The 41,394-nt window shown below is 42.9% G+C and carries 35 protein-coding genes; 24 read left to right on the top strand and 11 right to left on the bottom strand.

Annotated elements, in window-relative coordinates; all coding sequences use genetic code 11:
- Nucleotides 1-68 precede the first annotated feature (68 nt).
- The 4 genes from ACO1R6_RS10510 to ACO1R6_RS10495 all read left to right on the top strand — a co-directional run bounded on the left by ACO1R6_RS10510 (nt 69) and on the right by ACO1R6_RS10495 (nt 9,206).
- On the top strand, nt 69-1,328 hold the full coding sequence (locus ACO1R6_RS10510) for a glycan-binding surface protein (RefSeq protein ID WP_486264546.1): 1,260 nt from the start codon (nt 69-71) through the stop codon (nt 1,326-1,328).
- Between the two features lie 296 nt (nt 1,329-1,624).
- Nucleotides 1,625-3,358 carry a glycoside hydrolase family 9 protein gene (locus ACO1R6_RS10505; protein ID WP_486264544.1) on the top strand — a complete coding sequence of 578 codons (1,734 nt, stop codon included), beginning with the start codon at nt 1,625-1,627 and terminating at the stop codon, nt 3,356-3,358.
- A 150-nt stretch (nt 3,359-3,508) separates the two neighbouring features.
- Nucleotides 3,509-4,444 (top strand): glycoside hydrolase family 43 protein, encoded by a 936-nt coding sequence (locus ACO1R6_RS10500; RefSeq protein WP_486264542.1) that lies wholly within the window; start codon nt 3,509-3,511, stop codon nt 4,442-4,444.
- A gap of 586 nt (nt 4,445-5,030) precedes the next feature.
- Nucleotides 5,031-9,206, top strand: coding sequence for a hybrid sensor histidine kinase/response regulator transcription factor (locus ACO1R6_RS10495; RefSeq protein WP_486264540.1), 4,176 nt, complete (start codon nt 5,031-5,033; stop codon nt 9,204-9,206).
- A gap of 30 nt (nt 9,207-9,236) precedes the next feature.
- Here the strand turns inward: ACO1R6_RS10495 and ACO1R6_RS10490 are convergent, their stop codons facing one another.
- Nucleotides 9,237-10,001 (bottom strand): DUF5995 family protein, encoded by a 765-nt coding sequence (locus ACO1R6_RS10490; RefSeq protein WP_486264538.1) that lies wholly within the window; start codon nt 9,999-10,001, stop codon nt 9,237-9,239.
- Between the two features lie 216 nt (nt 10,002-10,217).
- The gene (locus ACO1R6_RS10485) at nt 10,218-10,811 is read right to left on the bottom strand and encodes a hypothetical protein (protein ID WP_486264536.1); all 594 of its coding nucleotides are present in this window, start codon (nt 10,809-10,811) and stop codon (nt 10,218-10,220) included.
- A 147-nt stretch (nt 10,812-10,958) separates the two neighbouring features.
- Between ACO1R6_RS10485 and ACO1R6_RS10480 the strand changes: the two genes are divergently transcribed.
- Both ACO1R6_RS10480 and ACO1R6_RS10475 read left to right on the top strand, forming a co-directional pair.
- Nucleotides 10,959-11,594 (top strand): YdcF family protein, encoded by a 636-nt coding sequence (locus ACO1R6_RS10480; RefSeq protein ID WP_486264535.1) that lies wholly within the window; start codon nt 10,959-10,961, stop codon nt 11,592-11,594.
- A gap of 296 nt (nt 11,595-11,890) precedes the next feature.
- A complete protein-coding gene (locus ACO1R6_RS10475) occupies nt 11,891-12,124 on the top strand; it encodes a hypothetical protein (protein ID WP_486264534.1) in 234 nt (77 codons plus the stop codon).
- Between the two features lie 321 nt (nt 12,125-12,445).
- On the opposite strand, the gene ACO1R6_RS10470 is transcribed toward ACO1R6_RS10475, so the two are convergent.
- Nucleotides 12,446-12,922, bottom strand: coding sequence for a hypothetical protein (locus ACO1R6_RS10470; RefSeq protein WP_486264532.1), 477 nt, complete (start codon nt 12,920-12,922; stop codon nt 12,446-12,448).
- A gap of 698 nt (nt 12,923-13,620) precedes the next feature.
- Nucleotides 13,621-14,727, bottom strand: a complete 1,107-nt coding sequence (gene recF / locus ACO1R6_RS10465) for a DNA replication/repair protein RecF (protein WP_486264531.1) — start codon at nt 14,725-14,727, stop codon at nt 13,621-13,623.
- A gap of 65 nt (nt 14,728-14,792) precedes the next feature.
- On the opposite strand from recF, the gene pdhA reads away from it, so the two are divergent.
- The 3 genes from pdhA (at nt 14,793) to ribH (ending at nt 17,374) form a co-directional block, all read left to right on the top strand.
- Entirely contained in the window at nt 14,793-15,824 is a 1,032-nt protein-coding gene (gene pdhA / locus ACO1R6_RS10460) for a pyruvate dehydrogenase (acetyl-transferring) E1 component subunit alpha (protein ID WP_486264529.1), read from the top strand.
- Between the two features lie 202 nt (nt 15,825-16,026).
- Complete coding sequence (locus ACO1R6_RS10455; protein ID WP_486264528.1) at nt 16,027-16,734, top strand: tetratricopeptide repeat protein; 708 nt, start codon at nt 16,027-16,029, stop codon at nt 16,732-16,734.
- Between the two features lie 160 nt (nt 16,735-16,894).
- Complete coding sequence (ribH, locus tag ACO1R6_RS10450) at nt 16,895-17,374, top strand: 6,7-dimethyl-8-ribityllumazine synthase (RefSeq protein ID WP_486264526.1); 480 nt, start codon at nt 16,895-16,897, stop codon at nt 17,372-17,374.
- 101 nt (nt 17,375-17,475) lie between these two features.
- Here ribH and ACO1R6_RS10445 read toward each other — a convergent pair whose 3' ends face one another.
- The 3 genes from ACO1R6_RS10445 to ACO1R6_RS10435 form a co-directional block, all read right to left on the bottom strand.
- Nucleotides 17,476-17,808 (bottom strand): DUF2752 domain-containing protein, encoded by a 333-nt coding sequence (locus ACO1R6_RS10445; protein ID WP_486264525.1) that lies wholly within the window; start codon nt 17,806-17,808, stop codon nt 17,476-17,478.
- Between the two features lie 18 nt (nt 17,809-17,826).
- The gene (locus ACO1R6_RS10440) at nt 17,827-18,450 is read right to left on the bottom strand and encodes a TM2 domain-containing protein (protein ID WP_486264523.1); all 624 of its coding nucleotides are present in this window, start codon (nt 18,448-18,450) and stop codon (nt 17,827-17,829) included.
- A 494-nt stretch (nt 18,451-18,944) separates the two neighbouring features.
- The gene (locus ACO1R6_RS10435) at nt 18,945-19,883 is read right to left on the bottom strand and encodes a hypothetical protein (protein WP_486264522.1); all 939 of its coding nucleotides are present in this window, start codon (nt 19,881-19,883) and stop codon (nt 18,945-18,947) included.
- A gap of 310 nt (nt 19,884-20,193) precedes the next feature.
- On the opposite strand from ACO1R6_RS10435, the gene ACO1R6_RS10430 reads away from it, so the two are divergent.
- From ACO1R6_RS10430 to ACO1R6_RS10380, 11 genes are all read left to right on the top strand, one after another.
- Nucleotides 20,194-20,577 carry a TraR/DksA family transcriptional regulator gene (locus ACO1R6_RS10430; protein ID WP_146897504.1) on the top strand — a complete coding sequence of 128 codons (384 nt, stop codon included), beginning with the start codon at nt 20,194-20,196 and terminating at the stop codon, nt 20,575-20,577.
- Nucleotides 20,578-20,587: 10 nt separating this feature from the next.
- On the top strand, nt 20,588-21,151 hold the full coding sequence (scpB, locus tag ACO1R6_RS10425; protein ID WP_486264520.1) for an SMC-Scp complex subunit ScpB: 564 nt from the start codon (nt 20,588-20,590) through the stop codon (nt 21,149-21,151).
- Between the two features lie 46 nt (nt 21,152-21,197).
- A complete protein-coding gene (locus ACO1R6_RS10420) occupies nt 21,198-22,826 on the top strand; it encodes a pseudouridine synthase (protein ID WP_486264518.1) in 1,629 nt (542 codons plus the stop codon).
- A gap of 20 nt (nt 22,827-22,846) precedes the next feature.
- Nucleotides 22,847-23,569, top strand: coding sequence for a type III pantothenate kinase (locus tag ACO1R6_RS10415; RefSeq protein ID WP_486264516.1), 723 nt, complete (start codon nt 22,847-22,849; stop codon nt 23,567-23,569).
- The gene (gene bamG / locus ACO1R6_RS10410; RefSeq protein WP_486264514.1) at nt 23,562-24,857 is read left to right on the top strand and encodes a BamG family beta-barrel-assembly machinery protein; all 1,296 of its coding nucleotides are present in this window, start codon (nt 23,562-23,564) and stop codon (nt 24,855-24,857) included. The genes ACO1R6_RS10415 and bamG overlap by 8 nt, the downstream gene beginning before the upstream one ends.
- Nucleotides 24,858-25,028: 171 nt before the next feature.
- Nucleotides 25,029-25,637 carry an LPS export ABC transporter periplasmic protein LptC gene (gene lptC / locus ACO1R6_RS10405; protein ID WP_486264513.1) on the top strand — a complete coding sequence of 203 codons (609 nt, stop codon included), beginning with the start codon at nt 25,029-25,031 and terminating at the stop codon, nt 25,635-25,637.
- Nucleotides 25,634-25,798, top strand: a complete 165-nt coding sequence (locus ACO1R6_RS10400; protein WP_486264511.1) for a hypothetical protein — start codon at nt 25,634-25,636, stop codon at nt 25,796-25,798. The genes lptC and ACO1R6_RS10400 overlap by 4 nt, the downstream gene beginning before the upstream one ends.
- Before the next feature lie 68 nt (nt 25,799-25,866).
- The gene (locus tag ACO1R6_RS10395) at nt 25,867-27,165 is read left to right on the top strand and encodes a hemolysin family protein (RefSeq protein WP_486264509.1); all 1,299 of its coding nucleotides are present in this window, start codon (nt 25,867-25,869) and stop codon (nt 27,163-27,165) included.
- Between the two features lie 194 nt (nt 27,166-27,359).
- Nucleotides 27,360-29,471 carry a peptidylprolyl isomerase gene (locus ACO1R6_RS10390; protein ID WP_486264507.1) on the top strand — a complete coding sequence of 704 codons (2,112 nt, stop codon included), beginning with the start codon at nt 27,360-27,362 and terminating at the stop codon, nt 29,469-29,471.
- 246 nt (nt 29,472-29,717) lie between these two features.
- Entirely contained in the window at nt 29,718-31,538 is a 1,821-nt protein-coding gene (locus ACO1R6_RS10385) for a tetratricopeptide repeat protein (RefSeq protein WP_486264505.1), read from the top strand.
- A gap of 99 nt (nt 31,539-31,637) precedes the next feature.
- On the top strand, nt 31,638-32,573 hold the full coding sequence (locus ACO1R6_RS10380; RefSeq protein ID WP_486264503.1) for a DMT family transporter: 936 nt from the start codon (nt 31,638-31,640) through the stop codon (nt 32,571-32,573).
- Between the two features lie 4 nt (nt 32,574-32,577).
- On the opposite strand, the gene ACO1R6_RS10375 is transcribed toward ACO1R6_RS10380, so the two are convergent.
- Nucleotides 32,578-33,111 (bottom strand): 5' nucleotidase, NT5C type, encoded by a 534-nt coding sequence (locus tag ACO1R6_RS10375; protein WP_486264502.1) that lies wholly within the window; start codon nt 33,109-33,111, stop codon nt 32,578-32,580.
- Nucleotides 33,112-33,384: 273 nt separating this feature from the next.
- Here ACO1R6_RS10375 and ACO1R6_RS10370 point away from each other — a divergent pair, with 273 nt between their 5' ends.
- Nucleotides 33,385-34,074, top strand: coding sequence for a DUF421 domain-containing protein (locus ACO1R6_RS10370; RefSeq protein ID WP_486264501.1), 690 nt, complete (start codon nt 33,385-33,387; stop codon nt 34,072-34,074).
- 31 nt (nt 34,075-34,105) lie between these two features.
- A complete protein-coding gene (locus ACO1R6_RS10365) occupies nt 34,106-34,798 on the top strand; it encodes a DUF421 domain-containing protein (RefSeq protein ID WP_486264499.1) in 693 nt (230 codons plus the stop codon).
- Nucleotides 34,799-34,839: 41 nt separating this feature from the next.
- Here ACO1R6_RS10365 and ACO1R6_RS10360 read toward each other — a convergent pair whose 3' ends face one another.
- The gene (locus ACO1R6_RS10360; protein WP_486264498.1) at nt 34,840-37,374 is read right to left on the bottom strand and encodes a TonB-dependent receptor plug domain-containing protein; all 2,535 of its coding nucleotides are present in this window, start codon (nt 37,372-37,374) and stop codon (nt 34,840-34,842) included.
- Between the two features lie 186 nt (nt 37,375-37,560).
- Nucleotides 37,561-38,094, bottom strand: coding sequence for a metal-dependent hydrolase (locus ACO1R6_RS10355; protein ID WP_486264497.1), 534 nt, complete (start codon nt 38,092-38,094; stop codon nt 37,561-37,563).
- A gap of 333 nt (nt 38,095-38,427) precedes the next feature.
- Between ACO1R6_RS10355 and ACO1R6_RS10350 the strand changes: the two genes are divergently transcribed.
- Together ACO1R6_RS10350 and ACO1R6_RS10345 are read left to right on the top strand one after the other, a co-directional pair.
- Entirely contained in the window at nt 38,428-39,168 is a 741-nt protein-coding gene (locus ACO1R6_RS10350; RefSeq protein WP_486264495.1) for a nucleotidyltransferase, read from the top strand.
- Nucleotides 39,169-39,172: 4 nt separating this feature from the next.
- A complete protein-coding gene (locus ACO1R6_RS10345; protein ID WP_486264493.1) occupies nt 39,173-39,928 on the top strand; it encodes a metallophosphoesterase family protein in 756 nt (251 codons plus the stop codon).
- 156 nt (nt 39,929-40,084) lie between these two features.
- Here ACO1R6_RS10345 and ACO1R6_RS10340 read toward each other — a convergent pair.
- Nucleotides 40,085-41,394 (bottom strand): catalase (locus ACO1R6_RS10340; RefSeq protein WP_486264492.1); only part of this gene is annotated, 1,310 nt, incomplete at its 5' end.

The raw sequence follows: 41,394 nt of genomic DNA, 5'->3' as shown, positions 1-41,394 counted from the left end.
CCCGGTGCAAAATGCCGGGCAGATAGATAAAAAATAAATAATATATGAAGCCAAATATTATTAATACCATGAATCGAATAAGTTTTCTGTTCTTATTCTTTTTAGTAGGCATCCTATCTGCTTGCCAGGAAGATGACCTTACTGCCCCTTTAGAAGCGAAAGCTGCCCCAATTGTAGAAGCCGTTAGAACGTCAAATCCTGCTAAAGCCGATAGCACTTTTACCCAATCTACGTTAGGGGCTACCATTGTTATTAAAGGCCAGAACCTGGCGGCTACCCAATATGTATCTTTTAACGGGTACCAAACGCCTGTAAACCCGGTTTATGCTTCCGAGAATTATATAATTGTTCGGATACCAGAATTAACACCTACGGTCGCCACTTCTGCCAATGTTCCGGATGAACTTAAAGTAGTAAATTCTAAAGGCGAAGCTACCTATAAGTTTAAGATTCTACCTCCGCCGCCCGTTGTTGATAAAGTAAGTAACGAGTTTGCCAAAGCAGGTGAAACCATAACCATAACCGGTAACTATTACTATTTTGTAGAAGAAGTAACTTTTCCGGGTAACGTAGTAAGTAAAGATTTTACAGCAAGTGCCGACGGAAAATCTTTAATGGTAAAAGTACCGGCCGGGGTTGATCCAACTAAAAACTTAACATTAATGGTTAAATCCCAAAGCGGTAACTCAGCTGTTAATCAAAAAATTAAGTTTAATGATAGAACAGGTATGCTGGTAAATTGGGATACAAAGGCTGCCAATGGCACCAGCCCGTTAAACTCTACCTGGGGAATCTCTGAAGACATGAGTAAAGTTACCAGTACTTATCCTGGAATTGTGCCGGTTGATGGAACATTTGGGGTAGTTGATATGGCCATTAGCGGAAACTGGAGTTGGGCCAATGCCAAATTGGTTAATATGGCCAACAACGATGCTGGTGTAAATGGGGGTAAACTTTATCCAACTGCTCCAACAGCCCAGTATAATCCCGAAACGGCCATTGCTAATTTTGAACTTAGAGCCGAAATTGCCGCTACTAAGCCAGTTGGGGGATTATTATTACAAGTATGGCAAGCTAATGGGGGCAAAGAATATACCGCTTCTGTTCCTTTAGCCGATTTTGTAAAAACAACTGATGGAAAGTGGTATACAATATCTGTGAATCTGGGCAATTTGGCCGCGGATAATGGTAATACCAAATTTAGCGGTAAGTATAAAGACTTTTCAACGCCATCAGACTTAAGAGTTTTAATTCAAAATCCATCAGCCGTAACAGTTCCTACTACTCTTGCTATCGATAATATCAGAATAGTTAATATTGTGCAATAGCATTTTAGCTATACGCTCATTGCCAATAATAAAGAATCTAAATTTAGATTATAATTGGAGTTTGAGTTCTTATACAAATTAGCCCTGACTATTTAATCAGGGCTAATTTATTTATATACCAGTCAGGGCTTCTATGTTAAGGTTGATAATTGTTTACCAATGGTTAAGCCTGACTTATAAAAGCAATCTGAAAGCTTACTTATTTCTTAAAACTTAATATTCACTTTGTTTTGCTTATTACACGAAACATGTATGCAATAAAAAAAATACTTTATGTGGCCTGCTTTTCTTTATACATGGTATCCGCGCAGGCGCAAAATACTTCCGACAATATTCGGTTAAACCAAATTGGTTTTTACCCGGTGGCTACTAAGTTGGCCGTGGTAGTTGGCGAAAATGCCGGGGGTAAGTTTTACCTAAAAACAACCAACGGTGCCAAAACTGTTTTTACCGGACAACTAAGCGCAAGTAAGCCTAATGAGTTTTCAGGCAAGCCTACTCGTATTGCCGATTTTTCGGCTTTTACCCAACCGGGCAGTTACATGGTAGAAATTCCGGGGGTAGGTAAATCGTATGCCTTCGATATAAAACCTCAGGTGCATCAGGCAGTAGCCACGGCCGCTTTAAAAGGCTTTTACTACCAGCGCATGGGCCTTGATTTACCCGAAAAATATGCTGGCAAATGGCACCGGAAAGCAGGTCACCCCGATAGCAAAGCCCTGGTACATCCTTCCGCGGCATCGGCCCAACGCCCGGCCAATACAGTTATTTATTCTACCCGAGGTTGGCTCGATGCCGGCGATTACAACAAGTATATTGTAAACAGTGGCATTACCACGGGTACTTTACTAGCAGCTTACGAAGATTTCCCGGCTTATTTTAAAAGTCAGAAATTAAATATTCCGGAGAGTAGTAACCAAGTGCCCGATATACTGGATGAAACGTTGTGGAACCTGCGTTGGATGCTAACCATGCAAGACCCGAACGATGGCGGTGTTTACCATAAATTAACCAACCCGGCCTTTGATGGCATGGTAATGCCTGATAAAGCTGATAAACCGCGTTACGTAGTGCAAAAAGGAACGGCCGCGACCTTAAATTTAGCTGCGGTAATGGCGCAGGCCAGCCGGGTATACAAAAATTATAACAAAGATTTTCCTGGATTAGCTGATACCATGTTAACCGCTGCTACCCGCGCCTGGGAGTGGGCACAGCAAAACCCAAAAGTAATTTACGACCAGGATGCACTAAACAAACAATTTGAGCCACCTATTACAACCGGTGCTTACGGCGACCGCGAATTTAACGATGAATTTATTTGGGCGGCGGCAGAAATGTATGTTACTACCCGGCAAGATAAATATTATACAACCGTTAAGTTATTTCCTGACCAAGAGTTGTTGCTGCCTTCCTGGAACCAAGTTCGGTTATTAGGCTACTATACTTTGGCCCGCCACAGTAAAAATTTAACGCCGGTTGCCCAAAAGGATTTACCAGTTTTGCAAAAAAGTATTTTAAATTTTGCCGATGAATTGCAAGCCAATGTACCGGGGAAGAGTTACCAAACCGTAATGGGTAAATCGGCGAAAGATTACATTTGGGGTAGCAGTTCCGTAGCCGCTAACCAAGGTATTGCTTTAATTCAGGCGTATAAGCTTACTTCCGATAAAAAATATTTAGCCGCCGCCCTCTCTAACCTCGATTATTTATTGGGCCGCAATGCCACCGGGTATTCTTTTTTAACAGGTTTCGGTGCAAAATCGACCATGAACCCGCACCATCGCCCATCTGTAGCCGACGGCATAAAAGAGCCGGTACCGGGTTTACTCTCGGGTGGTACCAATGCCCGCGCCAACCAGCAGGATAAGTGCGCTGGTTATGCTCCAACAGCTACCCCCGACGAAATGTACCTCGACCACGATTGTTCGTATGCTTCCAACGAAATAGCTATCAACTGGAATTCGCCGTTTGTTTACCTAGTTTCGGCCTTGGAAGCTTTACAGTTCCAGGTTGGTTTCGCCAAAAAATAAAGATAGCATACCTATTTAAAGCAGCGCCTGTATGCCTGGTTTCCGCCGGCTATAGGCGCTGTTGTTTTATTTTAAGAGTTTTATTTAAGCCTTTATTTTAAATTTAACTATATTAACCCTCTGATTTTATAATTATTTAAAAAAATCATAATGAAAAGCTTACTGGCGGGGTTGTTACTGTGCTTGTTGCAGTTTTCGGTTTGGGGGCAAAATCTCCTGAAAAAAGATGAAGTATTGCTGTATTCTTACTTTAAAGGCAACGGCGATGGCTTACACCTGGCTTACAGCACCGATGGCTATAACTGGACGGCTTTGCAGAACGATAAAATATTCCTGAAACCCACCGCCGGAAAAGATAAACTCATGCGCGATCCTTGCATTATCCGGGGCCATGATAACCAGTTTCACATGGTCTGGACGGTTAGCTGGAACGAAAAAGGCATTGGTTATGCTACTTCGCCCGATTTAATCAATTGGTCGGAGCAAAAATACATTCCGGTAATGGAGCACGAGCCTCAGGCGCGCAATACCTGGGCCCCCGAAATTACTTACGACCCTAAAACAAAACAATACCTGATTTATTGGGCTACTACTATTACCGGCCTATATCCCGAAACCCAATCGACGGCCGACAACGGCTATAACCACCGGATGTATTACGTTACGACCAAAGATTTTAAAACTTTTAGCGACACTAAACTCCTGTATGAGCCGGGCTTTAATGTAATAGATGCTACCATTGTACCCGATGGCAAAGAATTTATTATGTTTTTAAAAGACGAAACCCGCGAGCCTGCCCAGAAAAATTTACGTATAGCCCGAGCCACTAATCTTACAGGGCCTTATACCAAAGCCGGCCCCCCAATTACCGGTAAATATTGGGCCGAAGGCCCCACCGCCTTAAAATTAAATGGTAAATGGATTGTCTATTTCGATAAATATACCGAAGGCAAAATGGGGGCGGTACAATCCGCAGATTTAAAAACCTGGACAGATATATCGGCGCAAATGGTTTTCCCGAAAGGCATGCGCCACGGCACTGTATTTAAAGTAACCCGTAAAGAATTTGCCAAACTAAATCCTTAGCGTTCCGCGGGAAATTATAGCTAGGTTTGGGCAATTATAACACCGGTTTAGGATTAATCCGGTCGGGGAAGTTAGAAGTACATTAATTTTTAAAATAAGTTAATCAAAATGTTAAAATTAATAGACCGAACCCACTGCTAAGAGCAGTTGTTTGTTTCACGTGAAATTGGATAGGTGCAATTAGCTTACATATAAATTAATTTAAGTTGTAGTAAAGTAGGTGTGGTTAATTGAATTTTCTGAGTTAATATAAATATTGGTATTTAGTAGTAAACCTGCTTTTGTAGCCAGTAATTAAAATATAACTGCGGCAATGCTTATAAATTATTGGGTAGCGTATCAGTTAGAATAAGATTAAAATACTAAATGCTTCTTATTCAGAACTTTTATGCTGTAAAAATGTTTAGTAACCACACTGGTGAAAAAGGTAGTAGGCTAACCACTACTGGTGCAAAGCAGATTAACTTAGCTCCCGAAAATATTATTATTTGCGTGCCGCTTTTTCTGGTAACTTTGTTAAGTTTTTATTTATCCTGATTAAATGGGTTGCTGGGTTGTACGTGTGTTTAGTGGTGATTAGGTCTAAATGAATTATAAATTTCATATTTTAGTTATACTGTTGCTTACGGGCAATTTAGGCACATTGCGGGCTCAAACCGGCGAATATAAATTTACCCGTATTGACAACCGCCATGGCCTTTCGCACAACCAGGTAAACTGCATTTTAAAAGACAGTAAGGGCTTTATGTGGTTTGGTACCATGACCGGCCTGAACCGCTACGATGGCAACACTTTTAAAACTTTTCGCCACGATATCCGCGACTCTACTTCTATTAATAATAATTACATAAGTAGTATTATGGAGGGGCCGGAGCAAAAGCTTTTGGTAGATGGGTATTACGGTTTAAATGTGTATAACCCCAATACCGAAAAATTTGACACCAAAGCTACGGTTTACCTGCGCCAGTATGGCTTACCCGATGCCGATGTAAATAAAATTGCCCAGGATAAAAGCAAACGTTTTTGGTTTTTGCACGCGCGTAAAGGTATTTACGTGTACAATGCTGCGCAAAAAAATACCTTTCAGGTAATGCACAAAGCCCACGACACGCTATCTATCCATTCAAACCAGATTGCCGATTTTGCCGAAGACAAGCAAGGAAATTTTTGGTTAATACACACCGATGGCGTACTGGAGAAGTTAAACGGAAAAACTTTGCGGGTAATGTTACGCACTAAGTATGTACAGAAAAAGCTGGGCCGCACCCGTACGTACGCCATCTTTGTGGATGCTGATGGTGATCCCTGGATTTATTTGCCTGCCGATGCACAAGGTGTATTTTATTTTGATACAGAACAGCGGGCTTTTACCCATTTTAACCGCGAATCGGGCGAGATAAAATTAAATACCAACTTGGTGCGGTGCATAACCCAGGACGACCAGAAACGAATTTGGGTTGGTACCGACCACGGCGGCATTAACCTCATCAACAAAAAGGATTTTTCTGTAAAATACCTGTTGCACCACCCCGAAGACGAGAAAAGCCTGAGTCAGAATAGTATTTACGCTTTGTATAAAGATAATAATGGCATTATTTGGGCAGGTACGTACAAAGACGGTATAAATTATTACCACCGCAACTTAAATAAATTTGCGCAGTACCAGCAGCAACGCGACAACCCCTTCAGTCTGCCTTTTAACGATGTGAACTGTTTTGTAGAAGATGCCAAAGGTAATATTTGGATTGGGTCTAATGGCGGAGGACTTATTTATTTTGATCGGGCGGCGGGCAAGTTTAAACAGTTTCTGCACAACCCTAAAGACCCCCATAGCTTAAGCAATAACATTATTGTGGGGCTGTACCTCGACCGCAACCAGAAACTTTGGGTAGGTACATATTTTGGCGGGTTAAATGTGTACGATGGTCAAAAATTTACCCATTACCGCCATAATGCAACCCAGCCGCAGAGCCTTACCGACGATCGGGTCTGGAAAATATTCGAAGATTCGGAAAATAACTTATGGGTGGGTACCATGGGGGGCGGCTTAGATTTGTTAGACCGCAAAACCGGTACTTTTAACCACTACCGGGCTGACCAGCCCAATAGCGTAAACTCCGATTATATATTTAATATTACCGAAGATAACGCTAAAAACCTATGGATTGCTACGGCCTACGGCGTAAATAAATATAATCTAAACACCAAGCGTTTTGCCCACTACGTAAATGATAACGGCAACCCCCAGGGCTTAAGCAATAACAACACCACCACTGTAATGCAGGATAGCCGCGGGTTGCTCTGGATTGCTACCAACGAAGGCCTTAATTTATTTAATCCGCAGAAAAATACCTTTCGCATTTTCCGGAAAGAAGATGGCTTGGCCGATAATTATATTTTAAGTTTACTCGAAGACGGCCAGCGTAATATTTGGTTAAGTACGCCCAAAGGTTTATCGTGCTTAAACATTAAAAAAGAACCGGATACCGGTAACTACGCTTTTAAATTTAAGAACTACGACGAGTCGGATGGGTTGCAGGGTAAAGTTTTTAATACCAATGCGGCGCTTAAAACTTTGCGCGGCGAGCTCATTTTTGGTGGGGCCAATGGTTTTAACTTAGTAAATCCGGTCAACATAGAAATAAACCGCACCACGCCCAAAATTGTTTTTACAGATTTTCAGATATTTAACGAAAGCCTAACGGTAGGGAGTAAGCTTGATAAACGCGTAATTCTGGATAGTGCCATTTACGAGAAAAAAGTTATCACGCTACCTTATGATCAGAATATGTTTTCGGTTTCGTTTGTAGCTCTTAGCTTTTTGCAACCTGATAAAAACAGATATGCCTATATTTTAGAAGGATTTAACCGCCACTGGCTTACAACCGGCAGCGAATTAAGAAAAGCTACTTTTACCAACCTAGACCCCGGCACGTACACTTTGCGGGTAAGGGCCTCTAACAACGACGGCATCTGGAACCAGGAAGGCATTAGCCTGCAGATAAATATTTTACCGCCTTTCTGGCAAACCAAAACGGCCATTGTGCTTTATGTGGTTTTGGTGTTGCTGGCTTTGTGGCTGGCCCGCCATGTAATGCTGGAACGCGAAAGATTAAAATTCCGAATTGTGCAGGAACGGCAGGAGGCACAACGTCGCCACGAGATGGACGTTATGAAAATACGGTTCTTTACCAACGTAAGCCATGAGTTTCGTACCCCTTTAACCCTTATTTTAACGCCGCTCGAAAAAATAATCAGCAACACGCCCACCTCGGATCAGAAAAATCATTTATTGCTTATTCACCGCAATGCCCGGCGCCTGTTAAATTTAGTAAACCAGTTATTAGACTTCCGGAAAATGGAAGTACAGGAAATTGCGCTTCACCCTACCAAAGCCGAAATTGTTCGGTTTATGAAAGAGATTGTGTTTTCGTTTTCGGATTTATCAGAGAAAAAGCACATTAACTTTTCGTTCGTTTCCCGGATAGAAGAATTTGAAACTTATTTTGACCAGGATAAGCTCGAAAAAATATTATTTAACCTGCTTTCTAACGCCTTTAAATTTACCCCTGATAATGGTAGCATAACGGTAGAGTTGGAGCTGTATGAGCCCGCTAATGGCGCAGCGGAAAAGCAGTTAAAAATTAGTGTAACAGATACGGGCATTGGTATACCTATAGAAAACCAGGAAAAAATTTTTAAACGCTTTTTCCAGAGCGATATTCCGGATTCTATGGTTAACCAGGGGAGTGGTATCGGCCTGTCTATTACCAAACGATTTGTTAAGTTGCACGGTGGTACTATTCGGGTGCAAAGCCGGCCCGGCGAAGGCAGTTGTTTTACGGTAACTTTGCCCATTAAGCATGCGGCGCCCGAAATACCTTTGGCCCAACCCGGCAGCGAAGAAATAACCATTCTGGCTCCGGCTAATCCGCTTCCGAAAGCAATAACAACATCTGCGCCCCGTAATACTAAAAAGCCGGTTGTGTTGCTGATAGAGGATAACGAAGATTTTCGGTTTTACCTGAAAGACAACTTGCAAAGTTTATACCACGTGCTGGAGGCACCTAATGGTAAGTTAGGTTGGCAACTGGCTTTGGCCCAACTGCCGGATTTAATCGTGAGCGATGTAATGATGCCCGAGATGGATGGCCTTACCCTTAACCGGAAGTTAAAGAAAGATCCTCGTACTTTGCATATACCGGTTATTTTGCTTACCGCCAATGCCACCGAAGAACAACGCCTGGCCGGGTACGAGAATGGGGCCAATGCCTATATTACCAAGCCCTTTAACTTTGAGATTTTGTTATCGCGTATAAAAAACCTGATTGGGCAACAAGAAGCTTACCGGCAAACATTATTACCCAAATTAGAAGTAAAGCCGCAAGATATTCAGATTACCTCTCTTGATGATAAACTAATTAGAAAGGCAATGGCTTACACCGAGAAGAATATTGCTAATCCGGATTTTTCGGTAGAAGAACTAAGCCGGGAATTAGGTATGAGCCGGGTATATTTATATAAAAAGCTTTTGGCCATAACCGGTAAAGCACCGCTGGAGTTTATTCGTACAGTCCGGTTAAAACGGGCTGCCCAACTTTTACTCGAAAGCCAGCTTACAGTAGCCGAAGTGGCGTACGAAGTAGGTTTTAACAACCCCAAATATTTTACCAAATACTTTAAAGCCGAATTTAATTGTTTGCCTTCGGCGTATGCGGCTCAGAAAAAAAGCGAAACAGAAGTTGCCAAAGTAGCCCCTTAAGTTATTATTAAGGTGCCGATAATTTAGTATTTAAATAACCTGCAGCAAAGGTATTATTTTACCGGGTGCTCGCCATTCCGAAGCCCGGATGGCTTTTAACGTTAATTTTAGCAGATTGCCAACGGGTTGGGCAATATTTTTAGCCAGGGCCGCAATTCTGTGGTCGCGGTTCTGCAGACAGGTTTGGTAAGCCAAGCCGGTTTTTTCATTTAATTCGCGGGCAAAAAGCCAGGCACCTTCGCGGGCGGTATTAATGCTAAACTGTACCAATAATTCGTCGTGCTGGCGGGCATGAAAATCGAGTAAAGTCATGAATGGCGATACCTTGCTGATATTGTTTTGTACCTTATCGATCATGGCGCCTAAAATAGCATTTATACTGTTAAAATCGCGCCGCAGGTGTTGTAGTTTGCCTCCCCGCATGGTTTCTACGGCGGCAATACCCAAATCAAGATTAATGTGGGCGTTCATGCCCAAAAGTAAATGTTGCAGTAAAATGGCCGGTACTTGCGCAGTTACTTCAAAAGCTATTTGCCAGGCGGCCGTATTTCTCTGGCCGGTTTTGTACAAATGCCAGGCTTCCAGGTAGCGGTTCGCAAACAATACATCAAACCTTTCCATCCGCGGACCATCTTCAAAATTATTTTTTAGGATATCTTCTTTAACCCGGCAGGTAACACAGTAATAAACCGCGGCAAAATAGCCGGCCCGGTTATTTGTGGCTATGCATTCCTGCATAATTTGCTCAAGTTGCTCGAGTACTTCGTTAATGGTGGTGGTAGGTTGGTAAGCCATAGTAAACCCCGGTAATTAGCCCATAAGTAAATATACTAACTAAGGCTATATTGTGCCGGTTTGTTTACTTTAATTCTATTGATATTTAGGGATTTATATGATAATGGATAATGAAGTCTGGTTTAATATTTTTTGTTAATGGCACATTAAATAGTAAAGGCCCAGAATTATTTATCTGAGCCTTTACTTTTAACGAATTAGAATTATTAACCTTGATTAACGATTGCCGCGGCCCGGTAAATAAATTTGTAATGCCAGGCCCAACGATAAACCTGTTCCCTGGTCACCGATATCGATGTTGGCGTGGCTACGGATTAAGTTTAATGTACCTTCCAGGGCTACATTAGAGGCCACAAAATGCGCGTAACCAGCCCGTACCCCGTAAATAGTAGAGAGAAAAGCATCGCCGTCATTGTCTTTCAGGTTGCTGCCGCCAAAACCAACTACCCCCTCACCAAACCAGCGGTGCGTAGGAGATGCTCCTTCGGGGAAGTAATACCGAATAAAAGGCGTAACACCATAGCGAAAGGTTTCGCCGCCATCGTATATCTGCAAGCCTAATTGAGCCTGTAAACCAATAGCAGCGTTGTCGCTTATAAAGTAACCGGCGCGCGGTTGCAGGTCTAAACTAAATGTTTCGGACTTAAAGTTTTGCCCAATTGAGCCAATGCCAGCACCCACCAACCAATTGCCTTTCTGAACAGCATCATACGCTACCGGAGCCGTAGTCTGCGGACGGTTCAGGTCCTGGGCCGCCGCATTAAAAGTTAGAGCTAAAATTAAAGCAGCTAGTAAGAATAAATTTTTCATAGGTATTAAATTTAAATAAACTTAGGTCGTTTATCTAAAAAACGTATTTTAAGCTGGGTGGTTTTGGATTTCTTTAATTTACTTGATTAAATCTCCGTTAAACAGTTCGTATGTTTAATTTATTTACCTGGTTATGTTTACTTTAAAATGAACCATAAAATTTTAAGACAAGATATGTTTGAACTTTTAATCCGGTCTTTATGCGATACCTGCCCCCGTACGGTAGATGCTGTTTATTTATTTGCGCAAACCCCAGATAACCAGGCGTCGGTGTTGTTTAAAGGGCGGCAATTACTTAAACAGGGCGTATCGGGTAAGTTAATGTTTGCCCAAACCGGCGAAAGGAGCGGTTACCCGGGGTTTGAGGTTTGGCAGCAGCAATTGTTGGCGTGGGAGGTGCCCGCAACAAACCTGGAAGGCGTGCCCGTTGACTATGATATTATTTTACACACCTTATCTGAGGCAGAAGCCATGGTAAAATGGGCGTTGCAACAGGACTATCGGCAGGTATTGGTAGTAGCGCCTCCCTTTCATCAGCCCCGCGCCTTCATGACAGCTATTACCGCCGCTTTATGGCATTACCCGGCTTTACAAATTTATAGCCAACCTGGCGAACCCCTGGATTGGTTCGCCGAAGCTGTACACTCGCAGGGCAATCAGAAAGCTTTGCGTAAAGATTTAATAGCCGGCGAAGAAACAAGAATAGAAAAATACCAGCAGCAAAACGATTTGGCTTCTTTTGCGCAAGTGCTGCAATACCTGAACAACCGCGATACAAAATGAAAGCTTATGGATTTGAAAATAATTTTGCGGTTAATTTTAAATTAATTTTTGTTTATTAAAAAAATAATTGCCGTCAATAAAAAGAGTAAAATTGTTCTTTTCTATTATCTTATTTTTTGATTTGCTATAATAGGTTAAGTTAAATATTAATATTGTGCAACTGTATTGATGAGTAATTTGGACGAGAATAGTGCTTAAAGTTGGTTTGGGGTGTGATAAGTAGGAAATGGCTTTGGATTGTATATTGTAAAACTATTATATTTGTGTAATTAAATATTAATCGCTCAAATATCACTATGTTTAGTAAAATGCCACAAAGCCCGGAGGTGAGTTTAGGAAAACTTTCGGTGGTTTTGTTTTTAGTTGTATTATTAAGTATTCAGTTTTATGTTACCGGATATTCTTACTATGGCTTTATTCAGCCGCCGGTAACCCAAAGTAGTTGGGATATCTTTTTTACCTTTTCTTATTTCTCCAGTGTATTTTACTTAGCCGTTTTTGTTTTGGTCTGGTTAAAAAGTGGCAAATAAAATAATAAAGTAAATTTAGGCAGATTAGGTAAAATAAGCTGATTGAAGCTCTTGCTTTTCGGTAAACAGAGGCAGGGGAAGATATATAGCCTTATTTTACCTTTTGTTGCTTGTTTGTAGCGTATTTAAATGTTTAAGCAACTCGGCACTGTTCTGGTTTAAATATAGTACCCGGAGCAGAAAGTTGTCTTAATGGTATTACGGGTAATTTTTGCAGCCCGCAATAAGTTAAATGTATTAAGTAAGTAAATATTTAGGATTAAGTAAAGTAAGGTATTAGTAGTGCTCTTGCTTTATCTTGGTGCCTGGGCTTGGTTTTACTTAGGCCCAGGCATTTGTGGTTCTTAGATAAACTTTGCCCTGAATAGTAAGTTTCAAGAAGAAATCTTTAGCCGTTGCTTTTGCTTCTATCCAGCCTTGGCGGAGCAAATAGCTGGCAACATCGCCTAACTGATCCCAAGCCCGGTTTTCCAAACCTGGTATTTCAGACATATTATGAAAAGCATTCGGGTCGGTGTTCAGAGTATTTAAAATTAATTGGGTAAGGATATACACTTCCATGGGTGCTACTTGCTGAAACACCGTATTGGTATTTGCCTGGTTGGTAGACGGAGCAATTTCGTATCCAAAGTCATTCCGAACAATGCCGCATTCGGCTAGCTTTAAATCTAAAAACTGATTAGAGCTAAAACTTTCAGTTGCAGGCAGACCGTTAACATTCTCGCGGGTATTGCCAGTAGTAGTGCCTTTATAGCTTAACCAGGCAAGAGATTTGTTTAAAATGTCGGTAGTGTTCATGGCTTTGTTATCTTTAACACTACAAACATATAGGTTAAACTATATATATAAAAGGAAAATGTGCCCTTCAAAGTAACAAGTGTTTTTTGGGGTGTTTTACGTAAAAAAGGGGGTTTAAACGCTGTTTAAAGCATTTTTACTTTTAAACAATAGTAAAAAGTATATATTTGGTAACAAAAATGTGTTTTTTTTATTTTTAAATAAATTACTTATTTGGTAATTATTGGATGATTTTATACGTGTGCCCTTAAATAAAGGTATAGTTAATGTATTTATTGCATATAATATATAATTTATAAAAATAGTGATGATTAGTTTAATTGTATTTATTAAATATTAATTTTAATATATGTTTTGTCTATTAAATTGAATTATTGTGTAAGTTATTGATGGCTAATATTTTATTGGAAGGTAATTTGTCTGCCAGAATAGCTATAAGTAACGGGCTAAAATACAGGTTGTTTTTTTAGATAAGTCCGTTTAGAGGGTGTAAAAAATAGAGAAAATTAAAAACCTTGTCATATACATTGCGTATATAAAAACCAGATAGCAACATTAATATTTTGTAGGAAGATTCGAGAAATTCGGTTCTTCTTATTTCAGCTTAACCGTTGAGATGTCCGTTATTAAATCTGTTAATACGGATGAGAAATGCTATTAAACAAAAGAGCCACCTTGAAAAAGTGGCTCTTTTTATTTTAGGTGTATTTGCTCACTACGCCGTTTTCTATTTTAAACTGCAAAATAGCGGTGCTTAAACCAGTTAATATATTGTTGGTGCGTTCCAGGTGAGAATCGGTAATAAAGAGTTGACCAAAAGTTTGGTTAGCAACAAGCTCCATTAATTTTTTTATCCGCTTCTCGTCTAAACGATCAAAAATGTCGTCGAGGAGTAACAACGGCTTTTGTTTTTTGTGCTCTGCTACAATTTCAAAATGAGCGAGCTTAAGCGAGATAACGTAAGATTTCTGTTGCCCCTGCGAGCCGTAGTTTTTTATAGGCCAGCCATCCATCAAAAAAACGAAATCGTCTTTGTGGGGCCCCACGGTGGTGCGCTGTAAAAGTAAATCTTTGCGTTGTGCTTCTTGCAGTAAAGTGTTAAAGTTGGCACCGGGTAACTGGCTTTTATAATGTAAACTTACGTGCTCCTGGCTATCGGCTAAATACGCGTAATGCTGCTGAAAAACTGGGCCGAAGGCTTCCAGAAAAGTGGCACGGGCAGCCGTGAGTTTCTCACCGACCGGCACCATTTGTTCATCCAGAATTTGCAGGTACTCCCGGTCAAAATAATTACGTTCGGCAAATTGCTTTAATAAAGAGTTGCGTTGTTTAAGTAAATAATTGTAACGCATCAGGGTTTCGAGGTAATTCTGATCTAACTGCGAGAGCAAGCTATCGAAATATTTCCGGCGTTCTTCGCTTCCTTCCCGGATTAAATCCGTATCGTAAGGAGAAATAAGTACTACCGGGTAGCGGCCAATGTGTTCGCTTACTTTTTCGTAGGGCGTTTTGTTATGGGTAATAACTTTTTTCTGGCCATTCCGGAACGTGCATTGGATGGTGTCTTTCTGGTTAGGAGCTGTAAACCGGCCTTTGATCATAAAATAATCTTCGCCCTGCTTAATATTTTGTAAATCAGTAGCCGTAAAAGCACTCTTGCTCATCGAAAGATAATAGATAGCATCGAGCAGGTTGGTTTTGCCGCTGCCATTGTCGCCGATAAAGCAATTTATATGAGGAGAGAAACCAAGATCCGCTTCTTCATAATTCTTAAAATAAAGTAAACTGAGATTTTCGAGGATCATTAATTTCTTTGATAGATATTTTTTAATTAATTTCGCACACTAAACAGAATTGGGAACATTAAGTTATGGCAATTACGAATCAAATGCCCGAAACAAAGGTAAACGCGGAGGTAAAATTCTCCAAGGAAACTTACCTCCGTTGGTACGAGATGATGCAGTTAATGCGTAAGTTCGAGGAAAAAGCCGGGCAATTATACGGACAACAAAAAATAAAAGGCTTTTGCCACTTGTATATTGGTCAGGAGGCCTGTGCCGCCGGTGCTATTACGGCCCTTACCAAAGACGATAAATGGATTACTGCTTACCGCGACCATGCCCACCCGCTTGGGTTAGGTACTTCGCCTAATGCCGTTATGGCCGAGTTATTTGCCAAAGCTACCGGCTGCTCTAAAGGCAAAGGCGGCTCTATGCACATTTTTGATAAAGAAGTAAACTTTGTGGGTGGCCACGGTATTGTAGGCGCGCAGGTTCCGTTAGGGGCCGGCCTTGCTTTTGCCGAGAAATACAACAAAACCGGTAACTTGTGTATTTGCTACATGGGCGATGGTGCCGTACGGCAAGGTGCTTTCCACGAAGCCCTGAATATGGCTATGCTGTGGAAACTACCGGTAATATTTGTGATTGAAAATAACGGATACGCCATGGGTACTTCGGTAAAACGTACTTCTAACGTAACCGAACTATATAAACTGGGCAGCGCTTACGATATGCCCTCGGAGCCGGTAAATGCCATGCGTTGCGAAGATGTGCACGAAGCGGTTGCCAGAGCGGCCGAACGCGCCCGCGCCGGCGAAGGTCCTAGCTTGCTGGAGTTCAGAACGTATCGTTACAAAGGCCACTCCATGTCGGATCCGGCTAAGTACCGCACCAAAGAGGAACTGGAAACTTACCGTAACCAAGACCCAATTGAAGTAGTACGGCACACCATTCTGGAAAACGAGTTTGCCACCGAACAGGACCTGGAAGCCATTGATAACCGGATTAAAGAAGAGGTACTGGCATCGGTTGAATTTGCCGAAAACTCGCCTTACCCAACTGCCGACGAATTATATAAAGATATTTACGCGCAGGAAGACTATCCTTATATTCAGGACTAATTAAATAATTGCTGATTGTTTCTTGTTGATTGTTAATATTTTAAATTTTTATTTATTAACTGAATGATTAGCGTAAGGTTTTTGTTGCATAGCAAAATAAAAAAGTAAAAAATACTATTTAATAATTTAATACCGATTGTTCTTAGCTGAGGTATAAATTATAATTTAAACAATCAGCAATCGATAATCAACAATAAAAACAATGGCAAAAGATACTGTCAAAAAAGAAAGCGAACTGGAAATACTGGAGAATCCGGAGGTGTTGGCCGACCGTTTAACCCATGGGTCAGAAGATTTCGTAAAGAAAAATAGAAATATACTGCTCGGGTTATTTGTGGTAATTGCCGCTGCCGTAGTAGGTGGTTTGTTGTATTACAACTTCCGTAGCAGCAAAAACGAAGAAGCCCAGGCGGCCATGTTTCAGGCCGTTCATTATTTCGAAGCCGACTCTTTAAATGCCGCTTTAAAAGGCGATGGGCAGTATAAAGGTTTTGTTTCTATTATTGATGAGTATGGCAGTACCAAAGCCGGTAACCTGGCTAAATTTTACGCTGGGGTTATTTACCTGAAACAAGGTAAATACCAGGATGCCTTAAATTATTTAGAAGATTTTAAATCGAACGATTTGGTATTGCAAGGCCGGGCATTTTGTTTGCAGGGCGATGCCAACCTGGAATTAGGTAAAAAACAGGAAGCTGCTGCTTTGTACATGAAAGCGGCCGATTACAATGCCAACGAGTTTTTCTCGCCGCAGTACCTGTTAAAAGCCGGCTTGGCTTACGAAGAAAATAATAACTACAGTGCAGCCGTTGAAGCGTACGATAAAATTATTAACAGCTACGCCAACTCACCGGAAGTAACCGATGCCCGCAAGTATAAAGCGCGTGCCGAACTGCTGGCCAGTAAGTAAAAATAATGCCTGAAAAAAAGCGGAGCTTTTGTCTTAAAAAGTAGACAAAGGCTCCGCTTTTTTATTTATTAAAACTTCAATAAACCGTGTTGTTTCGTACAATAGCCAGTATCAATTTTCTAATTCATAATTCTTAAATTCTAATTCATAATTTTTTATTATGGCTACTGCCTTAAAAAACTTAAGCGAGTATAATTCTGATAATTTAATTAAAATAGATGGTAAGCGGTTTGGCATTGTGGTAGCCGAATGGAACAAAGAAATAACCGATACGCTTTGCCAGGGAGCCTTTGAAACTTTGCTAAAACACGGGGCCAAACCCGATAATATTCAGCGTATTACAGTACCGGGTTCTTTTGAGCTTACCCTGGGCGCTCAGTTGCTAGCCCAAACCAACGACATTGATGCCGTAATTTGCCTGGGGGTAGTAATTAAGGGCGAAACCAAACACGACGATTATATTTGCCACGCGGTAGCACAAGGCATTACACAAGTAGGTTTAAAATTTAACAAACCAGTAATATTTGGCCTGGTTACTACTAACACCGAGCAGCAAGCCTGGGACCGGGCCGGTGGCAAACACGGCAACAAAGGCGTAGAAGCGGCCGCGGCAGCTATTCATATGTTAGGCTTGTTATAAGTATGGGGTAAGAGTTGTCTGTGATATTGGTTAAAGCAACCAAATAATTAGATAAAGAATTTAAAATAAAAATGCCGGCTGTTACTCTCAGCCGGCATTTTTTATTTAGAAACAACGTGCTTTTTCTGGTGTAGGTAAGATTTTAGTAGTTTAAAGTCTTTCCAGAAACCCTGGGCCCAGAGAAAGCTTAAAACCGGAAAAGAAACAAAGGCTAATTTATTAAACTCTGCGGCACCTGTAAAATCAAAGTGTATGAGGTGCATAATAGCGCGGGTCATGCCACAGCCATAGCACTCTGTTCCGGCTAGTAGCACACTCAAACACAGTGATTGGCCTTTGTCAAAAAAATCTGCGGGCATCAGGAGCAGTACAATAGGTATCAGTACGTAGCCGCAAATTTTTATCGTTAACAAATAATAGCCGTTTCTTTTCAAGGTATTAATACTTGGTAATTAGAATTTAGTGGTGTAGTCGCCGTCTTTTGGTTTTAAGTCACCAATAATAATCCGGACTAAGTCAATTAAGGCCCAAATGCCGCAACCACCCAAAGTTAATAATTGGGCAATACCAATACCGGTGTAGCCCAAATAAAAGCGGTGAATACCTAGTGCACCCACTACAAAAGCCAGCACAGCGGCAATAATTTGGCTTTTGCCTTCGGCGGCTGTACCAGCCACATCGTTTTTCTTAGCTTCTTTAACAATGGCTTTAATTTGCTTGTTAACTTTAATAGCGGCTTTTGCCTGAGCTACTTTAGAAACTTTTTCGGTTTTAACTGTAGCGGCCATAGCTACTGGTGCCTGGTATAAAGGCTTAGCTTTGGTAAATTCTTTTTTAGCAACAACAGCCTTTTTTTCGGTGCTGGCAGTTAAAGTTTCAGGCGCTTCGGCAAGTTCCTCCGTAGCGGTTAAGTCTTCGGTTACCGGTGCTTGCTCGTTAGTAGCAGCAGTTGCTTCGGGTTGCACTTTTTTAGAACCATAGCTGGTGCCGGTGTTAGTAAAGTAAAATGTTTCTTTTGCGCACGACGATAATAGTAGAGCAATTGCAAAGCATAGGCTGGTAATCTTTGTTTTCATAGTTTTTGTTTTTAGAAGTAATAAATGGTTAAAGTGGTTTATAGTATTAGGTTAAATAAAGATATTAATATGTCGTAAATAAAGTATATTTAATATATAGATTAAAATATTCTCTATTATTTTTCTTTTATCTAAAGAATAAGTACAGCACAAAACTGTTAAATATAATTTAGGTAGGAAAATAATCTTTATTGAAGGGCAGAAGAGGCGACTTGAATGACTGAAATTAAGCTTTGAATATATTGTTTACAAAGTGTCTTTTTGCCTTTTCAAGGATAATTTGGCAATTTAAAATGGGTAGCGGAGGCTGCTAATAGTAAAGATTAGCCCTTTGCTACAAGTACCTGTATAAAATAGTAGTAGTATATTTCCAGTATGCTTAAAAATTGATTTTGCTACTATGCTACATTAAAAAAGCGAGGTTCGGGCTTTATAACAACGTAAATTGTTATAGAGCCCGAACCTCGCTTTTAATAATATAATTTACCGGGTATTTATCTTCTTCGGCTGGTTTGGCTATTCTGGCCGTAACCTAAATTTATTTGTAACCCCAACGATGGTACAATACTTACCCCTTTATACGTTTCGGTTTGCAGGCCAAAAATATCGTAGGTACCGTAGTTCTGATAATAAATGCTTAAGGCCGGCACAAAGTAAGCGTATTTAAAACCTATCTTGGCATTAATAAATCCGCCGTACGACGAAAACCCTTCTTTTTTAAGAAACGGATTAACTTTCCGGATATCGTTACCGGCATATTTAACAAACAGTTTAGATGGCGCAAAACCATATTTAATAAAGCTGTGCCCGTATACCAAACCCCAAGAAAAATTGCCGTATTTCTCTTCCGGCCCAAAAGACTGGCTAAAAACCAAGGGTATTAAAATTTCCCGCCGCGAAAGTTCGTAGTTAAAAATGGAGCTAAGTTTATCTAAACCTACTTTAGAGGGTAAGTTAGAATTTTGCCCGGAATATTGAATGCCAATACTGCCGTACAAACCTTCCGGACCGGGGCGGTCGGGGGTGCCGGTAGAACCCAGAAACTGGTACATAACATCAAACACGTGGGCACCGGAAGCCAGCTTGTAGCCTACATCTACCCGCTCGGCCAAACCATAGCGCAAGTAAAGTTCAGATGTAGGGGCCACCGGGTCTAAAGAATAAGCCAATAAACCGCGGGTTAAGGTTGCCACCGATTTATCGTAGTAAATAGAGTCGCGTTTAGAGAGCGCATCTACTCCAGCTTTGGTAATATCGTCTATTTCGGCAATAGGAGCGGTAGCAATATTAAATGCCGAGTTGTAGCCCACTTTAAATTTGCCTTTGGGGGTAACTTTACCCGAAGCGGTAATGGTACGCGATGGGGTACAGCCGGCTGCTGCTACCAACATTATTATAATGCAAGCATTAAAGAAGTAAAAAGATTTTCTCATTTTAATATTAAGAAGTTTTCAGAAAGAAGTACAAATTACTTAAAAAGTAAGCGAAAGAAATACAAATAGCTGGTATCATCTTTGCATATTTCAGGCCAATATTTCTGGTATACAGAATAATAGAAAGAGGTGTATGAAAATTTTAAAATAAATAGTAATTTTGCGCATAAATTAGCCAGACTTTCCTTTATTCATTTTAAGCAAGATACCAGAATACCAGGGACCGGCTAAGATTAAACTAAAATAAATATTTTGTTGTTAGCTGTTTTATAATTAAACGATTACAGAATTATTCTAAATTTTTACTGCAATGAGTCAAGAACCAATGCGTTATTCCCGTGAAGAGCTGATGGAGTTTCAGGAGATAATCCAGGAAAAGCTTAATAACGCGAAAAAAGAAGTAGCTTTTATTAAAGAAACTTTAAGCCGGCGGAATGATACCGGTACTGATAATACGGCTTCTTCTGCTAAAGTATTGGAAGATGGTGCCGATACCGCCGAAAAAGAAAGTCTGAACCAATTGGCTTCGCGGCAACTGAAATTTATTCAGCAGTTAGAGAATGCTTTAATTCGCATTCGGAACGGCAGTTATGGGGTTTGTATTGCCACCGGTAAACTTATTCCGAAAGAGCGCTTACGGGCAGTGCCGCACACCCAGCATTCAATAGAAGCTAAATTACAACGCCGCGATTAATTAATTCTTTTTGGACAGCTTACATAGTCATATTCAGGCGCTTATTTTCTGTGCGCAGGCACCCGTAGCCATTGAAGATTTGCAAAAATGCTTATCGGAGGTATTGCTGCGCGAAATAAGCATTAGTGATGTGCTGGAAAGTATTGAGGAAATAAATGAGCGCTTTGCCGCCGATGATTTTGCTTTCCAGATCTACGCCATTGGGGGTGGTTACCAATTCCTGACCAAACCTGATTACCAAGATGCTATAGGCTTGTTTTTAAAGCAGAAATCAAAACGTAAATTATCCACCTCGTCGTTAGAAACCCTGGCTATAATCGCCTATAAACAGCCAATTTCCAAGTCGGGCATTGAACAAATCCGCGGCGTAAGCTGCGATTATGCCATCCAGAAATTGCTGGAAAAAGAACTTATCCAGATAAAAGGGAAGGCCGAAACCATCGGCCGCCCAATTATTTACGGAACCACGCAAAAATTCATGGATTACTTTGGCATTAACCATCTCAAAGACCTTCCGCAATTAAAAGACTTCGTGTCAGAAGAAAACGCTATCGGCGAAGTTTCAGAAAATTAAATTATACCCCGATCCAGTAGCGATACTGCATCAAAAACAACTAACAATGGCATTTAAAGATAGAAAACCGGGTGCAGGCAAGTTTGCCTCCGGCGATAAATTCAAAGGCCGCTCTTTTGGGAGTGGTAATTCTAATAGTAACCGGCCGCCCCGCGATTTTAACTCCGATAGCGGTTCTCGCGCATCCGGACAGGAACGGCCTTTTAGAGGCGAGCCAGGTGCTGGACGCCCGGCGCGCGAAGACCGCACCGCTAAATTTAAAGGTGAAGGTAAAAAAATATATAACCGCAGCGAGCGCTTTACCCGCCCAGGCAACGACGAAGCCGGGGCACGTGCTGGTGGTGAACGTAGCCGTTCTTTCGACGACAAACGTTCTTCTTTTAAATCGGGCGATAAATTTACAAAACCGGCTCCTTTTAAAGGCAACCGGTTTAGCGAAGGTGGCGACCGCAAACCTGAGCGGGGTGGCTTTAACCGGGAGCGTTCCGACAGACCTGCGCGGCCGGAACGTGGTGACCGCCCCAACAGAAATGCCGATGACCGGGGTGAGCGACCTCGCTACAACCGCGAAGACCGTCCGGACCGCCGTACCGAAACTGGCGGGTATGCTGCCCGCGGGGAGCGCCGCCCGGTAACCGACGGTAGCCGTAAACCTTACGAACGCAAAAGCTTTGGTGACCGCGAGCAACGCCCAACCCGTAATGCAGAGTTTAAACCTCGGTTTAACCGGGATGCAGCCGATGATAACCAAAAACCTTTTGCCCGCGAACGGGCTGGTGGCTATAACCGGGAAAGCGGAGCCAAACGCAGTTTTGAGCGGCCCAGAGGCGGAGACGAAAGAAAACCTGACCGGAATGCCAAACGTGGTGACCGGCCTGGCACCCCAATTGTACCGGTAGAAGCGCCTAATTACGATTTAAAACGTTACCAGGCTCGGGAACGCAATAACAGCGAAAAAGATAGCGATGGCTTGATTCGGTTAAACCGTTATATTGCCAATGCCGGTGTTTGTTCCCGTCGCGAAGCTGACAGCTTAATTGCCGCCGGTGAAATAAAAGTTAACGGCGAACCCATAATCGAAATGGGCTACCTGGTAAAGCCAGAAGATACCGTTACTTACGGTAAAAAGCGCCTGAACCGCGAAAAAATGGTGTATGTGCTTTTAAATAAGCCTAAAGATTTTATTACCACCACCGAAGATCCGGAAGGCCGCAAAACCGTAATGGACTTAGTAGCTACGGCTTCTAAAGAACGGATATTTCCGGTTGGCCGCCTCGACCGCAATACTACTGGTTTGTTGTTATTTACCAACGATGGGGAACTGGCCCAAAAGCTAACGCATCCATCTAATAATATTTCTAAAATTTACCAGGTAGAATTAGACAAACCCATTACCCGCGAGCATTTTGAAATGATTACCAACGGCCTGGAATTAGAAGATGGCAAAGCCGAAGTAGATGATTTGGCGCTGGTAGGAAACACCAATACTTTTTTAGGCATTCAGATTCATATTGGTAAAAACCGCATTGTGCGGCGTATTTTTGAGCACTTGGGCTACGAGGTAGTTTCGCTGGACCGGGTACAGTATGCCAACCTGACTAAAAAAGATGTGCCCAGAGGTAAATGGCGCTTCCTGTCCGAAAAAGAAGTTATTCGGTTAAAGTACTTTTTATAAGCATTTCCTAGTACCACGGTATGCCCCACAACCTGGCCATTGATATTGGTAACACCGCTATAAAATACGCGGTGTTTGCCGGTGACCAGCAACTGCAAACCGGCCAGGTTGCCAGCCTGCCCGGTTTGTGGGAAATACCCGGGGTGGTGCCGGTAGAGAATATTATTATTTCATCGGTACGAGCCGAAGAAAATAACTTGGTGCCGTACCTGCAGGCAAAAGGCAATTTATTGCTATTGGATTATAAAACGCCGGTGCCAGTGCATAACCATTATAGAACCCCGCAAACGCTGGGCATGGACCGTTTAGCCGCAGTAGCCGGGGCTAGCTGCCTGTTTCCGGATACAGATTGTTTGGTAATTGATGCTGGCACCTGTATTACCTGCGACTACGTTGATCGGGCGCAGAATTTTTGGGGAGGCAGTATTGCGCCGGGCTTGCAAATGAAATTCCGGGCCATGCATACTTTTACCCAAAAGCTGCCGTTAATTGAACAAGCCATTTTTTCGGTACCTTTAACCGGTGGTACTACCCAAGAGGCTATGCAAAGTGGGGTGGTAAACGGAACGGTGGCCGAGTTAAATGGCATTATAGCCGCTTATGCCGAAAAAGCACCAGACTTAACAGTTGTATTGTGTGGTGGCGATGCGGCTTTTTTTGAAACTAAATTAAAAGCACGCATCTTTGTAGTGCCGGAGTTAGTGCTCATCGGATTGAATAGCATATTAAATTATAATGTATAAATTTTCTTCACTGCTTTGCGGTATACTGGTGCTCCTGGGCGGGCAACTGGCACAGGCTCAGAACCAGGGTAATTCTCCTTACTCTAAACTAGGTATTGGCGAAGTAAACGAACATGCCGGTAACATCCGTAATTTTGGAATGGGCGGTATTGGGGTAAGTACCCCCAACAGCTTTACCGTTAATTTCTTAAATCCGGCCCTGCTTATTTATAATACGCGGGTTACTTTTGAGATGGTGGCCTCGGGGCAATATAAAACTGTGGCCAATTCCAGTAAATCACAATCTAATGGTACAGCTGGGTTGGGCTATTTGGCTTTGGCGTTGCCTATTAATAAAAACTGGAAATCGGCGGTAGGGCTGCGGCCTTATAGCGCGGTAAACTATGGTTCTTATACCCAAGGGGCTGTTATTAATGAGCCAGCTACCCAAGTTAGAACCGGTACCGAAGGGGAAGGAAATATTTCGGAAGCTTATTTTTCTAACGGGGTTAAAATTTACAAAGGCTTAAGTTTAGGTGTATCGGCTTCGTATCTATTTGGTACCATTAACCGCAATGCCTATTCTTTTATTCTGGATACTTTGGCAAACCCCAATGCCGAGCGGTTGGTAATAAACAACCAAACCACGTACAAAGGGTTTATGTTTAAAGGTGGTTTGGCTTACCGGCAACCATTAGGTAAAAAAGCCAACTTAAATTTAGGCGCTGCTTACGGGTTTGAACATAATTTAGATTTTGAGCGCCGGTCGGCCCAGCAGCGACTGAATTTTTCGGGCGTAAGTTTAGATTCTAACCCCTTAAACGACGACACCAGCGGTGAAATAACATTACCTAGCTTTATGCAAGTAGGCTTTAGTTTAGATAATAATAAATCGTGGGTGGCCGGAGCCGAGTTCTTTTCCCGTAAATATTCAGGTTTCCGTTCCGAGACCGGAACGCAAGAACTTACCGATACTTATAGAATTAGCGCCGGCGGCGAATATACCCCCAACGCTGCTTCGTTCGATAGTTTCTTTAAGCGCATAAGTTACCGGGCCGGTGTTAGCTATAACAAAACGCCCATTAATATAGCGGGTACCCAAATAAAAGATGCTGCCCTTCATGCCGGGTTATCTATCCCGGTTAGTTCTGGCGGACCACCAGAATATAACCAAGCGGCTTTGAATATAGGTGTTGCGGTAGGCCGAAACGGCACCACCGACAATGGCCTGCTCCGCGAAAACTATGTACGGTTTAATGTAGGTTTATCACTTAACAGCTCCTGGTTTATTAAACCCCGTATAGATTAATTCGCTTGGCCAAAAGAATAATTTATAAAAGTAATGTAAGTAAAAAAAGGAACTAGGCCGGTTAAACTAAAGTTTAAGCTTTTGTAACTAGTACTGATTTTACTACATACTCAAAATTAATATTTGTGCGTGCCTATTACTTCTCCCAAAATAAATAATCAAAAAAGTAGCATGAACCGTAGCGTATTATACAGTTTGCTTCTGGTCGTGGTGGGGAGCTTTACCTGGTGCAAACCCGTCGACGATGATTTAAAAAATAAAGTAGTTTACAAAGGTCCTATTGCCGAAACCCGGGATATTATTTCGCAGTTCAGCGATTCGGCTAAGTTGCAAATAAAGCTAATGGCACCGCTGCAATTGCAGTACGAATCCGGCGATGCCATTTACCCCGATAGTTTATTCCTGACCTTTTTTGATGAATCGGGCAAAGTAAACAACACTGTGCGGGCCAATTATGGTAAGTACGAAAAAGCAAAAGACCTTTATTTTATCCGGGGCAATGTAATTGTAAATAACCCGGTTAAAAAAGAAACCATGCGTACCGAAGAACTTTTCTGGGATAAACAAACCCGGAAAATCTTTACCGATAAATTTGTAACAATTAAAACCGAAGACGAATTTTTAACGGGCCAGGGTCTGACGGCTGACCAGAATTTTGGCCACTGGAAATTTAAAAAGCCTACCGGTATTCTTAAAATGCCCGAAGAAGGCAAGGCCACGCCGCCGGTAACCCAACCCCAACCAACCGCTCAACCGCAAACAGTTCCGCAACCCCAATGAAGCTAAGCAGTGTAATTCTTTTTTCAGTGGCCGTGGTTTTTACTGTTATTGGTATTCACCGGGTAATCATCGACAACGACATTGCCGCCAATTACTGGTTATTTATGATATCGTTGTCTTGCCTGATGGTGTACCGTTACCAAAACCGAAAGAAAGAATAAAAAATTTAAGTAAACTTTAGCGGTATTGCGTACATTAATAACATTGTTGTATACCGTTTTCTTTCGGCATGCCTGAAACCTACATGATCTATCCGCAACTACCACTTATTATAGGGGCCCTGCTGTTCTCTGCCTTTTTTTCCGGCATCGAAATGGCCTTTATGTCGGCGAGTAAACTGCAACTGGAACTTCAGGAAAAGCAAAATTCGCTGGCGGGGCGTATTATTACCCATTTTTCTAACCGGCGCGCCAAACTTACCGCCACCCTTATTATCGGGAATATTTTTGCCCTGATATTATTTAGCATAGGTATGGCCCGCGTGCTGTATGCCCTGTTTAATACGCACCTACCTCCGAGCCTGCTCAACGATTTTGTTTTGCTTAGCGTGCAAACGTTAATTACCGCCATTGTAGCCTTGTTCCTGGCCGAATTTATTCCCCGTAGTTTATTCATGACCCGGGCCAATGCCATGCTTAATATTCTGGCGGTGCCCTTGCTCCTGAGCTATTATATTTTATACCCGGTTGCTTTTCTGGTGGTGGGGGCTATCCGGCTGGTAGTAGTTAAAATCCTGAAAATGGAATTTTCGGAAGAGAATCCGGTTTTTGGCCTCACCAATGTAGACGAGTACATGAAAAAAAGCTTGTACCAAGCCGAAACCGAAAAAGCGCCGGAAGTAAATGCCCGTATTTTTCATAATGCGCTGGAGTTCCGTACCGTAAAAGTGCGCGAATGTATGGTGCCCCGCACGGAAATAGAAGCGATTGAAATAACCCAACCCATTGCCGCACTACGGCAGGCTTTTGCCCAAACCGGGCATTCTAAAATTCTTATTTACCAGGATACCATCGATAATGTAGCCGGGTACTGCCACCAACTGGCTATGTTTCAGAAACCCGAAAGCATTGCAGCGGTTTTAACGCCCATGTTGGCCGTGCCCGAAAGTATGCTGGCCAGCGAATTATTTGTGAAATTTGTGGCCGAGCACCGCAGTATTGCCTTGGTAGTAGATGAGTTTGGGGGTACATCGGGGCTGGTAACCACCGAGGATTTGCTCGAAGAAATTATTGGCGAAATTCACGATGAGTTTGACGAAGAATCTTTGCTGGAGCAGGAACTGGCACCAGGTATTTATTTGTTTAGTGCCCGGCAGGAAGTAGATTACCTGAACGAAAAATACAGTTTAGATTTACCTTACGGCGATTACGAAACGTTGGGTGGTTTTATTCTGGAAACCCACGGCGATATACCACTCACCAACGAAGTAATTCAGGTACCGCCCTATACTATTACCATTTTGGAAGTAGATGAAAACCGGATTAATACCGTACGTTTAGAACGGCAAAATACTTTAGAAGAAGCTTAATATTAATTCTTTAGCAGCCCGGTGCCGCCGCAATATTTTACATATTACAAGAATTTACCGGTTAAGCAAAGTACCTTAAAGTTTCCATCTGATTAAATATTTACAAATATTTAAAACAGAATCATTTCCATAGACCTTAATTTTGAATTTAAGCGATATTCTCCTTATTTTGCGATTCTTTATTAAACATACAAATGGCTTTAATTAATAACATTAGAAAAAGATCTGGATTAGCAGTTGGTATAATTGCAATGGCCCTGCTAAGTTTCATGGTCTTAGGCGATTTACTGAGCTCTAATTCCCGGTTATTTGGCGGCGACCAAAACGTAATTGGGGAAATTGCCGGCGAAAAAATTACTATTCAGGAGTTTGAAGAAGCTTTACAAGGCGTAAAACAAAACTACGCTGCCCAAACTGGCCGTCAGCCCGGCGAAGAAGAGTTAGCCTCTTTGCGGGAGCAAACCTGGAGCCAGCTTATCTTAAAAATAGCTTACAAAAAAGAGTTCGACCGTTTAGGCATAGAAGTTTCTGACGACGAATTGGTAGATATGGTGCAGGGTAATAATATTCACCCGGCCATAAAGCAAACTTTTGTTAACCAGCAAACCGGCCAGTTCGACCGTTCATTGGTAGTTAAATATCTGCGCGAAGATTTACCCAAAGCGCCCGCCGAACAACAAGCTGCCTGGTATAATTTCGAAAATAACCTGGCACCGGAGCGGCAGTTGGTTAAATACAATAACCTGGTTCGGTTATCGAGTTACATTACTACCGCCGAAGCCAAGCGTTACCAGGAAGAGCAAAACAACAAAGCCAATGTTAAATATTTGTTTGTACCTTTCTTCTCTATTCCGGATTCTACTATAAAAGTATCGGACAGCCAGCTACAGGCTTACCTCGATAAAAACAAAGAGCGCTACAAAGTAGAAGAAAACCGGAGCATAGAGTATGTAACTATTTCGGTGCAACCATCACGCGAAGACAGCGCTACTATCCAAAGTGATATAAACGCCTTGGCCCAACAATTTGCCGCCACCGAAAACGATTCTTTATTTGTAAAAGCCAACTCCGATACGCCGTATAACGGTACTTGGGCGAATGCTGGTTCTTTACCCGAAAAACTAAAAGGCCAGACCTTAGAAAAAGGTAAAATATTTGGCCCTTATACCGAAAACGGCAATTTTGTCATTCATAAAGTAACAGGTGTTAAAGATAATGGTGCCGCTTCTGTGCGGGCTAGCCACATTTTAATTAAACCCGAAAATAACACCCCTGAAGCAAAAGCAGCCGCCCGCACCAAAGCCGAAGGCATTTTGGCCCAGATTAAAGGTGGTGCCGATTTTGCCCAGATGGCGGCTCAGAATGGTCAGGATGGTACGGCTGCTACCGGCGGCGATTTAGGGTTTTTCTCGGAAGGAGCCATGGTGCCACCGTTCGAAAAAGCCGTATTTGGCGCTACCGGCGTTGGTTTGTTGCCTAACCTGGTAGAAACAGATTTTGGTTACCACATTATAAAAGTTACTTCGCCTAAAACAACCCGTAATTACCAGATTGCTACCATAACCCGGGCCGTTTCTTCTAGCGATGCTACCCGCGACGAAGCTTTCCGGCGCGCCGATGAATTAGCGGGAACGACCAAAAGCGTTGAAGATTTACGCAAACGCATTGCCCAAGATAAATCATTAATTAAAAACGAAGCCCGTAATATCCGGGTAAGTGACCGTGCTATAAATAACATGAGCAACGCCCGCGAATTGGTGCGTTGGGCTTTCAATAGCAAAACCGACGTGGGCGATGTTTCGCCGGTTTTTGAAATTGGAGATCAGTTTGTGGTGGCTGCGCTGGTAGGTAAAGCCGATAAAGGTTACTCCAAAGTAGCTGATATCCGCGAAGAACTTACAGCGGCTGTACGCAACGAAGAAAAAGCAAAAATAATTATTGATAAGCTAAGTAAGCTGCAAGGACCATTGGAGCAAGTAGCTACAAAATACGGTGCTCAGGCAACAGTACGTACTGCTAACGGCGTTACTTTAGCCTCTAATAACGTAGAAGGTCTAGGCTACGATCCTATTGCTACAGGTAAAATATTTGGTTTAAAGCCCGGCACGCGTTCTAAACCTTTCGAGGCTCAAACCGGCGTAGTAGTTGCTGAATTGCTGAACGTGGATAAAGTAAACTTTACTGGCGATATGTCGGGCGTGAAGCAGAATATGCAAGCCATGCGCTCGGGCCGGGCAGAAGGTAATACCTACCAACTTATCCGGGAGAAAGCTGATATTAAAGACGAACGGGTTAAATTCTTTTAATTAGCCTGTACGTTTTGGTAAAAAGAGCGGCTTCTGCAGAAGCCGCTCTTTTTGTTTTTAGCCGGTTACAATTTGCTGCCGGTAAAACTGAGCTATTGGCGATTGCCGGAAATCAGAATAAATTGGAAATAAAATTGCCTAAGTAGCTGGTTTGCCGTTACTAAAAGAACGAAAAATACGTTATATTGAGAAACCTTGTCCAAAACGGGTACCATTATTTACTTCTGCAGTGCTTACCGTTATCTTATGAAAATCTTCTCTGCTCTTAAAAATATATTACTTGGCGCTATGTTGTTGCTGCTGAGCCAGGGCGTTTGGGCCCAAGCCGATGAAGTTGCTTTGGCGCGGGAGTATTTCCGGAAGCAGGAATACGACAAGGCCCAGAGTGTATTTGAAAAACTAAGCCGCAACGACCAGGTATTTACCGTGGTTTACCCCGAATATTTGAAAACTTTATTAGCGTTGCGTCAGCATAAAGAGGCCGAAAAGCTCGTGAAAAAAGCGATTAAAAAAAGTCCGGAATTGATAGCTTACCAGATAGACTTGGGTTTGGTGTACCAGGCCGCCGGCAACGAAGATAACGCTGCCAAACATTTCAATAAACTGGTAGAAGCAGTCAATAGCAACAACTTAATAGCCATAGCCAATGCTTTTGAACAAAATAATATGCTGGAATACGCCGAAAAAACGTATTTGCGCGGGCGTAAACTCTCTAAAAACGAAACCGAATTTACCGGGCAATTAATGCAATTGTATGCGGTGCAGCGGCAATCTGATAAATTAATCGGCGAGATTTTAAACTTGGTTAAAGCTAATCCTAACCAATTGTTGCTGGCCCAGAATATGCTGCAAAATAGTTTAAAAGAAGAAAAAGAGTTTGATGTATTAGAAAAGGCCCTTATCTCTAACTTACAAAAATATCCCGACCAGGTAGCTTACAGCGAAATGCTTATTTGGTTATATACGCAGCGTAAAGATTTTTTTAGTGCCTTAATGCAGGCCCGCTCGCTCGATAAGCGCACCAAAGGTGGTGGCGGACGGGTAATGGAGCTGGGCGCTATCAGCCTTAAAAATAAAGATTACGAAAGCGCCATTGAAGCCTACGAATACGTTACAAAAGAATACCGGGGAGGGCCATATTATGAAATAGCCCGTGAACGGGCCATAAAATCGCGCGAAGAGCAGGTACGTAATACATTCCCCGTCGATTTAGATAAAATCCGGATGTTGGTGGTTGAGTACGATAAATTATTGAGCGAGCTGGGTAAAAGTGCCCGTACCGCTGAAATTATGAAAAACATGGCGGCTTTGTACGCGTTTTACCTCGATGACCGGGCTAAAGCCATGACCATGCTGGACGAAGTAATTAATACGCCGCGGGCTAGCCCGGATGTAGTAGCCGATGCGAAAATAACTTTAGGCGATATTTATTTGTTGCGGGGTGAGCCCTGGGAAGCGACCTTGCTTTACTCGCAGGTAGAAAAAACCCATAAAGAAATGCAGTTGGGCCACGAAGCCAAATTGCGCAATGCTAAATTAAGTTACTACAAAGGCGATTTTGAACTGGCGCAGGAGCACCTGGATATTTTAAAACTAGCCACCAGCCGCGAAATTGCCAACGATGCCATGGCGCTTAGCCTGCTCATTACCGACAATACCGGTTTAGACTCGTCTACTACGGCTTTGGCAGAATATGCGGCTACCGAATTGCTGATTTTCCAGAATAAGCAAGACCAGGCTATTGGCAAACTCGATAACATGTTGGTTAAATACCGTGGGCATAGCCTTACCGACGAAATTTATTTCCTGAAAGCCAACGTATTTTTAAAGCTCGGCGATTACCAGAAGGCCATTACTAACTTAACTTCTATTGTATCTAACCCGCAATACGATATTTTAAGCGACGATGCATTGTTTATGCTGGCCCGGATATACGAAGAGAACCTGAACGATAAAACCAAGGCGCAGGAACTCTACAATAGTTTACTGGTAAAATATCCCGGCAGCATTTTTACCGTAGATGCCCGCAAGCGTTTCCGCAAACTCCGCGGTGATGTAGTAAATTAATAATTTCTTATTCGGGTTTAGCCAGGATAATCTTAATTTTGCTTCAACAGATACGGGTGTTCTATAAAGTACCTTTCGTTCAGATACAAATCTAAATACATGTGGCCTAAAACCACCAGTGCGCCCTTTACCGGCATAAATATGCGCCAAGTGATGGGTGCCATGCTGGTATTATTATCGGCGGTTTGCTTTTCTTCTAAAGCCATTATTGTTAAGCTGGCTTACCGGTACCACGTAGATTCGGTATCGTTGCTTACCCTGCGCATGGCTTTTTCGGTACCGGTATTTCTGGTAGTGGGTTATTTGTCTAAGGCCGGTAACCGCGAGCAGCAATATAAAATTACTCCCCGCGATTATTTCTGGCTGGTGCTGATGGGGTTTGTGGGCTATTATTTATCGAGTTTATTTGATTTTTTGGGATTGCAATATGTTACGGCGGGTTTAGAGCGGCTGATTTTATTTATTTACCCTACCCTGGTCGTTGTGCTTTCAGCTATATTTTTAGGCAAACCTATTAGCCGCTCCCAGTTTATTGCGCTGGGCCTTACGTATGCCGGCGTTTTACTGGTATTGTTAGGCGATGTGCACACCGAGAGCCCGGCCAATATGCTAAAAGGGGGCTTACTAATATTTGCCAGTGCTGTTACCTATGCCACTTACCTGATGGGTAGCGGCCAGCTTATTCCTAAATTTGGTACAGTGCGTTTTACCTCTTACGCCATGACCCTGGCTGCCTTAGGCGTATTTGCTCATTATTTGGTAGCGGGGCAGCACCATTTGTTGCAATTGCCTACCCCGGTTTTTTTGTATAGTTTTTTAATGGCTATGGTGGCTACGGTAGCACCGGCTTATTTGCTTTCCGAAGGTATCCGGTTGGTAGGTGCCGGTAATGCGGCTATCATTGCCAGTATCGGGCCAATCTCTACTATTATTTTAGCGTATTTCTTTCTGGGTGAGCAGGTATCTTTTGTGCAGTTGGTTGGTACTGCAATTGTACTTACAGGTATTATTTTAATTACCCTCCGGAAAAGCTAAACTTTTATTTCAAGAAATAATCGGCTACTTCCTGCCAGTTATTTACGCGGGTATATTCCGTTACGTGCGCATTATGCGGGGCGGTAAATACCAGCGGTGTACCCTTAAAGCTTTTTAGGTTTCTTTCTAAATCGTCTATTAAGTAATCAGTGCAGATAATACTTTTATCACCGCAAAACACAATGTGGGTCCAGGGAACAAAAGGCAAATGATGTTTCAGCCAGTTAAATTTATCGGTAAAACAAAGCTCAAATTCCATGGCCGCCGTTACAATGTATACTTCGTAGCGTTCCTGCAGGCGCTTTACCACCTCCGCACAATCGTCTTTTATTTGAATATCTTTAAAAAAATATTCTTGGTGCGGGAATTGCCGTACGGCTTCTAAGCGGTCGGGAGGTACGGTATTCTGGATGCTGCGCCCGGGCAGGCGCAAATCCGATAAATCTTCGTTAAAAACTTCTTTGTACTGTTTTATAAACTGGCCAACGGTGTCGGTCATAACATCGTCCATGTCAATAGCTATACTTTTTTTAGCCATAATCTATTTTGGTAGGTTGGTAAGCCTTTACGTAAACCAATCTGTTCCCGATACAATTAGTATCATTTAATTTGGAGCGGCTAACAACGTTACAGTATCCTGAAAATGTATTTGGGAATATTAACCCCTAAATTTTCTTAACTTATTTTATGTGTACGGGCAAAGTAGTGAAGAACAACTAGGTTTTAATACCAGTAATTAATGGGCTGCTCTGCGTATTTATCGTTAAAAATAAGCATAACACCCTGGTACCTAACCCGTATTAAGGTTGCCATGGAAAAAGAAGAAATATTTTTAAGCGATTGGAAGCGTATTTTAATTGGCAATGCCCCGCTTACGTTTATGCTGGAAGTAGCCTTACGCACTTTAATTATTTACCTGGTGCTGGTAGTTATTATGCGGCTGATGGGTAAACGCATGAACGCCCAATTAACCATAACTGAATTAGCCATTATGATTATGTTGGGCGGTATTGTGTCTACGCCTATGCAGGTGCCGGAGCGTGGTTTGGTGCCGGGTATTATTATACTGGTGTGCGTTTTGTTTTTGCTCCGCGGCATTAACTGGCTGGCTTTTAAATATCGCCCGGTAGAATTAATAGTGCAGGGCGATGTGCTGGATTTGGTTAAGAATGGACAGTTGGTAAGAGAAAATATGGTTAAGTCCAGAATTTCCAGAGAACAGTTATTTGCCAACTTACGGTCGCAGCAAATAATGCATTTGGGCCAGGTTAAGCGGGTTTATTTAGAAGCCTGCGGTAAGTTTAGTGTTTTCCGACAGGCGCAGCCCCGGCCAGGTTTATCGGTTTTACCCGAGAAAGATGCGGCAATTCACCAGGCCGAACCACAAGATGGCCAACTGAATGCCTGTTTGCAGTGCGGCCATGTAGAGCCTAAAGCAAATACAGCTAACCAGATTTGCCCTAATTGTAGCTGTCCGGATTGGACTTACGCCGTTAAATAAATATCAACCAAAAGTACTTTTACACGGAAGCATGAAGCCGGAAGAAATAAACCTGAATGATTGGATGCGCATAATACTGGGCGAAGTACCGCCTAGCTTTTTACTGGAAGTAATTATTCGGGTAACATTTATATTTTTTCTGTTACTACTGGCTATGCGGCTGATGGGCAACCGAATGGGCACCATGCTTACGCGCAACGAGATGATTGCTTTGGTATCGTTAGCAGCAGCCAACGGCGTAGCTTTAGCCTCGCCGGACCGCGGCTTATTACCTGTTGTTATTATTGCCCTGATTGTGATAGCTTTTCAGCGGTTTATTTCCCGGCGCGCTACGCAAAATAAGAAATTTGAAAGTCTGGTGCTCGATGATATGAATACCTTGGTGAAAGACGGCTATATGTTGTTAGATCGCATGGAAAAAACCCGTTTAACCCGGGAACGGTTACTGGCCGAATTCCGGGGCGAAGGCATTGATAATTTAGGCAGAGTGCAAAGGGCTTACCTGGAGGCCAGCGGCGAATTTACCATTATTCAGTTTCCGGATACAAAAACCGGCTTATCGGTGCTGCCCGATTTTGACCAGGAATATAAGCAGGAACAGCAAAAAGCCGATGGCTGCTTTGCTTGTGCCAGTTGTGGTAACCTGACTAAAAACAACGCCAAACCCAATACACCCTGCGACCGTTGCCAGCACCAGGAGTGGGAAGAAGCCGTAGTGAGTTAAGCCACTGGTATTTAATTAAAATTATTCCTGAACTTTAAATATTACCGGGTAGATAGCTGCGCGCTGGTGCTACCCACTGCCCCCGCAGGTGTGGTTCCTTCCAGCATAATTTTTAAACCTTTTACCTGGTCGGCGTTGTAGAAACTTACCGTGGCTTTGCCGGTAGCATCGGTTTTTACGCTGGGGTTCCAGTAAACGGTGGCGCGTAAATCGGGTAAATTGTGAGCTTCCTGGGCAACATTGTACCGGGGCGCAAAAAAATCGCGTGCTTTGTAATACCCAACCATTTTGCCCGTAGTAGTGCCAGAACTAGGCCGCGAAGAAGTTATGCCGCCCCCTCGTTTGGTAAAAACTGCAATTACACCATTGCTGCCCCGCGAACCATAGATAGCAGCTGAAGGCCCTTTTAATATTTCAATGGTTTCTACATCCGTTGGGCTAATACTATTAATCAGGTCTACATCCACGGGCATCTCATCGAGTAAAAACAAGGGTTCGCCGCCACCTCTAATCGAAACCCGCATATCCATACCGCCGCCCATAACTTGTACCCCGGCTACCCGGCCCTGGATGGCTTGCAATACGCTGGAGTAGGTGGCATTTTGGTCGGTCATTTTAATTACGTTATCGGCGGCACCATAAATACGGGTTCTTTCGGGCGCTTCGAGCCGTTTAGCGGTTACCTGCACTTCTTTTAACACCCGTTCGCCGTTTTTAAACGTGTAAGTATCGTTTATTTTCTGTTGATTTTTCATTTTCTGGATGTAAGCAGCCGTTAATACAGAATTATTGTCGGCGGGAGGTACCGGGCTGAGAAATTGCAGGGGCGGTGCTTCAAATTTATCGAGGTTAACTGTGGTATTCAGTTTGCCTTTTTCGTTTTTGGCCTGCACAAAAAGTGTACGCACGCTGTCGAAGTCTAAACCGCCAACGGCAAAGCGGCCAGCCGCATCGGTTTGCGTCTGGATTATAAAACCTTGCCGGCCGGAGCTTACCAACAAAACCTCGGCGTTAGATAAAGGTTTATTTACCAGTAACCGGTTAACTTGGCCGCTAACAATAATGCCTTGTTCCGGAATAAATTTCAGGGCGGGGTAAGTTTCAGTTAAAACTTCTTTCCAGGCAAACCGCCGCCAGCCCTGCGTTAGCATTAAATTATCCAGGTCTTGCCAGGCATTGGTATTTTTCGGATCAAAATAATAAGCGGGTTGTTCAATATTGCCCGGCAGGTCTGAGCTGAGTAAAAGATACGTTAATAAGTTACCGCTTTCGTTTTTACCGGGTAAAGCTGCATCGGTAACGGCCAGCGAAAATTCGCCGGCTACCGGGGCACCGGTCGGATCGGTAGCGGTAATATTTAGTTGTACCTGCTCGCGGGCTTTATATTGGTTTTTATCTGGTTGAATACTTAAGTTTAAAGTTTGCTTAGGCCGGACAAAAATCAACCTTTCGTTCAGAGGCTCCTGCGTGGTTGCATCAAACAAGGTAAGCTGGGCAATACCTGGTCCGGGCACCTGACTGGCCGGGATCGGGAAAACTACATCTTTTTTACTTAGTTTTACGCTGGCCGTATAAAAAATAGCGCCGCGCATTTGGGCCACCAAAACCAAAGTTTTGGTACTAAGCGGTTGCGTTGCGGCTTGGGTAACTGCTACGCGTAAATCGCCGGATGCGAAATTAATTACCTGCATTACCAAACCACTTGGCTGTACCTCCGGGAAAGGAACTAATAAGCTACGCCCACTGGCGGTTTTAACGCGCGCGGTTAAGGTTTGTGCTTTATCGGGTATAAAAACAAAATGCCCCATACCCAAGTGGCTACTTTTAAAAGTGGTTAATTCTTTGCCGCTAGCATCCAGAACGCTACCAGATATATCTTCGCCGAGGCCAAACTGGTTCAGGGCTTTAAAGCCAATGCGGGTGGTTACGCCAGCTACAAGGTTTCCACCTTCCGGGAAAAACTGTACATCAAAATCTGGTTTTTGCGGTGTTGCATTTAGCTGCGCCGTTTTGGTCCGCGCCAACCGGGCTTTAATGGCGGGTGCGGTATAACTGCGGTCGTTGTAAATATTCAGGCTGCGCCGGAAAAAATAAGCATCCGGAAAATTACGCATCCAGTTGGTATAGGCTCGTAGCTGGTAGGTGCCGGTTTCTAAAGAATCGGAAAGCTCAAAGTCGCCGGCGGTGGTACCATTCTCTACTTTAAGCGTATGCTTGTTTACAATTACGCCATCCGGCGAAATAAGCTCGACGTATAAATTTTTGCTAATGGCGGTAGGGGTATGGTAAATGCCGTTTACCAAATAACCTTTAAACCAGATGTCTTCGCCGGCTACATAATCTTGCTTATCCAGGTGCACATAAACTTTTTCCGGGAATCGCATGTGAATATATTTTTCGAGTTTTTGGGTGATAGGGCTGGTAATTCCATCGTCGGTAAACCGGAAAGCTGCTAGAATAAAACCCGCTACCAACGCTAGGCTACCACATGCTATTACTGATACATTATACTTTTTTGCCTGGGCCATATAGGAGAAATAATGGGTTAGCCGCTGCTGCATAATATTGTACAGCACTGCCGTTAAATTTATTAATTTATTAGCAGGGTGGCTGCGTGTTTTACTTATTTATTGTGCTTTACCCAGCCTCGGCTTTTAGGCCTGGAACTCAATATTTCAAGACTATGGTATTCGTAAGAAATATTGCCTGGTAAGCTGATTTGCCAGATTATTATTGCTGATAAAATATCAACCTATAAAATATTAACCAGACCGGCGCAAGCGTAACATAAGCAATAGAAAAAGGCTGGGTAAACCTATCCAAAGGGCTTCGCTGCCTAACACGGCTAAACCTTCCGGACTAAAGAACCGGCCTATACCAATCGGCGAAACCTGAATGGGCCGGACCGGGAAAAAATAACGTTGGTTATGGAAAGGCGCAAAAAGAGCCACGCCTAAACCACCGTTGGTAAAAGCATCTAAAATAGCGTGCCCCGCCGTGGTTAAAAAGAAATAAATTACCAGCAACCACCACGCCCGGCTCCTGACTTTTACTTCTCTAAAGAATAACCAGGTAACCAGCAAGGCCAGCCCTAAAGCAAAAGCAAACGAGTGCGTTATACCTCGGTGCCCTAATACATGCTCGTAAGGAATGCCTAATTTAAAAGCCAGTACATCGGCATCGGGCAGTATTGCACAAGCCATGCCTAAAAGCCAGAAGCGTAGCGGCTGTTTTTTTACGGGTAAAACTTTGCCCAATGCTACTGCAGCCAGGGCGTGTCCGAAGGCGGAGGCCATATATAAATAATAATTAAATTTTACCCAAAAAATTACCGCTAAAACAAAGCAGGATAAGTTTTAAAACAGTTTGCTGCCCGGCTCCGGAAAGGCTTTTAGGCTGTTTCTGTAAGTCCCGAATAGTAGTTTAGCAGGTTTCGCGAAACATAATAATAAACTAGCTGCATCCCGACAACAAATATTTACAAATTAAGTAAATGTACTACTTTGCTCATCGTGCCCTAGCCTTTCCTGGGCCAAATATGCGGTTAGTTGCCTGGCCCCATTTACAAGAGCAATATAAATTATTTTACATTATTTAAACTGACCCCTTATTATTTTGATAAATATTTTATGGAGCAAGATGAAAAGCAACAAGTAGAAGCCGAAAATTATTATCGCGATGTATTGACCCTGCTTAACCAAAATAATTTACAATATTTGGTAGGCGGCGGCTTGGCCTTTCGTCAGTATTCCGGCATTGTGCGCGACTTAAAAGATTTGGATTTGTTTTGTAAAGCCGGCGAATACCCCCGTATTCTGAAACTCTTTTCGGAAAATGGTTATGAAACAGAACTTACCGACGTACGCTGGCTGGCCAAACTGTACCGCAACGGCATGTACATCGATTTAATATTTAATACCGTAAATAATATTTGCTCAGTAGACGATAGTTGGTTCGATAACGCCGTGGCCGGGGAAGCTTACGGTGTGCCCGTGCGCTTTATTCCGGCCGAGGAATTGCTGTGGTGTAAAGTTTACGTGCAAAACCGGGAACGCTACGATGGAGCCGATGTAAATCATATTATTTTGCGCTACGGCCATCAGTTAGACTGGAAACGCATTTGGTCGCGGCTAGAGCAGCACTGGCACTTGCTGCTGGCGCAGGTTTTATTGTTTCAGTTTGTGTACCCCACCGAGCGCGATATTATACCCAAATGGTTATTCGATCAGTTAATAGAACTGGCCAAAACACAATACGATATGCCATTGCCAATTGAGAAAGTGTGCCTGGGACCTATTATAGACCAAACGCAGTACCGCACCGATATTACCGATTGGGAGTATAAAGTAATTACCATCAAGACAATCTAACATTATGGAAATAATTGAAGGCGGAAACCAGCCCAAAAAGATCCGGATTGCCGCAGTGGGCGATATTCATGTAAAAGAGAACGACCACGGCAAATGGACTGATTATTTTAAGAATGTATCGCGCGAGGCCGATATTTTAGTTTTAGCTGGTGACTTAACCGATACCGGCCATTTAAACGAAGCCGAAATATTAAAAGAAGAACTAAAAGCCTGTGCTATACCCATTGTAGCGGTATTGGGCAACCACGATTTTGAACGTGATCAGCAGAAAACCATTAAAAAAATGCTTGAAAGCGATCAGGTTCATATTTTGGATGGCGAAGCCGTAGTTATAAATAATGTTGGTTTTGCGGGCATTAAAGGTTTTGGTGGTGGTTTTGGGCGGTATATGCTTTCTATGTTTGGTGAGCAAATGTTTAAATCTTTTGTGCAGGAAGCCGTAGACGAAGCCCTGAAGCTAGACCGGGCCCTGGCCCACCTGGAAAACCACTACGACGAGGATATGAAGAAAGTAGTAGTTATGCATTACGCGCCCATACAAGAAACCATTGAAGGCGAACCTCACGAAATCTGGCCTTTTATGGGTTCGTCGCGGTTGGTAGAGCCTATAAACCGGCGAAAAGTAGAAGCGGTTTTTCATGGACATGCGCACGTGGGTACGTTAGAAGGCAAAACCTCAGCCGGGGTAAAAGTTTACAATGTAGCTAAGCCCATTTTGCAGAAAGTGCATCAGTTGCAGCACTATATTTTTGAAGTGTGAGCTTTAAAAATAAATACCGGCAAAGATGACTACTTTATAGGAAGAACGCAGACTTAATAATTTCTTAAAGGGCATGTTAAAAGTTGCCGGTAAGGTAGTTTAAAAAAGAAAAGGCGGGAAATATTCCCGCCCCTTGCTTATATATGTGGTATGAAATCAATTGCCGCTGATTGCGTGCTGCATCATTTGGGTTTGCACATCAATACCCAAACCCATCGCTACACCTATGCCTAGAGAAATATCGGCTCTAAAGAAATGACACAATTGACGGTTAATAATTAAAGCCCGTTTTTCGCCGCTGATGCCGCTCATGGCGCCTACAATATTTTTAACCGTGGCTTTCTTTTCGTCTTCGGTCATTAATCTAAATAAATCGCCGGGTTGGGTGTAATGGTCGTTTTCGCCTTCGCCGTTTCTATCGAACCAACCCGAAATAGACGTGCCTAAATCCTGCGCCGGTTCTTTGTATTTCTCGTCGGGGTAAATGCCATCGAAGCTGTTCGGGAAATAATTGGGCGCACTGCCGCCGTTGCCGTCGTAGCGCATGGCGCCATCGCGCTGGTAATTATTAACGGCGTACGGGCAGCGATTTACCGGTAATTGCTCGTAGTTGGCACCAATCCGGTGGCGTTGCGCATCGGGGTACGATAAAATGCGGCCTTGCAACATGCGGTCCGGCGAATAACCAATGCCATCTACCACGTGGGCCGGGGCAAAAGCCGATTGCTCTACATCGGCAAAATAATTATTCGGAATGCGGTTCAGTTCCAGAATACCCACATCAATCAGCGGATAATCTTTCTGCGACCAAACTTTGGTTAAGTCAAACGGATTCCATTTATAGGTTTTCGATTCTTCTTCCGTCATGACTTGGATTTTTAACGCCCACTGCGGGTAATCGCCGCGGTCGATGGCTTCTACTAAATCGCGCTGCGCAAAATCCGGGTCGATGCCTTTCATTTTGCCGGCTTCTTCGTCCGAGAAATTCTTAATGCCCTGCAAAGTTTTAAAATGAAATTTCACGAAGAAACGCTCGTTTTCGGCGTTAATAAACGAGAAGGTATGCGAGCCGAAACCGTGCATGTGGCGGTAACCGTAAGGCGTGCCGCGGTCGCTCATTAATATCATTACCTGGTGCAAGCTTTCGGGGTTCAGGCTCCAGAAATCCCACATCATGGTTGCGCTTTTGGTATGCGTGCGCGGGTCGCGTTTTTGGGTATGAATAAAATCGGGGAATTTCTTGGGGTCTTTAATAAAGAATACCGGCGTGTTGTTGCCTACTAAATCCCAGTTGCCGTCTTCGGTATAAAACTTAATCGCAGAGCCGCGCGGGTCGCGTTCGGTATCGGCCGAGCCATTTTCGCCGCCAACCGTAGAAAAGCGCAGGAATAAAGGTGTTTCTTTGCCAATTTGGTTAAATATTTTGGCACGGGTATATTTGGTAATATCGTGGGTAACCGTGAATT

The sequence above is a fragment of the Adhaeribacter sp. genome (assembly GCF_057359045.1).
Note: the sequence above shows the minus strand (reverse complement) of the source record. Positions and strands in the feature narration are given on the sequence as shown.

What these genes read in the sequence shown, in the direction of transcription:
- ACO1R6_RS10390 (WP_486264507.1), top strand. Translation starts at nt 27,360, where the DNA reads ATGGCTTTAATTAATAACATTAGAAAAAGATCTGGATTAGCAGTTGGT.
- ACO1R6_RS10455 (WP_486264528.1), top strand. Translation starts at nt 16,027, where the DNA reads ATGGCAAAAGATACTGTCAAAAAAGAAAGCGAACTGGAAATACTGGAG.
- ACO1R6_RS10365 (WP_486264499.1), top strand. Translation starts at nt 34,106, where the DNA reads ATGAAGCCGGAAGAAATAAACCTGAATGATTGGATGCGCATAATACTG.
- ACO1R6_RS10435 (WP_486264522.1), bottom strand. Translation starts at nt 19,883, where the DNA reads ATGAGAAAATCTTTTTACTTCTTTAATGCTTGCATTATAATAATGTTG.
- ACO1R6_RS10495 (WP_486264540.1), top strand. Translation starts at nt 5,031, where the DNA reads ATGAATTATAAATTTCATATTTTAGTTATACTGTTGCTTACGGGCAAT.
- ACO1R6_RS10370 (WP_486264501.1), top strand. Translation starts at nt 33,385, where the DNA reads ATGGAAAAAGAAGAAATATTTTTAAGCGATTGGAAGCGTATTTTAATT.
- ACO1R6_RS10430 (WP_146897504.1), top strand. Translation starts at nt 20,194, where the DNA reads ATGAGTCAAGAACCAATGCGTTATTCCCGTGAAGAGCTGATGGAGTTT.
- ACO1R6_RS10510 (WP_486264546.1), top strand. Translation starts at nt 69, where the DNA reads ATGAATCGAATAAGTTTTCTGTTCTTATTCTTTTTAGTAGGCATCCTA.
- ACO1R6_RS10505 (WP_486264544.1), top strand. Translation starts at nt 1,625, where the DNA reads ATGGTATCCGCGCAGGCGCAAAATACTTCCGACAATATTCGGTTAAAC.
- ACO1R6_RS10440 (WP_486264523.1), bottom strand. Translation starts at nt 18,450, where the DNA reads ATGAAAACAAAGATTACCAGCCTATGCTTTGCAATTGCTCTACTATTA.
- recF (WP_486264531.1), bottom strand. Translation starts at nt 14,727, where the DNA reads ATGATCCTCGAAAATCTCAGTTTACTTTATTTTAAGAATTATGAAGAA.
- lptC (WP_486264513.1), top strand. Translation starts at nt 25,029, where the DNA reads ATGAACCGTAGCGTATTATACAGTTTGCTTCTGGTCGTGGTGGGGAGC.
- ACO1R6_RS10500 (WP_486264542.1), top strand. Translation starts at nt 3,509, where the DNA reads ATGAAAAGCTTACTGGCGGGGTTGTTACTGTGCTTGTTGCAGTTTTCG.
- ACO1R6_RS10415 (WP_486264516.1), top strand. Translation starts at nt 22,847, where the DNA reads ATGCCCCACAACCTGGCCATTGATATTGGTAACACCGCTATAAAATAC.
- ACO1R6_RS10470 (WP_486264532.1), bottom strand. Translation starts at nt 12,922, where the DNA reads ATGAACACTACCGACATTTTAAACAAATCTCTTGCCTGGTTAAGCTAT.
- ACO1R6_RS10420 (WP_486264518.1), top strand. Translation starts at nt 21,198, where the DNA reads ATGGCATTTAAAGATAGAAAACCGGGTGCAGGCAAGTTTGCCTCCGGC.
- ACO1R6_RS10345 (WP_486264493.1), top strand. Translation starts at nt 39,173, where the DNA reads ATGGAAATAATTGAAGGCGGAAACCAGCCCAAAAAGATCCGGATTGCC.
- ACO1R6_RS10485 (WP_486264536.1), bottom strand. Translation starts at nt 10,811, where the DNA reads ATGAAAAATTTATTCTTACTAGCTGCTTTAATTTTAGCTCTAACTTTT.
- ACO1R6_RS10385 (WP_486264505.1), top strand. Translation starts at nt 29,718, where the DNA reads ATGAAAATCTTCTCTGCTCTTAAAAATATATTACTTGGCGCTATGTTG.
- pdhA (WP_486264529.1), top strand. Translation starts at nt 14,793, where the DNA reads ATGGCAATTACGAATCAAATGCCCGAAACAAAGGTAAACGCGGAGGTA.
- ACO1R6_RS10490 (WP_486264538.1), bottom strand. Translation starts at nt 10,001, where the DNA reads ATGGCTTACCAACCTACCACCACCATTAACGAAGTACTCGAGCAACTT.
- ACO1R6_RS10480 (WP_486264535.1), top strand. Translation starts at nt 10,959, where the DNA reads ATGAACCATAAAATTTTAAGACAAGATATGTTTGAACTTTTAATCCGG.
- ribH (WP_486264526.1), top strand. Translation starts at nt 16,895, where the DNA reads ATGGCTACTGCCTTAAAAAACTTAAGCGAGTATAATTCTGATAATTTA.
- bamG (WP_486264514.1), top strand. Translation starts at nt 23,562, where the DNA reads ATGTATAAATTTTCTTCACTGCTTTGCGGTATACTGGTGCTCCTGGGC.
- ACO1R6_RS10375 (WP_486264502.1), bottom strand. Translation starts at nt 33,111, where the DNA reads ATGGCTAAAAAAAGTATAGCTATTGACATGGACGATGTTATGACCGAC.
- ACO1R6_RS10350 (WP_486264495.1), top strand. Translation starts at nt 38,428, where the DNA reads ATGGAGCAAGATGAAAAGCAACAAGTAGAAGCCGAAAATTATTATCGC.
- ACO1R6_RS10400 (WP_486264511.1), top strand. Translation starts at nt 25,634, where the DNA reads ATGAAGCTAAGCAGTGTAATTCTTTTTTCAGTGGCCGTGGTTTTTACT.
- ACO1R6_RS10355 (WP_486264497.1), bottom strand. Translation starts at nt 38,094, where the DNA reads ATGGCCTCCGCCTTCGGACACGCCCTGGCTGCAGTAGCATTGGGCAAA.
- ACO1R6_RS10380 (WP_486264503.1), top strand. Translation starts at nt 31,638, where the DNA reads ATGTGGCCTAAAACCACCAGTGCGCCCTTTACCGGCATAAATATGCGC.
- ACO1R6_RS10475 (WP_486264534.1), top strand. Translation starts at nt 11,891, where the DNA reads ATGTTTAGTAAAATGCCACAAAGCCCGGAGGTGAGTTTAGGAAAACTT.
- ACO1R6_RS10395 (WP_486264509.1), top strand. Translation starts at nt 25,867, where the DNA reads ATGCCTGAAACCTACATGATCTATCCGCAACTACCACTTATTATAGGG.